53 protein-coding genes and 1 other RNA gene (2 of these 54 running past the window's edge) are annotated in these 57,671 nt (G+C 49.0%); 33 read left to right on the top strand and 21 right to left on the bottom strand.

Annotated elements, in window-relative coordinates; translation table 11 throughout:
* A protein-coding gene (locus IE181_RS14000; protein ID WP_191253983.1) for an alpha/beta hydrolase family protein crosses the window boundary here: on the bottom strand, positions 1 to 320 show its start. The gene continues 2,572 nt to the left of window position 1, outside the view; 320 of the gene's 2,892 nt are visible here — the first part of the coding sequence; the start codon lies at positions 318 to 320; its stop codon lies off the left edge, out of view.
* 31 nt (positions 321 to 351) lie between these two features.
* Positions 352 to 2,004, bottom strand: a complete 1,653-nt coding sequence (locus tag IE181_RS13995) for an amidohydrolase family protein (RefSeq protein WP_229819456.1) — start codon at positions 2,002 to 2,004, stop codon at positions 352 to 354.
* A 153-nt stretch (positions 2,005 to 2,157) separates the two neighbouring features.
* Between IE181_RS13995 and IE181_RS13990 the strand changes: the two genes are divergently transcribed.
* Positions 2,158 to 4,065, top strand: coding sequence for an NAD(P)-binding protein (locus IE181_RS13990; protein ID WP_191254280.1), 1,908 nt, complete (start codon positions 2,158 to 2,160; stop codon positions 4,063 to 4,065).
* A 71-nt stretch (positions 4,066 to 4,136) separates the two neighbouring features.
* Here the strand turns inward: IE181_RS13990 and IE181_RS13985 are convergent, their stop codons facing one another.
* On the bottom strand, positions 4,137 to 5,648 hold the full coding sequence (locus tag IE181_RS13985; RefSeq protein ID WP_191254278.1) for a UbiD family decarboxylase: 1,512 nt from the start codon (positions 5,646 to 5,648) through the stop codon (positions 4,137 to 4,139).
* Positions 5,649 to 5,795: 147 nt separating this feature from the next.
* Between IE181_RS13985 and IE181_RS13980 the strand changes: the two genes are divergently transcribed.
* Complete coding sequence (locus IE181_RS13980; RefSeq protein ID WP_191253982.1) at positions 5,796 to 6,521, top strand: SIMPL domain-containing protein; 726 nt, start codon at positions 5,796 to 5,798, stop codon at positions 6,519 to 6,521.
* A gap of 8 nt (positions 6,522 to 6,529) precedes the next feature.
* On the opposite strand, the gene hutI is transcribed toward IE181_RS13980, so the two are convergent.
* On the bottom strand, positions 6,530 to 7,789 hold the full coding sequence (gene hutI / locus IE181_RS13975) for an imidazolonepropionase (RefSeq protein WP_191253981.1): 1,260 nt from the start codon (positions 7,787 to 7,789) through the stop codon (positions 6,530 to 6,532).
* A 100-nt stretch (positions 7,790 to 7,889) separates the two neighbouring features.
* On the opposite strand from hutI, the gene IE181_RS13970 reads away from it, so the two are divergent.
* The 5 genes from IE181_RS13970 (at position 7,890) to hutG (ending at position 14,060) form a co-directional block, all read left to right on the top strand.
* On the top strand, positions 7,890 to 9,257 hold the full coding sequence (locus IE181_RS13970) for a formimidoylglutamate deiminase (RefSeq protein WP_191253980.1): 1,368 nt from the start codon (positions 7,890 to 7,892) through the stop codon (positions 9,255 to 9,257).
* A complete protein-coding gene (gene hutC, locus IE181_RS13965) occupies positions 9,250 to 9,981 on the top strand; it encodes a histidine utilization transcriptional repressor HutC (RefSeq protein ID WP_191253978.1) in 732 nt (243 codons plus the stop codon). The genes IE181_RS13970 and hutC overlap by 8 nt, the downstream gene beginning before the upstream one ends.
* Before the next feature lie 61 nt (positions 9,982 to 10,042).
* A complete protein-coding gene (gene hutU / locus IE181_RS13960; protein WP_191253976.1) occupies positions 10,043 to 11,713 on the top strand; it encodes a urocanate hydratase in 1,671 nt (556 codons plus the stop codon).
* Entirely contained in the window at positions 11,710 to 13,263 is a 1,554-nt protein-coding gene (gene hutH, locus IE181_RS13955) for a histidine ammonia-lyase (protein WP_191253973.1), read from the top strand. The genes hutU and hutH overlap by 4 nt, the downstream gene beginning before the upstream one ends.
* Before the next feature lie 17 nt (positions 13,264 to 13,280).
* The gene (gene hutG / locus IE181_RS13950; RefSeq protein WP_268245746.1) at positions 13,281 to 14,060 is read left to right on the top strand and encodes an N-formylglutamate deformylase; all 780 of its coding nucleotides are present in this window, start codon (positions 13,281 to 13,283) and stop codon (positions 14,058 to 14,060) included.
* On the opposite strand, the gene IE181_RS13945 is transcribed toward hutG, so the two are convergent.
* The 5 genes from IE181_RS13945 to IE181_RS13925 all read right to left on the bottom strand — a co-directional run bounded on the left by IE181_RS13945 (position 14,044) and on the right by IE181_RS13925 (position 19,561).
* The gene (locus IE181_RS13945; protein ID WP_191253971.1) at positions 14,044 to 14,256 is read right to left on the bottom strand and encodes a helix-turn-helix transcriptional regulator; all 213 of its coding nucleotides are present in this window, start codon (positions 14,254 to 14,256) and stop codon (positions 14,044 to 14,046) included. The genes hutG and IE181_RS13945 overlap by 17 nt on opposite strands.
* An 11-nt stretch (positions 14,257 to 14,267) precedes the next feature.
* Complete coding sequence (locus tag IE181_RS13940) at positions 14,268 to 14,732, bottom strand: hypothetical protein (RefSeq protein WP_191253969.1); 465 nt, start codon at positions 14,730 to 14,732, stop codon at positions 14,268 to 14,270.
* A 276-nt stretch (positions 14,733 to 15,008) separates the two neighbouring features.
* A complete protein-coding gene (locus IE181_RS13935) occupies positions 15,009 to 17,054 on the bottom strand; it encodes a S9 family peptidase (RefSeq protein ID WP_191253967.1) in 2,046 nt (681 codons plus the stop codon).
* A gap of 14 nt (positions 17,055 to 17,068) precedes the next feature.
* A complete protein-coding gene (locus IE181_RS13930; RefSeq protein ID WP_191253965.1) occupies positions 17,069 to 18,292 on the bottom strand; it encodes a DUF547 domain-containing protein in 1,224 nt (407 codons plus the stop codon).
* Positions 18,293 to 18,415: 123 nt separating this feature from the next.
* Positions 18,416 to 19,561 carry an iron-containing alcohol dehydrogenase gene (locus IE181_RS13925; RefSeq protein WP_191253963.1) on the bottom strand — a complete coding sequence of 382 codons (1,146 nt, stop codon included), beginning with the start codon at positions 19,559 to 19,561 and terminating at the stop codon, positions 18,416 to 18,418.
* 107 nt (positions 19,562 to 19,668) lie between these two features.
* Between IE181_RS13925 and IE181_RS13920 the strand changes: the two genes are divergently transcribed.
* The 3 genes from IE181_RS13920 to IE181_RS13910 all read left to right on the top strand — a co-directional run bounded on the left by IE181_RS13920 (position 19,669) and on the right by IE181_RS13910 (position 23,295).
* Positions 19,669 to 20,145: a hypothetical protein gene (locus tag IE181_RS13920; RefSeq protein WP_191253961.1), complete on the top strand. Its 477-nt coding sequence runs from the start codon at positions 19,669 to 19,671 to the stop codon at positions 20,143 to 20,145.
* A complete protein-coding gene (locus IE181_RS13915; protein WP_191253958.1) occupies positions 20,142 to 21,050 on the top strand; it encodes an MBL fold metallo-hydrolase in 909 nt (302 codons plus the stop codon). The genes IE181_RS13920 and IE181_RS13915 overlap by 4 nt, the downstream gene beginning before the upstream one ends.
* Positions 21,051 to 21,168: 118 nt before the next feature.
* A complete protein-coding gene (locus tag IE181_RS13910) occupies positions 21,169 to 23,295 on the top strand; it encodes a TonB-dependent receptor (RefSeq protein ID WP_191253956.1) in 2,127 nt (708 codons plus the stop codon).
* 254 nt (positions 23,296 to 23,549) lie between these two features.
* On the opposite strand, the gene IE181_RS13905 is transcribed toward IE181_RS13910, so the two are convergent.
* The gene (locus IE181_RS13905; RefSeq protein WP_191253954.1) at positions 23,550 to 24,086 is read right to left on the bottom strand and encodes an SspB family protein; all 537 of its coding nucleotides are present in this window, start codon (positions 24,084 to 24,086) and stop codon (positions 23,550 to 23,552) included.
* A gap of 129 nt (positions 24,087 to 24,215) precedes the next feature.
* Positions 24,216 to 24,603: a transfer-messenger RNA gene (gene ssrA, locus IE181_RS13900) on the bottom strand.
* Between the two features lie 124 nt (positions 24,604 to 24,727).
* Here ssrA and IE181_RS13895 point away from each other — a divergent pair.
* From IE181_RS13895 to IE181_RS13880, 4 genes are all read left to right on the top strand, one after another.
* A complete protein-coding gene (locus IE181_RS13895) occupies positions 24,728 to 25,312 on the top strand; it encodes a hypothetical protein (RefSeq protein ID WP_191253952.1) in 585 nt (194 codons plus the stop codon).
* 100 nt (positions 25,313 to 25,412) lie between these two features.
* Entirely contained in the window at positions 25,413 to 26,207 is a 795-nt protein-coding gene (locus tag IE181_RS13890) for a thymidylate synthase (RefSeq protein WP_191254273.1), read from the top strand.
* 107 nt (positions 26,208 to 26,314) lie between these two features.
* Positions 26,315 to 28,135: a sensor histidine kinase gene (locus tag IE181_RS13885; RefSeq protein WP_191253950.1), complete on the top strand. Its 1,821-nt coding sequence runs from the start codon at positions 26,315 to 26,317 to the stop codon at positions 28,133 to 28,135.
* A gap of 141 nt (positions 28,136 to 28,276) precedes the next feature.
* On the top strand, positions 28,277 to 28,756 hold the full coding sequence (locus tag IE181_RS13880; RefSeq protein ID WP_191253948.1) for a dihydrofolate reductase: 480 nt from the start codon (positions 28,277 to 28,279) through the stop codon (positions 28,754 to 28,756).
* Between the two features lie 75 nt (positions 28,757 to 28,831).
* On the opposite strand, the gene IE181_RS13875 is transcribed toward IE181_RS13880, so the two are convergent.
* Positions 28,832 to 29,944: an Mrp/NBP35 family ATP-binding protein gene (locus IE181_RS13875; RefSeq protein WP_191253946.1), complete on the bottom strand. Its 1,113-nt coding sequence runs from the start codon at positions 29,942 to 29,944 to the stop codon at positions 28,832 to 28,834.
* Between the two features lie 140 nt (positions 29,945 to 30,084).
* On the opposite strand from IE181_RS13875, the gene hflK reads away from it, so the two are divergent.
* From hflK to IE181_RS13855, 4 genes are all read left to right on the top strand, one after another.
* Positions 30,085 to 31,137 carry an FtsH protease activity modulator HflK gene (gene hflK / locus IE181_RS13870; protein ID WP_191253944.1) on the top strand — a complete coding sequence of 351 codons (1,053 nt, stop codon included), beginning with the start codon at positions 30,085 to 30,087 and terminating at the stop codon, positions 31,135 to 31,137.
* On the top strand, positions 31,137 to 32,000 hold the full coding sequence (gene hflC, locus IE181_RS13865) for a protease modulator HflC (protein WP_191253941.1): 864 nt from the start codon (positions 31,137 to 31,139) through the stop codon (positions 31,998 to 32,000). Before hflK ends, hflC begins: the two co-directional genes overlap by 1 nt.
* 8 nt (positions 32,001 to 32,008) lie before the next feature.
* Positions 32,009 to 32,197 carry a DUF2065 domain-containing protein gene (locus tag IE181_RS13860; RefSeq protein WP_191253939.1) on the top strand — a complete coding sequence of 63 codons (189 nt, stop codon included), beginning with the start codon at positions 32,009 to 32,011 and terminating at the stop codon, positions 32,195 to 32,197.
* Between the two features lie 81 nt (positions 32,198 to 32,278).
* Positions 32,279 to 33,778 carry a Do family serine endopeptidase gene (locus IE181_RS13855; RefSeq protein WP_229819450.1) on the top strand — a complete coding sequence of 500 codons (1,500 nt, stop codon included), beginning with the start codon at positions 32,279 to 32,281 and terminating at the stop codon, positions 33,776 to 33,778.
* A gap of 107 nt (positions 33,779 to 33,885) precedes the next feature.
* On the opposite strand, the gene serB is transcribed toward IE181_RS13855, so the two are convergent.
* The gene (gene serB / locus IE181_RS13850; protein ID WP_191253937.1) at positions 33,886 to 34,785 is read right to left on the bottom strand and encodes a phosphoserine phosphatase SerB; all 900 of its coding nucleotides are present in this window, start codon (positions 34,783 to 34,785) and stop codon (positions 33,886 to 33,888) included.
* Positions 34,786 to 34,823: 38 nt separating this feature from the next.
* Here serB and miaA point away from each other — a divergent pair, with 38 nt between their 5' ends.
* The 5 genes from miaA (at position 34,824) to IE181_RS13825 (ending at position 40,185) form a co-directional block, all read left to right on the top strand.
* Positions 34,824 to 35,768, top strand: coding sequence for a tRNA (adenosine(37)-N6)-dimethylallyltransferase MiaA (miaA, locus tag IE181_RS13845; RefSeq protein WP_229819449.1), 945 nt, complete (start codon positions 34,824 to 34,826; stop codon positions 35,766 to 35,768).
* 215 nt (positions 35,769 to 35,983) lie between these two features.
* Positions 35,984 to 37,801: an acetolactate synthase 3 large subunit gene (locus IE181_RS13840; RefSeq protein WP_191254267.1), complete on the top strand. Its 1,818-nt coding sequence runs from the start codon at positions 35,984 to 35,986 to the stop codon at positions 37,799 to 37,801.
* A 107-nt stretch (positions 37,802 to 37,908) separates the two neighbouring features.
* Entirely contained in the window at positions 37,909 to 38,421 is a 513-nt protein-coding gene (gene ilvN, locus IE181_RS13835) for an acetolactate synthase small subunit (protein ID WP_191253935.1), read from the top strand.
* Between the two features lie 22 nt (positions 38,422 to 38,443).
* Entirely contained in the window at positions 38,444 to 39,514 is a 1,071-nt protein-coding gene (gene ilvC, locus IE181_RS13830; protein ID WP_191253932.1) for a ketol-acid reductoisomerase, read from the top strand.
* A gap of 134 nt (positions 39,515 to 39,648) precedes the next feature.
* Positions 39,649 to 40,185 (top strand): response regulator, encoded by a 537-nt coding sequence (locus IE181_RS13825; protein WP_191253931.1) that lies wholly within the window; start codon positions 39,649 to 39,651, stop codon positions 40,183 to 40,185.
* 52 nt (positions 40,186 to 40,237) lie between these two features.
* Here the strand turns inward: IE181_RS13825 and IE181_RS13820 are convergent, their stop codons facing one another.
* Together IE181_RS13820 and IE181_RS13815 are read right to left on the bottom strand one after the other, a co-directional pair.
* A complete protein-coding gene (locus IE181_RS13820) occupies positions 40,238 to 41,344 on the bottom strand; it encodes an amidohydrolase family protein (RefSeq protein WP_191253930.1) in 1,107 nt (368 codons plus the stop codon).
* A gap of 199 nt (positions 41,345 to 41,543) precedes the next feature.
* On the bottom strand, positions 41,544 to 43,142 hold the full coding sequence (locus tag IE181_RS13815; protein ID WP_191253929.1) for an amidohydrolase: 1,599 nt from the start codon (positions 43,140 to 43,142) through the stop codon (positions 41,544 to 41,546).
* Positions 43,143 to 43,320: 178 nt separating this feature from the next.
* On the opposite strand from IE181_RS13815, the gene IE181_RS13810 reads away from it, so the two are divergent.
* The 7 genes from IE181_RS13810 (at position 43,321) to rodA (ending at position 50,991) form a co-directional block, all read left to right on the top strand.
* The gene (locus IE181_RS13810) at positions 43,321 to 43,467 is read left to right on the top strand and encodes a hypothetical protein (RefSeq protein ID WP_191253927.1); all 147 of its coding nucleotides are present in this window, start codon (positions 43,321 to 43,323) and stop codon (positions 43,465 to 43,467) included.
* A gap of 90 nt (positions 43,468 to 43,557) precedes the next feature.
* The gene (locus IE181_RS13805) at positions 43,558 to 45,108 is read left to right on the top strand and encodes a 2-isopropylmalate synthase (protein WP_191253925.1); all 1,551 of its coding nucleotides are present in this window, start codon (positions 43,558 to 43,560) and stop codon (positions 45,106 to 45,108) included.
* A gap of 343 nt (positions 45,109 to 45,451) precedes the next feature.
* Positions 45,452 to 46,486, top strand: a complete 1,035-nt coding sequence (locus IE181_RS13800; RefSeq protein ID WP_191253923.1) for a rod shape-determining protein — start codon at positions 45,452 to 45,454, stop codon at positions 46,484 to 46,486.
* Between the two features lie 56 nt (positions 46,487 to 46,542).
* The gene (mreC, locus tag IE181_RS13795; protein WP_191253922.1) at positions 46,543 to 47,454 is read left to right on the top strand and encodes a rod shape-determining protein MreC; all 912 of its coding nucleotides are present in this window, start codon (positions 46,543 to 46,545) and stop codon (positions 47,452 to 47,454) included.
* Positions 47,451 to 47,957, top strand: a complete 507-nt coding sequence (mreD, locus tag IE181_RS13790) for a rod shape-determining protein MreD (protein WP_191253921.1) — start codon at positions 47,451 to 47,453, stop codon at positions 47,955 to 47,957. The genes mreC and mreD overlap by 4 nt, the downstream gene beginning before the upstream one ends.
* Before the next feature lie 36 nt (positions 47,958 to 47,993).
* The gene (mrdA, locus tag IE181_RS13785; protein ID WP_191253920.1) at positions 47,994 to 49,838 is read left to right on the top strand and encodes a penicillin-binding protein 2; all 1,845 of its coding nucleotides are present in this window, start codon (positions 47,994 to 47,996) and stop codon (positions 49,836 to 49,838) included.
* Between the two features lies 1 nt (position 49,839).
* Complete coding sequence (rodA, locus tag IE181_RS13780) at positions 49,840 to 50,991, top strand: rod shape-determining protein RodA (protein WP_191253919.1); 1,152 nt, start codon at positions 49,840 to 49,842, stop codon at positions 50,989 to 50,991.
* 92 nt (positions 50,992 to 51,083) lie between these two features.
* Here the strand turns inward: rodA and IE181_RS13775 are convergent, their stop codons facing one another.
* The gene (locus IE181_RS13775; protein WP_191253918.1) at positions 51,084 to 52,139 is read right to left on the bottom strand and encodes a sensor domain-containing diguanylate cyclase; all 1,056 of its coding nucleotides are present in this window, start codon (positions 52,137 to 52,139) and stop codon (positions 51,084 to 51,086) included.
* Between the two features lie 280 nt (positions 52,140 to 52,419).
* Between IE181_RS13775 and IE181_RS13770 the strand changes: the two genes are divergently transcribed.
* Positions 52,420 to 52,875, top strand: coding sequence for a transcriptional repressor (locus tag IE181_RS13770; protein ID WP_191253917.1), 456 nt, complete (start codon positions 52,420 to 52,422; stop codon positions 52,873 to 52,875).
* 63 nt (positions 52,876 to 52,938) lie between these two features.
* On the opposite strand, the gene msrA is transcribed toward IE181_RS13770, so the two are convergent.
* Positions 52,939 to 53,409, bottom strand: coding sequence for a peptide-methionine (S)-S-oxide reductase MsrA (msrA, locus tag IE181_RS13765; protein ID WP_191253916.1), 471 nt, complete (start codon positions 53,407 to 53,409; stop codon positions 52,939 to 52,941).
* A gap of 104 nt (positions 53,410 to 53,513) precedes the next feature.
* Between msrA and IE181_RS13760 the strand changes: the two genes are divergently transcribed.
* Positions 53,514 to 53,855: a hypothetical protein gene (locus tag IE181_RS13760; RefSeq protein ID WP_191253914.1), complete on the top strand. Its 342-nt coding sequence runs from the start codon at positions 53,514 to 53,516 to the stop codon at positions 53,853 to 53,855.
* Positions 53,856 to 53,924: 69 nt separating this feature from the next.
* On the opposite strand, the gene IE181_RS13755 is transcribed toward IE181_RS13760, so the two are convergent.
* From IE181_RS13755 to IE181_RS13745, 3 genes are read right to left on the bottom strand one after another with little or no spacing between them, the layout of a single operon-like run.
* Positions 53,925 to 54,314 (bottom strand): acyl-CoA thioesterase, encoded by a 390-nt coding sequence (locus tag IE181_RS13755; RefSeq protein WP_191253912.1) that lies wholly within the window; start codon positions 54,312 to 54,314, stop codon positions 53,925 to 53,927.
* Positions 54,311 to 55,465, bottom strand: coding sequence for a mechanosensitive ion channel family protein (locus IE181_RS13750; protein ID WP_191253910.1), 1,155 nt, complete (start codon positions 55,463 to 55,465; stop codon positions 54,311 to 54,313). Before IE181_RS13750 ends, IE181_RS13755 begins: the two co-directional genes overlap by 4 nt.
* Before the next feature lie 44 nt (positions 55,466 to 55,509).
* The gene (locus tag IE181_RS13745; RefSeq protein WP_191253909.1) at positions 55,510 to 55,764 is read right to left on the bottom strand and encodes a hypothetical protein; all 255 of its coding nucleotides are present in this window, start codon (positions 55,762 to 55,764) and stop codon (positions 55,510 to 55,512) included.
* Positions 55,765 to 56,028: 264 nt separating this feature from the next.
* Here IE181_RS13745 and IE181_RS13740 point away from each other — a divergent pair, with 264 nt between their 5' ends.
* Positions 56,029 to 56,457, top strand: a complete 429-nt coding sequence (locus IE181_RS13740) for a CBS domain-containing protein (protein ID WP_191253907.1) — start codon at positions 56,029 to 56,031, stop codon at positions 56,455 to 56,457.
* Between the two features lie 96 nt (positions 56,458 to 56,553).
* On the opposite strand, the gene IE181_RS13735 is transcribed toward IE181_RS13740, so the two are convergent.
* Positions 56,554 to 57,671, bottom strand: the 3' portion of a protein-coding gene (locus IE181_RS13735; protein WP_191253905.1) for a SulP family inorganic anion transporter. It continues 454 nt past the right edge of the window; 1,118 of the gene's 1,572 nt are visible here — the last part of the coding sequence; the start codon falls outside the window, past its right edge; it ends in the stop codon at positions 56,554 to 56,556.

Raw genomic sequence — 57,671 nt, 5'->3', positions numbered from 1 at the left:
GGCGTGGTTTCTATGTCTAGCAGGCTGACCGCACGGATGAATAATACCCATTTGCCGTCGTTCGAAAAGACAGGTTTCGTGCCTTCTTTGATGCTGAATTTGGCGCCCGTTGAAAGATTGTGAACATGCCCGGAAATTTCGCCCCTGTCCGGTTGGGCGCTATAGGCTGCAAACCGTCCATCTCTGGATAGGGCAACTGACTTGATTTCCCTGAATTCCATAATATCAGGAAGTGTCAGTGGCCGTTGGCTTGCGGCTGCCGACACCGTCAGGAAAATCACGGTGATTACTCCAACAACGGCGCGAATAATTCTGGGCATGTTCTTTCTCTGTTTTTAATCCGACATCAGGTTAGTCGGCGTTTTTGGCTTCCTCTGCTTTTGCGTCGCGCACAATCTGTTTGATTTCTTCACGAAGCAGGACTGCATCATGTACAATACCGTCTTTGATAGTGTAGCGAACGCCGCCAACACGTTCTACCTTGTTAGTTTCATCATTCAGCTTCATGTGGCCATTGCCGTATAAAACCTTGAAGTTACGGGCAGGGTTTTCATCAACGATAACCAGATCGGCGATTTTACCCGGCTCAACACTGCCAATCTCTTTTTCAAGACCAACAAGCTCGGCACCGTTCAGTGTTGCTGCTTTGACAACTTCAAATGGGTGGAAGCCGGCTTCCTGCAGCAGTTCCAGTTCCCGGACATAGCCAAACCCGAACAGGTTGAAGATAAAGCCGCTGTCAGAACCGGTCGTTACACGGCCGCCGCGGTTTTTATATTCATTAAGGAATGCCATCCATAGTTTGTAATTGTTCTTCCACTCGATTTCGTCCTGGGTCGTCCAGTCAAAATGATACGAGCCGTGCAGCACACGGTTGGGTTGGAAGAACCGGGAGATAGAAGGCAAAGTATATTCGTCATGATAGTCATTTCTGACAGCGCGCATAACGTCCCGGTTTGCTTCATAGATCGTCAATGTAGGGCTTAGTGTGAAGTCAAGCGCAAGGAGCTCGTCCATCACGGCATTCCATTTTTCCGACCCCGGTTTGGCTGCCTGTTTCCAAAGTCGACCAGCCTGGCCAAAACGGTCCTGTTCATTCATATAGTTATAATCAACCGGATAGTCCTGCACCTGACGATCATCAAACAGGGCTTCCGGCAGGCCATACCAATGTTCCATGCTATCAAGGCCCCAGCGGGCGCTGTCGAGGACGTTCACACGTGTCACAGAAATCTGGGCATGGTGGAAAGCTGTCTTCAGACCAATTTTTTGGGCTTCGTCAATTGCAGCTTCTAATACTTCAGGCTTGCCACCGCCAAACTTGATGCCGTCAGCTCCGCGCTTTTTCAGGCCTCTGGCCCAGGCGCGAGCTTCTTCAGCTGTTTCCATTTCTGACGGGAAGAAGCAGTGTGCAAGAATTCGCGGAGAAGCGATTTCATTTTTCGCAGCTCGGGCTTTTTCTTTGATCGTATAGTCAGCACCTAAGCCGCACCCAACTTCGCGGGTTGTTGTAATGCCGTGTGAAAGCCATAGTTTAAGGACATAGTCCATTGGCGGCATTTCCTTGCCTGTCAGGCCCCAGCCCGGGCTTCCCATATGGCTGTGAGTATCGACAAAGCCGGGTAGAATATACTTACCGTGCGCATCAATTTCATAGTCGCCTTTGGCTGGTCTACGGCTTTCGTTAATGGCAACACCGGGGTTTCCAACAACGGCAATCTGTTTGATCCGGTTGCCTTCAACCACGATATCCACAGGGCCAACTGGCGGTGCACCTGTCCCGTCTATCAGTGTTGCACCGCGGATGACCATGCGCTTGAACGGTCCTTGGGAAACTGCAGGATCCAGTGGACTGGCCACTCTTGGTAGTTGCAGGCCCATCTTCTCAATACTGACCAGTGCTTCATCACCTGGTTTTACAACGTCAGCATTTGCTGCACTGTGCGTAGCGCTCAGCAGCGTTATTGCAGCTACACCAGCCTTTAAAAATGAATGGATTTTCATATAAGCCCCCTTATGATAAGAAAATTCCGGGTAGCTTGCCGAACGATACTTACCTTTGCAAGTGCATTCGGAAAAATAGTTTGCTACTGAGGTTTTGGGGAATAAAAATACAACCTGACCGAATGGTATTTAAAGTATGGGAAGGGGCCTTCAATGACAAAGAAGTGCAGTCAGAAATCCAACATTAACCGTCGTGACTTTCTATCAGGCGTTGCATTGACCGGTGTTGCGCTTGGTATGTCACCCCTTGATGCGGTAGCACAGGGTCTCGTCAGCGCTGACGGTGTCTGGACGTATCCACCGGCAAAAACGGGCTTGCGCGGAAATCATGTTGGCAGCTTTGAGGTAGCACATGCGATTTCATGGGAAGGCAAGCAATATGATCGCCCCAAAAAGATAATTGATGATCCGTATGATCTGGTCATTGTTGGTGGGGGAATTAGCGGTTTATCTGCGGCGCATCTGGCTAGAAAAAAGTTGGGGGAAAAGGCGAAAATACTCATTCTGGATAACCACGATGATTTTGGCGGGCATGCCAAACGCAATGAATTTAAGGTAGATGGGAAAACCCTGATTGGTTACGGCGGCAGTCAGTCAATCGATACACCGTCCAGTTACAGCGATGAAGCCATGGGCGTTCTAACGGATATCGGGATAGATACAGAAAAGTTTTACCGATATTATGACAGGTCTTTCTTTGCCAGAAACAAATTGGGATCCGCCACCTTTTTACCCGCAACAGGAACACTGCACCGACGGTCCACGCGCGGCATGTGGACATGGGAAACCGAGGAAGAAAAAGCTGAACTGATTAAAGTTATTGCGAGCCTGCCTCTTAGTCAGTCTGATAAAGAGGCTGCTTATAGCCTTTGGGTGGATAATGCAGACTGGCTATCTGATATGACCCGGGAAGATAAAATTTCCTATCTCCGGTCAACCGCTTATTTGGACTGTTTAAAGAAATATGCCGGTGTGTCTGATGACTTTTGTGATCTAATCCGGGATGAAGAAAAAGGATATTGGGGTTTTGGCTGGGATGCCTTGTCTGGCTTGGAGGCTGTGCGTCTCTGGAGGCCAGAGACATATGGACTGGGGCTTGATCCAGCAACAGTTCCTGACCCCTATACAGGCGAAGATCCCTATATATTCCATTTCCCTGATGGCAATGCTGGAATTGCACGACTGTTGGTCGCACGCTTGGTGCCGGATGCCCTGGACAGGAATACAATGGAAACTGTTGTAAAGACGCAGGTTCATTATGATCGTCTGGACCGGGTATCAAACCCCACGCGGATCAGGTTAAATTCTACGGTTGTTAATGCCAGTAATACAAAAAATGGTGCTGAGATAACCTACGTGCGTGACGGAAAGGTAGAACGGGTGGTTGCGACCAAGGCGATTATGGCGTGCTATAATCATATTTTGCCGCACATCATGTCAGATATGCCCGACACGCAGAAAGAGGCCTTGCAGGAAGTAGAGAAGATCCCGCTGTGTTATATCAATGTCGCTGTAAGGAACTGGAAACCATGGGCGACAGCAGGCATTCAGGAAATTTATGCACCTGAGGGTATTATCTACCGTGCGACACTTGATTTCCCTGTGTCTATGGGGGGATATTTATATCCTGAAAGTCCCGAAGAGCCAGCGCTTTTGCATTTGGTGCATATCCCGAATGTGCCCGGCCTGACACCAAAGGAACAGCACCGCGGTGGCAGATATGAAATGTATGGTCTGACGTTTGCGGACTATGAAGAAGCAATCCGCGACTTTCTTACAGGCGCGCTTGGCCAGTATGGTTTTGATTTTGATCGGGATGTCGCCGACATTACGGTCAACCGCTGGCCCCACGGCTATGCATATGAATATAACGAATTGTATGACGACCCATCGTTCGGGCCATATCACGGCTCGAAAGGCGGTGAAGATAAGGGCCCCCATGTTCTTGGCCGTCAAACAGTTGGCAACATTGCAATCGCAAACTCCGATGCCGCGGCCTATGCCTACGTCAACGGTGCGATTGATGCCGCTGCCCTTGCCGTGAAAGAGCTGTACGGCTGAAGCTAGACGGAGGGGACTGTCCGACGGTCTGGACCGTGATCCCACAAAGGGGTAGAATTGCTGGCGCGGGATTAATCGCGCCAGATATCCTTACCGCTACCAGGAATACCAAGTTCAGACCAAATAGCATCAACGCGGTCCACAACCTTGTCGTCCATTCGAATTTCTTCGCCCCACTCCCGGTCGGTTTCGCCGTCCATTTTGTTGGTGGCGTCCAGTCCCAATTTGCCGCCAAGCCCCGATACTGGGGAGGCAAAGTCCAGATAGTCAATCGGCGTATTTTCAACGGTGACAATATCTCGCACTGGGTCCATGCGGGTTGACATCGCCCAGATTACGTCTTTCCAGTCACGGGCATTGATGTCATCATCAACAACTATCACAAATTTGGTGTAAACAAACTGGCGCAGGAATGACCAAACACCCAGCATGACGCGTTTCGCGTGGCCTGCGTATGCCTTCTTCATGGAAACAACTGCAACGCGGTAACTGCAACCTTCTGGTGGCAGCCAGAAATCAACAATTTCGGGGAACTGTTGTTGCAGAAGCGGAATGAAGACTTCGTTCAGGGCTTCACCAAGGACGCTGGGCTCATCCGGTGGGCGCCCAGTGTAGGTGGATAGATAGATCGGATCTTTGCGCATTGTAATGGCGGTGACTGTGAATACCGGGAATTTCTCGACACTATTATAGTAGCCTGTGTGATCGCCGTATGGACCTTCATCGCGGTAGTCATCAAGGCTGACATATCCTTCAAGGATGATTTCAGCCGTTGCCGGCACTTGCAAGGGGACGGTTTTACAGTCCACCAGCGGGACTTTTTTGCCGCGCAGTAGCCCGGCGAATTGATATTCGCTTAAGGTGTCAGGCACGGGCGTAACTGCCGCCAGAATTGTGCCGGGGTCTGCGCCAATAACGGCTGCCGCTGGCACAGGTTCTGCTTTTTGTTTTTTCCAGCGGTCATACTGTTGGGCGCCGCCGCGGTGTTTCAACCAGCGCATCAGCGTTTGGTTCTTACTGACCTTCTGCATGCGGTAGATGCCCAGATTGTAGACATCCTCCCTGTCATCCGAGGGGCCTTTTGTAACAATTAACGGCCATGTGATCAGGGGGGCGGGTTCACCCGGCCAGCAGGTCTGGATTGGAAGTTTGTCCAGATCAATATCATCGCCTGTCAGAACGATTTCATGGACGGGGCCTTTTTTGACCGATTTGGGCCGCATTGCCAAAACTTGTTTGGCAAGCGGGAGCATGTCCACCACATCTTTCACACCGCGCGGTGGTTCCGGTTGACGCAGAAACGCAAGTGTTTCACCGACTTCGCGCAGTTCTTCTACTTTTCTGCTCATTCCCATTGCGACACGATCAGTGGTGCCGAACAGATTGACCAGCACGGGCATGTCTGATTTCGTACCATCTTCCCGGATGACATTTTCAAATAAAATTGCAGGGCCGCCTTCCTCAATCACACGGGTTTGGATTTCCGTCATTTCAAGGTCAGTGGAAACAGGGTGAGACACGCGGACAAGCTTGCCCTCGCGCTCTAATAGATCAATAAAATCTCTTAAACTGTCATAAGCCATAACCGGTTTATAGGTGAAGGATTTCTCCCGGTCCAGAAGGAAACATCGGCAAGTCATGAAACAGCCTTGTTTTAGGCTGAAAGTCGCCTTTCTCCCCGGTAATGGTATGGGTGGATGTTCATGGTGATGAGTATTAGAGAGGTAAATATGAAACAGCTTTCAGCAGTAGGTATCGGTGCCCTGATTGTTTTTGGGTTAGGCATGGTTGGGTCCGGATATTTCGTCGGTGGTGGCATTTATGAGGCTTTTGCCAAGGACAGGCAGGTAACGGTGAAAGGACTGGCCGAGCGTGAGGTAACGGCCGATGTGGCAGTATGGAAAATCAGTCACCGTGCTTCGCATGACACTCTCGCAGATGCGAAAGAAAAGCTGAAGGCAGACACGGCTTCAATCAAGAGCTTTCTGCAGGAAAATGGTCTGGACCCATCGGGTCTGACTGTTAATTCCTACCATATTCAGGACCGGGTTTCCGACGGATATTTCAATAAGGATAACAAGGCAACCCGTTTTACCCTTACCCAGACGTTGTTGCTGCAAAGTACCGATGTGGAACTGGTGCGCGCCGTCAGCCAGAAGATTGCAGACTTGCCGGAAAAGGGCGTGGTATTGAACGGGTATAATCAGCCAACCTATGTTTTCCAGGGGCTGAATGACATCAAGCCAGATATGGTTGCAGAGGCAACACGTGCCGCACGGGAGTCTGCGCAAAAATTTGCGACCGATTCCGGCAGTGAACTGGAGACAATTTTATATGCCAACCAAGGTGTGGTGCAGATATTGCCTTTGATCAATACATCTGAGTTGAATGCCAACACTGAAATCCACAAGAAAATCAGACTGGTAACGACTATTACCTATAAATTGGCGGATTAAAAACTGGGTTACAGGGCCAGTGTTTTTCCCTGAATGATAACATCTGTAGGGGGGATCCCGCCTGTCCAGTAGATCAATTCTGCTGGATGGGCTGCATCAAATAGACAGAAGTCCGCATCTTTCCCGACTTCAAGGCTACCCTTTGCCGCATCTATGCCCAGTGCCTTTGCTGCATGAAGGGTGATGCCCTGTATGGCCTCCTCTGGTGTTAAACCAAACAGGAGGCATCCCATATTTGCAATCAACTGAATGTTCTGGACCGGGCTTGACCCTGGGTTAAAGTCAGTTGCAAGCGCCATGGGGACTTTGGCTGCGCGCAGGGCTGATATTGGCGGTAGTTTGGTTTCTTTCAGTGTGTAAAAGGCACCTGGTAATAAGACGGCTGTCATCCCTGCACCGGCCATAGCCTCGACCCCGCGTTCGGATAGATATTCCAGATGATCTGCCGAAAGGGCGCCAAATTCAGCGGCTAATTCAGTTCCGCCCTGATCGGACAGCTGTTCCGCATGAAGTTTCAAATCTAGCCCCTCTGCCTTGGAAAAGGCAAACAAGCGGCGCACCTGCTCAGGCGAGAAGGCAATGTTTTCGCAGAATGCATCCACTGCGTCTATCAGATCGTCTTTCAGTGCTGCGGGAAGGATTTCGGCGCAGATATAGTCGATGTATCCATCGGCGTTATCTTTAAATTCTGGCGGAATTGCATGGGCGGCTAGCAGAGTTGTCAACACTGTGATGCCTGTCATGCTTTCAAGCTGAATGGCGGCCCGTAGCATTTTAAGTTCATCATCCAGTGTTAAGCCGTAACCAGACTTTATTTCCACAGTTGTGACACCCATTGATGTCATGGCTTTCAGTCGGGGCAGGGCGGTCTTAACCAGGTCTTCTTGTGTAGCTTCGCGTGTGGCTGTCACTGTCGACATGATCCCGCCACCAGCCCGGGCAATCTCCTCATAGGATTTGCCGGATAATCGCATTTCAAATTCACGTGCACGGTTACCGCCGAATATCAGGTGGGTATGGCAATCAATAAATCCGGGCAGGGCCAGTTTGCCGCCGCAATCATGCACGGTGCCTTCTGCGTGCGCATCCATAGGCGCATTCCCGTGTGTTTCTATATAATCAGCTCTGCTGCCTACAAAGCTGAGTCGGCCATCAGTGACCCCCATAACGCCATCTTCAATCAAGCCATAATCAGGTCCCCCCGCACGCATACTGGCAATGCGAACATTTATGTAAAGGGTGTCAAATGTTGGCTTTTTCGTCTTCATGGCTAGGTGCTCTTTCCTGGCTAAATTAGAAATATAGTATGATGTATTGACAGTGAATGTCAACTTGTACACACTTGTATATACAAGTAGGAATGAGCGGATGGCGATATTTAATTTTTCTTCTCTCTATAGTGGGTCTGACTGGCTGACGAATGTCCGCTTGGTCACCGATGCGCATGGGCATATAACGTCGATTGACTGCGATGTCAGTTTCGGTGCGAGTGATGTGGTGTTGGGGCCAGCCATTCCTGCGATGCAAAATGTTCATTCGCATGCTTTCCAGCGTGCAGCTGTTGGGCTGACAGAATATAAAAAATCTGCATCCGAGGACTTTTGGAGCTGGCGAAAGGCAATGTACGGCATTGCAGCACAGCTAACACCTGATCGTTTGAACGCCATTGCCAAGGGCCTGTATCTGGAAATGGTCAAGGCCGGCTACAGCGGTGTTGGCGAGTTTCATTATCTTCATAATGCGCATATGGATCAGTCACTTGATATGTCTATGGCGATCCTGAAGGCTGCATCTGAAGTCGGTATCGCCGTTACACATTTGCCTGTATTTTATCAGTATGCCGGGTTTGGAAAAAAGGCGGCTGAAGAAGGGCAGCAGGCATTTGTTCATTCCGCAGAAGACTTCATACGTTTTTGGCATATTTTAAAAGGCCGAGTGGACGGTAACAACCGTTTGGGCGTTGCGTTTCATTCCCTGCGGGCTGTGGACGCCGCAGATATTGCCGGCATGCTTGAAAAGCTACCTGCATCTATTCCGTGCCACGTTCATATTGCAGAACAGACAGCCGAGGTTGAAGCAGCTGTTGCCTTTACCGGAAAACGGCCAGTGGAGTTGCTTTTTGATCATGTACCTGTGGATGAAGACTGGACGTTAATTCATGCCACACATTTAAACGATGCTGAAATTACCGCAATCGCGGAAAGCGGCGCAGTTGTTGGTGTGTGTCCGACAACAGAGGCTAATCTGGGGGACGGTATATTCCCAGCGTCCCAGTTTTCCCGTCGTGGTGGCCGCATGGCCATTGGGTCTGACAGTCATATCAGCGTTGACCCGCGCGAAGAACTGCGTCTTCTGGAATATTCCCAGCGGCTTACGCGAAGGCAGCGGACGATTCTCGTCGGCAGGCATAGTGGTCATGTCGGCGAATATTTATGGCGGGAATCCGCTATCAACGGCGCTCAGTCTCTTGGTCAGCCTTGCGGCGCGCTGGAAGTTGGCAAGCGTGCTGACCTGCTGGTACTGGATGACACAGACATGGCCTACGCAGGGGTTCGTTACGGGCAGATATTTGATGCGCTTGTTTTTGCCGGGCAACCAAACCCTATACGCCATGTCATGATTGGTGGGAACTGGGTGGTTGAGAACGGTCGCCACGCGAAGGAAGAAGCGATCATATCCGATTACCGGGCTGCGGTTCAGGAAATCATCAGAATGTTGGAGAGTGAGGATGCATGAACCAATGCCAAGGTATGAGCAGGTGAAGAATTTCATCCTGGGGGAAATTACTGAAGGTGTTTACGCGCCGGGCGACCAACTGCCAAGTGAGAACGACCTTGTGAAAACGCTGGGTGTTTCCCGCATGACAGTTAACAGGGCACTGAGAGAGCTGGTAGAAGGCGGTTTTATCACACGCCGTGCGGGGCTTGGGTCGTTTGTTTCTGAAAGCCGAATGCGGGGGCAGGCAAGTGACATTGTCAGCATACGGGATGAACTTGCCAGCCGTGGCCATGTCTGGTCAGCGAAGGTTCTGCAGCGTGGTACAGTGCGTGAAGGTGGCGAACTCGCGTTGGAAATGGGGCTGGAGGAAACACATCCTGTTTTTATCGCACATATCCTGCATTTCGCTGATGGGATACCGTTCGAGCTGGAAGAGCGGATGGTTAACCCGGACATTGCCCCCGATTTTACACTGCAGGATTTCAGTACAATAACGACAACAGAATATCTATTGGCAACGGCGCCGCTTTTGACCGCAGAGCATGTTGTCCGTGCCGTGCTTCCGTCCAGTCAGGATAGTCAGCGACTGGATATTTCAGCAATGACACCCTGTTTGGAAATCAACCGGAAAACATGGACCGGCGACCGGGTAGCCAGTGTTGCACGCCTTCTTTATCCCGGTGACAGGTATGAACTGACAACCAAATTTAATCAGGCGGGGCCGGTGGGACCCCGTGGGTAATGTCTGCTGAACAGTTGGCAGAAATACAATATAATTTTGAAGACATCCAAGGAATATAAGAATGAAAAATCGTCCTGATATCAGATCTCCGCACGGCACAGAATTATCCTGTAAAAGCTGGGCGCTCGAAGCCCCGATGCGCATGCTCATGAACAATCTGGACCCTGATGTGGCCGAAAACCCTGAAGAATTAGTGGTATATGGTGGTATTGGGCGAGCTGCACGAAATTGGGAATGTTACGACAAGATCGTTTCCAGCCTGCAGTCCATGGAAGAAGATGAAACGCTGCTTGTTCAGTCTGGCAAGCCCGTTGGCATCTTTCGCACCCACAGTGATGCCCCGCGTGTTCTGATTGCTAACAGTAATTTGGTACCAGCGTGGGCAAATTGGGAGCATTTCAATGAACTGGATAAAAAAGGGCTGATGATGTACGGCCAGATGACTGCTGGTTCATGGATTTATATCGGTAGTCAGGGGATTGTGCAGGGAACTTACGAGACATTTGTAGAAATGGGACGCCAACATTTCGGAGGCGATCCAAAAAGCAAATGGATTCTAACTGCTGGTCTTGGCGGAATGGGCGGTGCGCAGCCACTTGCTGCCACTATGGCCGGGTTTAGCTGTCTGGCAATCGAATGTCAGGAAAAGTCGATAGATTTCAGACTGCGCACCAGATATCTGGATACGCGTGCTGACACGGTAGAAGAAGCGGTTACCCTGATTGATCAGGCCCACAGTGAAGGCAAAACAATTTCTGTTGGTGTGCTTGGGAACGTGGCTGAACTGATGCCTAAAATGATCGAGGCAGGGATCAGGCCTGATGCATTGACAGATCAGACATCAGCACATGATCCGGTTAATGGATATCTGCCGATCGGCTGGACGGTTGAAGACTGGTTCAGTAAGCGCGAGACACATAAAGACGAGGTCGCAAAGGCGGCTAAAAAGTCGATGGCTGTTCATGTTCAGGCAATGCTTGCGTATCACGCGATGGGCGTGCCGACCGTAGATTACGGCAATAATATTCGTCAGATGGCTTTTGATGAAGGTGTGGAAAATGCTTTTGATTTTCCAGGGTTTGTACCAGCGTATGTGCGTCCACTTTTTTGCAGGGGCGTCGGGCCGTTCCGCTGGGCAGCACTGTCCGGTGATCCGGAGGATATTTATAAAACAGATCAGAAGGTGAAAGAGCTACTGCCTGATAATACGCACCTGCACCGCTGGCTTGATATGGCACGTGACCGCATCAGTTTTCAGGGGCTGCCTGCACGGATTTGCTGGGTGGGTCTTGGAGACCGTCACCGTCTGGGGCTTGCATTCAATGAAATGGTCAGAAATGGCGAATTGTCTGCGCCGGTTGTCATTGGACGCGATCATTTGGACAGCGGCAGCGTTGCCAGCCCCAACCGAGAAACAGAAAGCATGATGGACGGATCTGATGCAGTATCTGACTGGCCGCTTCTGAATGCGTTGCTGAATACGGCATCCGGTGCAACCTGGGTTAGCCTGCATCATGGTGGCGGCGTTGGCATGGGGTATAGCCAGCATTCCGGCGTGGTGATTTTGTGTGATGGGTCAGAGGCTGCGGACAAGCGCATTGGTCGTGTTCTGTGGAATGATCCTGCCACTGGCGTCATGCGCCATGCAGATGCTGGGTATGACATCGCACGGGATTGTGCTGCAGAAAAAGGGCTGAACCTGCCTATGCTGAACAAGGGGGCACGGACATGAGTAAAATGCATATGCTGCGAAAGGCCGGTACATTCAGCCTGAAAGACCTGCGCCATATTTATAGCAGCCCTGTCACCCTGGAGTTAGTGGACGAATATCTTGGTGCCGTGGAACAATCCCGTAAGACGGTAACGGACCTGATCGAGCGGGGGGATACGGCCTACGGCATCAATACTGGCTTTGGCCTGATGGCGCAGACGCGTATCCCGTCTGAGGATGTGAAACTGTTGCAGGAAAATCTGGTGTTAAGCCACGCAGCAGGGACAGGGGACCCAATCAGCGAGCCAGTTGTACGCCTAATTCTGGCGATGAAAGCAGCCAGTCTGGCACAAGGTTTCTCTGGCGTCAGGCCCATTGTGATTTCAAATTTGATCGCGCTTTTGAATGCCGAGGTGTATCCCGTTGTTCCATCAAAAGGATCAGTAGGGGCGTCAGGTGATCTGGCACCGCTTGCCCACATGTCTGCTGTGCTGCTGGGGGTTGGGGATGTTACGTATGACGGTAAAACCCTGACGGCTGCTGAAGGGTTGAAGATTGCAGGGATCGAGCCACTTGCATTGGAGGCCAAAGAAGGGCTGGCCTTATTGAATGGCACACAGGTATCAACGGCCTTCGCGCTTGCAGGGTTGTTTGAGGCGGAAAATCTGTTCGCAGGTGCCGTTCTGGCCGGTGCAATGTCGGTTGAGGCAATGAAAGGCAGCAGGGTTCCTTTTGATGCCCGTATCCATAAAGTGCGCCGCCAGACAGGGCAGATTGATATTGCTGCGATGTACCGTGATCTATTGTCAGATTCAGAAATTCAGCAGTCCCATGTGAACTGTGAGAAGGTACAGGATCCATACAGCCTGCGCTGTCAGCCGCAGGTCATGGGCGCTGCCTTAACGGTTATGCGCCAGTCAGCCGATGTGTTGCTGACAGAAGCAAATGCAGTGACGGATAACCCGCTGATCTTTTCTGATGCGGGAGACATTCTGTCGGGTGGGAATTTTCATGCTGAACCTGTTGCCATGGCAGCTGATATGCTTGCCCTCGCAATTGCAGAAATTGACAGCATTTCCGAGCGGCGTATCAGCCTGCTGGTTGATCCAAAACTGTCAGGCTTACCAGCATTTTTGGTGGAACAAGGCGGGTTGAACAGTGGTTTTATGATCGCGCAGGTCACGGCTGCGGCCCTGGTTAGCGAAAATAAAACCCTGGCACACCCTGCAAGTGTGGACAGTATTCCTACCAGTGCGGGGCAGGAAGACCATGTATCTATGGCGACCTTTGCCGGGCGCCGTCTGCTTGAAATGGCGGGTAACGGTGCTGCTGTTATTGCCATTGAGTTACTGGCGGCGGCACAGGGCATTCACTTCCACCGTCCGTTACGCACAACCGATGTGCTCGAGCAGGTGCAAGGCCGCATTCGGGCGCTTGTACCACCCTTTGACAAGGACCGGCTGTTTGCACCTGATATCAAAGCCATCCGCACCCTTGTTGAATCTGGTGAACTGACTATGTTTGTTGAGGAGATTCTGCCGTCAACAACCTTTGGGAGCGAACCATTATAAAAGATATTTACACTCTGGTGCATGGAGACAGTCCGCTATTAGTCTCCATGCCGCATTCTGGATTGGAGCTGGGACCGGTTGGGGATCAGATGGCACCCGCGGCACAGATACTGGCTGATACAGACTGGCATCTGCAGCAGTTGTATGATTTCCTTCCAAAGATTGGTGCAACGGTTTTGCAGGCGAATTACAGCCGCTATGTTATCGATTTGAACCGTGATCCGTCGGGGGTTAGCTTGTATCCAGGTCAAAGTGTGACAGAGCTATGCCCAACGTCTACTTTTGATCATATGCCACTTTATCGCAAAGGGAGTGAGCCCGATGATGCCGAGATAGCAAAGCGAACAGAGGCATATTGGCACCCTTATCACACCGCCTTGAAAGAACAGCTCGCTCGGATCAAGGGGAAATATGGATACGCGCTGTTGTGGGATGCGCATTCCATCCGGTCCGAAGTCCCACGATTTTTTGAAGGCCAATTGCCGGACATTAATCTGGGAACCAATAGTGGTCAGTCCTGCGCAGTTGATCTGTTGGCCGCGGTTGTGGGTGCTTTTAGTCGTGCATCAAATTCCTATAGCATGGTTCAAAATGAACGCTTTAAAGGGGGCTATATCACCCGCACGTATGGCGATCCGGAAAAGGGTGTCCATGCAATTCAGCTTGAGCTTAGTCAGCGAACCTATATGTCTGAAAAACCGCCATTTGAGTATGATGCCGCCCGTGCGCAAAATGTTAAACCCGTCATTCAGTCCGCTATGGAAAACTTTATACTGGCAGCTACACAGAGCAGCTAAAAACGTCCCCGATTTCTTTGCCGAATGCTTGTGCCACCCTGAAGGCAAGTTCTAGTGACGGAGAGTATTTTCCCTGTTCAAGTGCAATGATGGTTTGCCGGGTAACGCCTACCCGGTTTGCCAGTTCCGCTTGCGTCATCTCTCCGGCCTCGAACCGAAGTGCCCTGATTGAATTATCAATCTTTAGTTTTGGCATTTTGCTCATCCCTAAAACCCTCTGCGGTATAAGACCAACTGTGAAACGCCTTTCACCAAACCAGCTGCGATTAGGGCAAATACGATTGCATTAGCAATCATGAAGGGGGTGTCCAGTGCGACAAAACGAGGCTGTGATCCGGGAATTTCCAGAAAGGTATCAATGAAGATTGATCCAATGATAATCACATTCAGAGTAAAGAGCGCATAATAGCCAAGTTGCGTTGAACGATGTTTTATTGCTTTATCCCGCTCGTCTTCAGCTTCGACAGGATCAGCGCCGATGATGAAGGTATGCAGAATGATGGTTGCAATAATACTGGCAACAGTGATTTTGAGAAGTGTACCGCCCAATGCCTCGAGCGGATTATCAATTGGTGTGCTGAGAGAGAACAGAAATGAGAAATAAAATCCGGCTGCAATGATATCGACAATCAGTTCGATATAGATGCTTTTTTCACGCTTGGAGAAAGTCATAGAGGTATCCTTTTGCTGCTGTAACTCGGGCTTTTTTATTTTTTGTGCCGTTATGTATGTAAGAAATATATTACATAATGTAATAATTCAAGAACTAAAAGTAAAAAATATATTACACTTAGTCCCTGAACGCATGTCAGGAGCTTTGGAAAGTGGGATAAAAATAAGGAAGAAATGGCGTTGGGTGCTGTGTTTAGAAGCGTGCCAGTAAAGTGTACTAGGCATAAAAAAAGCGGCCACCAGTTTGTAGCCGCTATTGATTAAGCTAAAATGCAATTAGTCGTTTTTAGGTGCGTATTTGGCGAACCAGCCAAGCATGTTTTCGACCTTGGCAATCAGACGGGAAGGCTTGCCAGCAATTCCGTGTGGCGAGCCAGGAACACGTACCATTACAGTATCGATGCGGCGTAGCTTCAGTGCCTGGTAGAATTGCTCCGTCTCTGAAATCGGCGTGCGGCGATCTTCTTCCCCGGTAATCAGCATCGTTGGCGTGACAACATTTCCAACAAGCGATAGAGGCGACCGTTCCCAATATTCCATAGGGTCTTCCCATGGGAGTTTCTTAAACTGGTTCGGGATTTGAGATAAGTAGCTATCGGCTGTCAGAGGCTTGGAAAGCCAGTTGATAACAGGCTTTGCTACTACTGCTGCCCGGAAACGGTCGGTAAGGCCAATGGCATAGGCGGAAGCAATGCCGCCAGCAGAGCCGCCCGTAATATACATCTGACTGCCGTCGACAACGCCCATTTCAATTAGTTTGTCGAGCCCGGACATATGATCAGCAAAGTCTTCCTTGGAGGAATATTTATATTCAAGCAGACGTGCGAAACGTTCACCATAAGAGGCACTGCCGCGGTGATTGGCAAAGAAGACTACATAGCCCTCTGCTGCCATACGCTGAATTTCTGCGGTAAAATTCGGGCCGTAGGACAGGTGAGGGCCGCCATGGATTTCAAGAATCACTGGGTAGGCTTTAGTCGGATCATAATTCGGTGGTGTAACATACCATCCTTGAATTTCTTCCCCGTCGAAAGAGGATTGGTAAACCAACTCATGGGTTTTACCCAGAGTTTTGTAACCAAGCAGGTCTTCGTTTAGTTCGGTAACCTGTTTGACCCTACCGCTATAGTGCACGGCTAGGTCGGCTGGTCGGTCTGCCTTGCCTAGGGTGAAGGCAACCGTTCCATTTTTAACGTCATAATCACCACTGGAATATGGGCGACCAAGAGAAGTACCGCCAAGTCCCTCTAGCACAATGCGGTGGTTGCCGCTTAGATTTGTGTAAGCAACTTTTACATTGGCGCGGTCGATATACTGGAAATAGAGGCCCTTGTCCTTGTCCCACTGGGCATTGCGAACCTTACGGTCCAGTTCCTCTGTTAGTCCTTTGGCATTCCCACCGTCGCTGTCTGCAACGAAAAGCCTGTCTATGCGGTATGCCTGTCTGCCAGCGTTAGACTTTATGTATGCCAGCTTTTTTCCCGAAGGTGACAGAACGGGTGCCCGTTCAGAACCAGGCTCGTCTGTGATCTGCGTAAGTTCACCTGTATCTGTGGATACGGCGTAAATATCACTTTCATAGACACGGTATTCCCAGTCCGGGTGACGATCAGCAGCGAAATAGATTGTTTTGCTGTCTGCAGTCCAGCTTAGAGAGCCGTAATGATTAAAGTCACCACTGGTTATCTGGCGGGCTGTACCGCCCGTTGCAGGGACGGTGAAGATATGGGTGAAAGCAGGATCGATGATGCCGCGGCCGTCTCGGTGATACCGTGCTTTATCAATAACTTTTACCGGAGGTGCCCATTTGGCCCCTTTTGGCTTTGGGGGCAGTTTCGCGCCAGTCGCTTTTTTGTTATCAACGCTCATGGTAAAGGCGATTGTCTTCCCATCTGGTGACCATGTAAGCGAACCCGGTGATTTCCGCACATTGGTTACAAGGGCAGTTTGACCCGTATCCATGTAGCGCACATGGATTTGTGATCCGCCACTGGTGCTGGCGACATATGCAATTCTGTCACCGGATGGAGACCAGACAGCATTTCGGTAATTGTCGGTGCCGCTGAGAACGGGACGGTGGTCTGTACCGTCCCGATTAATGATCCAAAGGTTAGAGCGAGTGCTATCCGTCATAATATCATTGGAGCGACGAGAATAGAGAATTTGCTTTCCGTCAGGAGAGACCTGAGGACTTGACGCATATTCAAGTTCAAAGACATCTATCGCGTTAAATTTTGCAGGATCATCTGCCTGCAGTCCCACTGTAGAAACTGCGGAAAAAAGTACACCCATAATAGTGTGAAGACTACTTACTCTGCTCATAATACCCCTCTAGATTATTGGTTGTTTTCTGTGGTGTCGGAAGAATTGTCAATTTCTTCCATAATAACGTTCCCTTGTCTGTCGTGACGGTTACGTTCCCGTAGTTTCTTTACATACTCAAGGACATGGACCGGGAAGCGAAGGTTCATTAGGCTTGAATCGGAAAACTTACCAACCCACTCAGACGCAAGGTGTCCTGCACCGCCCGTGCCATCTGCTGAGAACGTACCGGATGGTCCGCCCTCGATGGCACCAAGCAGAGCCGCATGGCCCATGGTTCTGGAAGATTGTGTGCGGTTGCCGCCCTGCAGGTCAGCGATATACCAAGACTGAATGTTAGGCGACATACGAGAAGAACTCCTAACCTTACGTTCCAGTGCTGGTGAAATATATTGCAAAAGATGTTCTCTCATATCCTCGTCAAACTCTGGAAACAGTTCCCGATTGGCTTCATAATATGTTGATACGCGGAATACCCTGTCATCCCGTCGTTGGGTGCCACGATTTGAATTGATGAACTCTTTTGCGTTTTCAGATAATTGATGCCATACGCGGCGTCCTGTGTAAGCTTCGCCTCTGATGTTGGGTCCGCCTACAATGCCCTGAAATAGGCCGTATAGAATGAGCGGATTTTCATATTTCGGGATCAGGATTTTGTGGTGAATGTCATTTAAAGACAAAGGCACACCTGCAACATTCAAAACTTTTTCATCCCATATTTCTGAGTTACCGTCAGTACCGTCATAGAATTTCTTCAGGCTCGATTCTGGAAAGACCTTAGAAATCTGTTCAATCATGGTGATGTTATATAGGTTTAACCAGTAGGCTAGTTGCTCTTTTTCAGATAAATGATGGAGAGGAAGCTCCGAGGGTACAGCCTCCAAACTGCGCCGAACTTTTTGCAGGATTTCGAAATTTTCAGGATTTTTAAATGCGAAAAAGTCTACTCGGTTGCCTTCAAGTCTGTATTTGCCACTAGCGGAACGTAGGATGCGGGTGCCCGTTGTCGCATATTCTCTGCCGCTTGTCTCACGACTGGATCGTCCTGTCTCCAGGACAACCTGGTTAAGCACCATATCAACATCATCATAGGATAATGTGAAATTGCTATCGGCAGTAGCGCCGCGAAAGGGTTCTGGAACAAGATTTTCCTGGGCAGTAGCGGATAGTGGTGTTCCTAGTAACATACCCCCGATCGCAAGGGCGTAAAGTGAGTGATTTGTGCGTTTCCTAAACATTTTCTTCCCTTTTCTGGTTCATGATCGTGCAGTTTTTTGTTTGTTTTTTGCAACTATGATCATGTGTGATACCCCAAATTTAGGATAGGTCTAATCAATCAAAGGTCAATTCACATTTATACTTTAGTCCCATATTTCCTTGTAAAGCTCCTCTATTTCTGACGCGGATGGGACGCGCGGATTATTACCGGGTGAGCCCGATGCGATAGCCTGCTGCGCCATCAATGGGATGGCAGCATGATATTTTTCTTCATCAATGCCATATGCTTTTGGGGTAGGTACCTTCAGCTCTGTGTTTTGATCAATCAATGTGCGGACCAGTATATCGCAGGCTTCGTCATTACAGTTGGTTTGGGTTAAGTCCATAGCGCGTGCACAGTCTGCAAATCTCTCTTGGGCATTGTCGATACTGAACTTCGTAACAGCTGGTAGCAGCATGGCATTTGACAGGCCGTGTGGGACGTGAAAATGCGCGCCTATCGGGCGGCTCATGCCGTGTGTCAGGGTGACTGATGCGTTGGAGAATGCGATCCCTGCCTCCGTTGCAGCTAACATCATCTGGGACCGTGCGATTGGATCCAGAGGCTCATAGCAGGCGGTTTTCAGGTGCGCGCTGATCCGTTTCATGGCGCTTAGGGCGAAGCTGTCTGTGAAAGGGCTGGCAAGCTTGCTGGTGTAGGCTTCGATCGCATGGCACAGGCTGTCAATGCCTGTGTCCGCCGTGGTTCTGAAAGGGACCGTATAGGTGAATTCAAAATCAACAATAGCAGCAAGCGGCAGGGCAGGGAGCCCTTTGATCATCATTTTCTCATCTGATGCAGTATCGGTGACCACTGTGACCATCGTAGCCTCAGACCCCGTGCCCGCAGTGGTAGGCACGGCAATAACCGGTAAGCCAGCTTTGGGGATAGGGTTTGGGGCCTTATAGTCCCGAATATGGCCACCATTTGCAGCAACGATAGACATTGCCTTTGCCGTGTCCATGCTGGACCCTCCGCCAAAAGCGACGATAGAATCGAAGTTTCCCTCCTGAAGGATTGTAGTCCCGATTTCAATAATATCGCTTGTCGGGTCTGTAACTGTGTCAGAATACACAGGCGTTCCCGATGGTAAATTCTCCAGAACACGGTCACAGCCAGGCTGTGTCACCATGAAAGGATCGGTCACCAGCAGAGGCTTTGACAGCCCAAGAGAGGCGAGCACATTCGGCAAGCGATCAATGCTGCCGCCGCCTATTTCTAAAATTCGGGGTAGGGCTATCCTGCTCATGCCTGTTTCCTTTATTGGGTATTATGACTGGACATATTTATAACAATGCAACAAGTTTGATCAAGGAGCGACTGCAAGCTGAGGGATAAGGCATAAAAGGGGGCGGTATGATCAGGTTAATAATGGTTGCCGTAATGGTGCTGACAGGGGCGACGTCTGTCAGCGCAGAAGAGGTGTTCAAAGCCATATATGCAGGGTATCTGTATGATGCGAAGGCTGCCAAAATATCGCAGAATCAAGTCATCATGATTAAGAATGACCGTATCATTGCAATTGAGCATGAAGATGAAATCTATGTCACACGGGCAGCAAAAAAGATTGACCTGTCGGGGTATGTCGTTCTGCCTTCTATCACTCAGGATGTAAGTCTGCACAGTACAGGGGCCCCACTTGTGACAACACAGGGTACTATTTTGACGTTATCCCTGAATGATGAATTGTTTCGGGCATCCAGCTTGATCGCCGAGGGCAATGAAGCAACCGTTATTGCAGTCAAAGCAGAAGAAGACCTGACTTTGGACAGATTAAGGAACCCTGCCTTTGTGATGGAAAAGGGTCTGATTTTGAAGGAGACGGCAGAATGATAAAGCAATTAACAGCACTGTTTGTTCTGATTACCTCAGTTAGTTTGACGGCATCAGCCAGTGATATGAAACTGGTTATACTGGGAACCGGAAACCCAAATGCAGACCCTGACAGATCCGGGCCAGCATTGGCCGTCGTCGCAAATGGTCAACCCTATTTGATTGATGCCGGACCAGGTGTGGTCCGGAGGGCATCAGCCGCCGGCCTGGAGATGCCAAGCCTGTCTATGGCTTTTATCACCCATCTGCATTCAGATCATACTGTTGGGCTGTCTGATCTGATTTTCACCCCATGGGTGCTGGAGCGAGAGAAGCCTATCAATTTATTTGGTCCACCGGGACTGGCAGCAATGGCTGACCATATCTCGAAGGCGTATGCAGTTGATGTTTCTATGCGGTTGAACGGCGCTGAGCCTGCAAATGAGACGGGGTATAAGCACATCACTACAGAGATAGCCGGCGGCTATGTGTTCACGGATCAAAATATTCAGGTAGAAGCTATACAGATTGATCACGGGTCGTTTGACGCGGCTTTTGGCTATAAATTCACAGCCGGAGATAAAACCATCGTCATTTCCGGTGATACAGGCCCATCAGACACGTTGGAAAAGGCTGCAATGGGGGCAGATATTCTGGCGCATGAGGTGTATTCTGCAGAAACATTTAAGACCCGCCCGCCTGTTTGGCAAAATTACCATTCACAGTTTCATACATCAACGCATGAGCTTGCAGCCATTGCAAACAGGGTGAAGCCTAAATTACTGGTGCTATATCATCAGTTATACTGGGGGGCGACTGACGAAGACCTGATCAAAGAAATTCGGGCAGCGGGCTATAATGGCCCTGTTGTATCTGCGGCTGATCTTGACGTATTCGCTGTGCCGTCGGAACCAAATGCGAAATAGGCAATAAAGGGTGCTTTAACGGCAATATTCCTAGGCTGAAATATTCCATTTGACAAAGCTCTGAAATGCCACTTATAAAATGTTACTATATTTCATTACATTTTATGAGGCTTTGTTTATGTCGTTTAAAGTAGCATTATTATCCTCTGCCGGTTTATGCGCCTTGTCGTTGTCTTCCGCGGTTACCGCGCAGCAGTCTGATGAGCACCCTGAAGAGCATCTGGAAGAAGTTGTGGTTACTGGACGTTTGATCCAGTCAAGGGAATTTGACCTGTTACAGGGTACTAATGTGCTGGCGAACGAGTCGCTAGAGCGCGTTATGGGGCCGTCGCTGGGTGAGACTTTGGATAGATTGCCAGGCGTGTCCCAGACTGCCTTTGGCCCAGGGGCGAGCCGACCAATTGTTCGGGGGCTTGGCGGCGACCGTATCAGAATTCTTGTCGGCGGCATCGGTACCATTGATGCTTCGTCTACTAGTCCTGACCACGATGTATCCGGCGCACTTGGAACTGCCAAGCGGATTGAGGTGCTGCGCGGACCAGCGACCCTCTTGTATGGTAATAATGCAGTCGGCGGTGTCGTGAATATCATTGATGGGCGGATTCCAGACAAATTACCGGAAAGCCAGCTATCCGGAGATCTTCGTGGGTCATTTGGTACAGCGGCTGATGAACTAATGGTGTCGGGCAAATTTGACTTGCAGCTAAATGACACGCTGGTTCTGCATGCAGACGGGTTTATTCTGGACGCAGATGACATGAAGATACCGGGCGAGGCTGAATCTGAATATCTACACGCAGATGACGATCACGATGACCACGATGATGATCACGACGATCATGATGACCATGATGATGATCATGATGACGACCATGGCGGAAAGGCAGAGAATACTGCTGTCACGAAGAAAAGCGGTACAGTAGGTCTTAGCTGGGTTAAGGACCGTGACTTTTTTGGTGTATCAGTGACAACCAAAGCAAGCGACTATGGCGTGCCTGGGCATTCTCATGCGCAAGAAGACGATGACCATGATGACGTTGATCATGAAGAAGATGATCATGATGAGCACGGTGAAGAGCCAGTGCGCATTGACCTGAAGCAGACACGAATAGATGCGATGGGTGGCTGGCATTTTGATAGCTTTATTGAAGAAGTAAGATTGCGCGCAGGTTATGCAGACTATGAGCATAAAGAACTGGAAGGCGATGAGGTGGGAACCTTATTCCTGAATGAGGGATATGAAGCGCGTTTGCATATGGTGCACGCACCAGTTGGAGGAATGTCGGGTGCGTTCGGCATGCAACACCGCAAGCGTGATTTTGAAGCTATCGGTGATGAAGCCTTTACACCTGCCAGTGTGACCAAACAAACGGGCCTGTTTATCGTTGAAGAATATGAAATGGGCGATGTGCTATTGGAAGCTGGTGGCCGTATCGAACGCCAGTCTATCACCAGTGATCAGCGTAATTTCGACAAGAATTATACAGGAATAAGCTTTTCTGGTGGTGCAGCGTGGAAGCCTGCAGATGGATGGATGCTTGGTGTGAATGTGTACCGCACGGAACGCGCGCCTAATGCTGAAGAACTTTTGTCCGAAGGGCCTCATCTGGCAACCAGCAGCTTTGAGCTCGGTGATGTGGGCTTGAAGGAAGAAGTGGCAAAAGGTGGTGAGCTGACCATCAAATATTCTCGCGAACATGTAAATTTGGGCGCAAACTTCTATCTGGTAAATTATGATGATTTCATTGCGCAGTCTTTCACCGGCGAAGAAATGGACGAGCTACCTGTCCTGCAATATACGCAGACGGATGCACGCTTTAAAGGATTTGAACTTGAGGCAAATGTGGTTGCATACCACGAAGGACAGACCGAAGTTCTGCTGTCCGGTTCGGTTGATTATGTGAAGGCAACAGACACAGTATCAGATATGCCGCTTCCGCGGATTCCGCCACTTAGTGCGCGTATTGGTGTCGATGTAAAGTACGGAAAGTTTGATTTTGGCGCGGAACTTGAAGTTGCGGACAAACAGGATCGTCTATCTGAAAATGAGCTTCCAACAGATGGGTATGAGCGTCTGGATCTGACGGCCGCATATCATCATATGGTTGGCACAACGCCGGTTGACTTTATTCTGCAGGCACGGAACGTGACCAATGAAGAAATTCGGCACCACACCAGCCAGTTGAAGGACTTGTTACCTTCTGCGGGTCGTGACATTCGTTTCTCAGTGAAAGTCAGCTTTTAAAATTGCCGAATAGCTACAGTAATGATGGGGTCAGAACTGCTGTTCTGGCCCCATTTTTGTTCGAACAACACAATATTTTGCTGCGACTGTCGCGCCGTTGTCCGTGAAGACGCATTTCCGCACTGCAAAGCATACAGTGCACATTAATCTACCTAGTAGCTGTTGGTACAGGGATGCACCACACTGTCTATGCAGAGGACATTAAGGGATGCAAGCCTGGGAGCTTTGGCGGGCGCTATTCCTTGGCAGAGGATTTATTTTTTTCGGAATGCATCCAGTGTGACGACATTATTTGTGTCACCCTTATCGCCAGAATCGTCTGGATCAGTGTCATCATTCATGTCGTCCATATCGTCATCATCTTCGAATTGGACAGTGCCGCTGTCAGCAAAGTCAACGTTTGCTTCCATCATTTCCGTAATAGGCTCTTCGCCTTCATCGTCATGAAACTGCAGGGCGAACTGGACGCTTGGGTCTACAAATCCAACCACACTGTCAAATGGAATGACCAAATGCTCAGGCTTTTGATTGAAAGACAGGCCGATTTCAAAGCGGTCTTCATGAATCTTCAGTCCCCAGAATTTATGCTGAATGACGATTGTCATCTCTTCCGGGAATCTGCTCAGTAAATGGGCTGGAAGTTCAACACCTGGAGCCTGACTTTTGAAAGCAATGTAGAAATGATGATCGCCTTTCAGGCCATCTTTTTCTGTTTCCAAAAGTACATTCCTGACAACCTGCCTAAGAGCCTGCTGTACCTTCGCGTCATAATCTATATGGACGTCAGTCATCCGTCATATCCGGTGTCGTTTATTCCTTTGCTCGTTATAGTCAACCTAAGAGCAGGCGTGAAGGTTAAAATGCAGGGAAATGCAAAAAAAGTAACGGGAACGGCAGAGGGCATTGAAATTAAAAGAGAAAGTGGCCCGTTCTGTTGCTAGGTGGGCCAACCCCCACCTGGATATGTCAATACCCAGGGATTTAATAAATGTGTTCTCTATGACTGCTTACGCAGCAACAGCGAACTCGACGTCATTGTCGTTTGCATTTATAAAGTTTGGTCCATCACAGCGGTACCATCCTGAGCGAAAGGCTTACACCGTTCAATATGCGTCGATCCTGGTTCGCCCCCATCAGCAACAGTCAGAGTAGAGTAAGCAGGCATGCCCCTGCGTTTTTTGACTGCTGGTGGTGGAGGCGCCGGGTACTGCCCCCGGGTCCGCTCTACCTACTTAATGCGCCGTTTATCGCCATAGCTGGTTGCCCAGCACCCTTTATATAGGCAGTGTGGACGGAAATTTAAAGGGTTTTTGTGCAGATGTTTTTCCGGGATCATATTTAGCTGGCCAAGTATCTGCTGCTATTATTTTCATGTATTTTATGGCATAGTGTGTGTGGGTGGGTCCTACCTTAATTCTAAGGAGAGCGACCAATGAATGAAGTGAAGCACTGGGACTGGGAAACCCCTGAACGTCCCCATGAGAATCTTCGGGAAGCTGTTGCTGTTTTTACCACGATGGAAGATATGCAGCAGGCCGTTGATGATTTGGAATGTCACGGTTTTGCCACCGCCGCCATGTCCCGTCCAAAACATCCTGAAATTGTTGAAACTGCCATTGGCCATGCAGTTAAAAGCGTACGGGAATTGGAAGATGATCCGGAAGTGCCTAGAGAAGCCTATACGGATCCTGATAGCCAAATGAGTGGGATGATGATTTCCCTGCTGGTGCCCACATATGTTCTTTTACTGGCGGGCATGGTGATTTCAGTATCCTACGGTTTTCAGATAATGCAGATCGCTGCCATGACACTTGCCATGGGTCTTATTGGAATTGGCCTTGGCGGTATGGTAGCCGCACGGCTATACAGAAGTATTCAGAACCGCAGACACCATGAAGAGAAGCTTGGCGGATACTTATTATGGGTACGTACTGGAAGCAGGGCACAGGAATTGTCTGCCATGTCCAGTCTGAAGCAGCATAATGCGCTGGATGTGCATATGCACGGTGCTTACTGATAAAGGCGACAGGGTAGGCGCTGAAAATTTTCGGATGACTTGATTTTTGGACCATGTATAACTTTCTGCAGGCAGGAATATGTAGAAAGTGAAAAGTCGCATGAAACAGTATCTGGATTTGTTGGGTCACATACGAAATGAAGGTGTTTTCAGACCAGACCGTACAGGCACAGGTACATACAGTGTGTTCGGTTATCAGATGCGCTTTAACCTGGCCGATGGTTTTCCATTGGTTACGACTAAAAAGCTCCACCTCCGGTCCATTGTTCATGAACTACTATGGTTTATTGCCGGTGATACCAATATCAAATACCTGAAAGACAACGGGGTATCGATATGGGATGAATGGGCAGACGACAAGGGTGATCTGGGTCCCGTTTATGGTCATCAGTGGCGCAGTTGGCCAACACCTGACGGCAGAACAGTTGACCAGATTAAAAACCTTCTGGAGATGATTCAAAAGTCACCTGACAGTCGTAGATTGATTGTTTCTGCCTGGAATGTTGCTGATGTTGACCAGATGGCATTGCCGCCTTGTCACTGTCTGTTCCAATTTTATGTCGCTGATGGAAAGCTTTCCTGCCAGCTCTACCAAAGAAGCGCAGACGTTTTCCTTGGTGTGCCTTTCAATATTGCTTCCTATGCACTCTTAACGCACATGGTGGCGCAGGTTTCCGGGCTAGAGGTAGGGGACTTTGTGCACACATTTGGGGATGCTCACTTGTACAGTAATCATTTGGAGCAAGCTGATACCCAGTTGTTGAGAGAGCCTCTGCCGCTACCAAAATTACGCCTAAACCCTGATGTTAATGACTTATTTGCATTTACCTATGATGATATAGTCATTGATGGATACGAGTCGCATGCAGCTATCAGGGCGCCTGTTGCTGTGTAGGTCATGAGTTTAGAATTCAGCGCACCTTTTCATTGGCGGGACTACTGTTATTAGTACGGTGATATGCCTCTTACAAGCCTGTCATTTAAAAGTGGATTGGGGAACGTATGGTCGGAGTTTTTAAGCTTACAAAGCCAAAGATACGCTTGTTGTTGCAATTATCTGTGGTGGTTGTTGGCGGTCTGATCATAACAGTGTTCGCATCTTTCCAGACGTACAAAAACAGTGATCGTGAAGCACGGTCTGACTTTACTTCCGCTGCGTCGCTACTATTTGCTGGCATTGAAAGCCGTCTTTTAAATGCCTTGTCAGAGACAAATAATATTGTGGCCCTGATTAAGGCGGACCGAAGTTTAACACAGGAAAGATTTTTCCAGTATGTTGAGGCTAATAATTCTTTAAATGATCAGCGTTTGGCAATTATCGTTATCGCCCAAGGAGATGGAATGCCCGAGACAGAGGAGGGGCTTGGCAGTGATCCAGTGCGACCAATATATACTTGGGCTAAAACGCGTGATGAAGCGACGCGCCTTCTCAATACGCCTATCCGGGAAAGTCTGATAACCGGATTGAAAGCGGACTTTTCTCAATCTGGCTCTGATGTTACAATTTTACCACCTGATCTGCTTGCCTTCACAGGTGGAGAACGCGTGCTACTTTATAAGACACCTATTGCTGACTTGCACGGCAAATCTGTAGTTATCTATCAGTTCCTCAGTCCCCAGTATTTCGTGAATCACGTTTTTAATAACCCGGCGTGGTTAGCAATTAATACACAGATTAAAGTGTTGAGTAATGGGGAGGTGTTGACAGATAGGCTTGGTGTTATAGACGGCAAGGCAACTGCGAGTTTTGATGCACGAGAGGATGAGAGCTTCTACACACTTACAGAAGCTATGGATTTTACAACAACCAGATGGGAGTTTACTTTCTATTCAAAGGAGGGCTTCAAGCCAAACCTTGAACCTGTTTTCTGGGTTACGCTGGTATGTATAATTATCAGTAGCCTGATTATCAGCCTTCTTTGGACAAGTGCGGGACGCGCCAGAAAAGTGATGGAGGTTGTCGAACGCCGCACAAGTGCCTTGACAGATGCGCACCTGGAACTTGAAGAGCATTACAAGTTGTTGCAACATTTGAATAATGATCTTGAAGAAGCTCGTCGGTCAGCCGAGTCTGCAAATAAAACCAAATCCGAGTTTCTGGCGACTATCAGTCATGAATTGCGTACACCTTTGAATGCAATTCTGGGGTTTTCCCAGATCATCATTGATCAGTCTCTTGGGGATATCGGGGACGAACGGTATGTTGATTACGCCCGGGATATTAATGTCAGCGGGGAGCATCTTCTGGGCTTAATCAATGATATCCTGGATTTGGCCAAGCTGGAATCAGGGAAAATCTCTATTGCATCGAAGCCTGTGGATATCAGGTCGGTACTAGACCGAGTTTACACCATTTTTTCTCTGAACGAACAGGTTAAAAATATTAATCTGGTCATGGAGTTTGATGATGCTCTGCCGGACTTGATAATGGGCGATATGTTACGATTGCGGCAGATCTTGATCAATCTTGTTTCTAATGCTGTGAAGTTTACTAAAGATGGCGAAGTCAGAATGTATATGCGATCAGCCCTGAACCAAAGTGGAAGGCGTTTTTGGTATATGGGGGTAGAGGATACAGGTATTGGTATCCCCGAAGATCAGATAGATGGATTGTTTGATCGGTTTACCCAGGTTGACAATACTCTCACCCGCTCACACGGCGGTGTCGGCCTTGGTCTGGCAATTTGTAAAGAACTGGCAGTGTTGATGGGGGGTAACATTTCAATAGAAAGCGTTGAGGGTAAAGGCACAAAAATCTGGGTTACGTTGCCGCTTGAAGAAGCGGCAGACTTCGGGGATGACCCCAATGACATCCTGATTTAGGGTTTACTGCCTATTTCCAAATAGGGAACAGTTTGCGTTTTAGCTATAGCGGGATGATTCATACTTGGCTTTGGCCAATGTTTCTGACACAACCCATGAAGCTGATTTCACGTATCATAGTTTTAAGAGCAGAGAGAATTCATGGCATTATCACTTATTGTAGCGATGGACAAAAACCGGGTCATAGGTAAGGAAAATGATTTGCCGTGGCACTTGCCGGAAGATTTAAAATACTTCAAGAAAGTCACAATGGGTGCTGCCATTATTATGGGGCGCAAAACCTATGACAGTATTGGCAGGCCCTTGCCAGGAAGGGAAAATATAGTAATCACCCGGCAGGCGAATTGGAAAGCCGACGGTGTGACAGTATTTCATGCACTGTCAGATGCCAGGGATCACGTTGGGCAGGCAGATGCCTTTATTATCGGGGGCGCGGAAATATATAATCACGCCCTGCAGTATGTTGACAAAATGTATATAACCGAAGTGGATATTGCGGTAGAAGGTGACGCTTATTTCCCAATAGTTGACTGGCCAGAGTGGCAGGAAGTTTCTCGTGACAGTCATGATGCGGAAGATGGTCGCCCGGCTTATAGTTTTGTAGTCTATAAACGTAATTAGTGGGGTTTTTGCAATCTGATGTGCAGCTTGCTGGATTGGGGCGACATGAAAGTCGCCCTTTATTTTGTCTGTGCCCTAGAAGTTGAATAATTTCTTCTTTAACTTCAACGTTTTCTGGATGCTGGCAGCAATATCTTTATATGCCTTTGCAGCTTCGGTGTTAGGCGCAGATGTAACTACTGGTGTTCCTGCGTCTGACCGTGCCCTCACATCAGGGTCCAGCGGTATGCCGCCCAGAAATGGAACAGAGAGTTCCTCAGCCGTTTCCTTCGCACCGCCATGGCCAAATATATGACTTTCATGTCCACAGTTAGGGCAGTGGAATGTGCTCATATTCTCCACAATCCCAAGGATTGGAACACCCACCTTTTGGAACATTGCTAGACCCTTGCGGGCATCTATCAAGGATAAATCCTGTGGTGTAGAAACAATCACAGCGCCGCTCAAGGGGACTTGTTGTACCATAGTTAGCTGAACATCACCGGTTCCAGGGGGCATGTCCACAACAAGAATATCAAGGGGACGCCATGCTACATCACGCAGCATTTGCTGGGTAGCGCCCATAACACGTGGTCCGCGCCAGACAACAGGCTGATCAGTGTCGACGAGAAAGCCAATCGACATTGCTTTCAGGTTATGGCTTTTTACCGGCTCAATCACACCGTTGTTGATTGCCGGTTTTTCTTTTGTACCCAATAGTGTCGGTAGGCTGGGGCCGAATATGTCAGCGTCCAAAATGCCAACAGAAAGTCCCTTTTCCTGCAGTGCAAGTGCTATGTTAATAGACGTGGTTGATTTGCCGACGCCGCCTTTACCACTGGCAACGGCAATTACATGCTTTACGCCTGGAATAGGGCTAGGGCTTGGTGGTTTTGGCGGGCCGCCAGCATCCGGTGCCCGGCTTTCTCTTGTCGGTTTTGAAGGTTCTGCGCCGGGGGCACGTGTGGCCGTCAGAACAACGTTAACCTGTTTGACGCCTTCTAGTTTGGCGACCGCTTTCTCAGCGGCTTCTCTGATGAAATTTGGGTTATCAGGCTTGTTGTCATGGAAGTCCAGAACGATACCAACGGAACCTTCGTCAATAATGATACGGCTGACGCTGTCTAAAAGGTCAAGCCTTTTCCCTGTGTCTACCAGTATAAGTTTACTTAAGGCAGACCGTATGTCTTGTTTTGTTGGCATAGTCATGAAAAATTGATCCTGAAATGCGGAATTTTACGCGAGTAACATTGCGGATGCGATGCCGCTACCATATATAGCGTATAAGAATAACAGTCCAGTTTCACTTTTGTGAGTTTAGATAAGAAGCCTAAGGGGAGAGAAAATACATGCCTTGGCAAAACAATGGCGGCAACGGCGACCGGCCTAACCCATGGGGTGGCGGTGGCTCTGGTGGTCGCAATGAACCGCCACAGTTTGATGATTTTATTAAGAAAGGCCAGGACCAACTGAAAAGTGCGATGCCGGGCGGTGCCGGCGGTGTGGTCCTGATTGTCCTTGTGATGATCGCTCTATGGTTAGCAAGCGGCTTGTATCGTGTGGAAACAAACGAACAGGGCGTTGTAATGCGTTTTGGCAAGTATGTTGATTCAACGGCCCCAGGACTTCATTGGCATCTTCCGTACCCTATCGAGACGGTTGAAGTTCGCGGCGTGACCGACGAACAAACTATCGAAATAGGTGTTCGCGGTGCTAGTAATCGTTCTGAAAGTTTGATGCTGACAAGCGATGAAAATATTGTTGACGTTCGTTTCAACGTTGTGTGGCGTATTGCTGACCTCGGGAATTATTTGTTCAATCTTGCTGACCCTCAGCAGACCGTCAAGTCAGTAGCAGAGAGTGTTATGCGGGAACTGGTAGGTAAAGAACGCATTACACCAATTATTACAACTGCACGGGGTACGTTGCAGTCTGATGCCCTTCTTGAAATGCAAAATATCCTTGATACCTACGAATCCGGTATCACTGTTCTGCGTGTACAGATTATCGAGTCAGAAGCACCGGACGAAGTGAAGGATGCTTTCCTTGATGTGCAGCGTGCAGAAGCAGACCAGCAACGTCTGATGAACGAAGCAGAGCAGTATAGAAATCGGATTATTCCTGAAGCGAAAGGTCGCGCACAGCAGTTGGTCAATCAGGCAGAGGCTTACAAGGCTGAAGTTGTTGCACGTGCCACTGGTGAATCGGCACGCTTCCTGTCGGTATATGAACAGTATGTTGCTGCCAAGGATGTTACTAGAAAACGTCTGTATCTGGAAACAATGGAAGAAATTCTGGCGGGTATGGATAAAATCGTAATCGACGGTGATGCAGGCTCTGGCGTTGTGCCGTATCTGCCACTGGATCAGTTGACCAAGAAGAAAAGCGAGGGAGAAGAATAATGAAAAAGCCTCTTATTGCCCTTGTGACCATTGTAGCGGTCGTTGTGATTTTTGGTTTGGCATCAGTTTTCACGGTGAATGAGCGTGAACAGGCTATTGTTGTTCAGTTTGGTGAGCCAAAGGCAACCGTAGTCGAACCTGGTCTGCACTTTAAAACACCGTTTCTAGAGCAAGTTACGTATCTGGATAAACGCATTTTAAGTCTGGATATTCGCCCGCAGGAAATGCTTGCAAGTGATCAGCGCCGTATTGTGGTGGATAGCTTTGCCCGTTTCCGCATTGTGGATCCGCTGAAGACGTACACCGCGGCGCGCACAGAATATCGTGCCATGGGCCTTCTGGAGAAGGTGATGGAAGCATCTGTTCGGGAAGTGCTGGCAAAGCGTCCAATGCAGGATATCGTCTCTGGCGAACGCCGTAACCTGATGCAGCAGATTGCAGAAATCACGAATGCCCAGGCAAGTGCCTTTGGTCTTGAGGTGGTTGATGTACGTCTGAAACGTGTTGATCTGCCAATGCAGAACAGCCAGTCTATCTTTGACCGTATGCGTTCTGAGCGTAACCGCGAGGCGACACAAAAGCGCTCTGAAGGTCAGGGAGCTGCCACCAGAATCCGTGCAGAAGCAGAGAAAGAACGTACGATCCTGCTTGCGGAGGCTGAAAAGCAATCTTCGATTATTCGTGGTGAGGGTGACGGTGAAGCCGTACGTATTTTTGGTGAAGCATTTGGTAAAGATGAAGAGTTCTTTGAATTTTACCGCACCATGCAGGCGTATCGTAAAGCCCTTGGTAAAAGCGATACCCGTTTGGTGTTGTCGCCCGACAGTGAGTTTTTCAAATATTTCTCTAATGAGAAAAAATAGACTCTCACATGTCATTTGAACTTATAGTGACTGCCATAGGCCTCGCTTTCTTTATAGAAGGCGCGGCCTATGCGCTTTTTCCAGATGGTATGAAGAGGCTGCTTGTCGCAGCCTTGGAACAATCTGCCGCAAACCTCCGGGTGACGGGCTTGACCATTGCCGCAATTGGTGTTGCCATTATATGGTTGGTTCAGTAACGTCCAATCGTGTCCTTATTGAACTTGCCGGTTTTTAATGCCGGAAATTGTAATCTAATAAACAAGAACAGGAGTAAGTGCGTGAATTCACTACATACGAAAGCATTCAGGGAACGCCTTGCTGCGCTATCATTTGTGCGTGCAGCGATGGTGGTAACTGTGGCGGTAAGTGCCTTAATTGCTTCGCACAATCCCGTCGCAGCCAGAGGAGCGCCAGACAGCTTTGCTGATTTGGTTGAAAAACTCTCCCCTGCTGTTGTGAATATTTCGACAGTGACGACAGTAACCCCTTCAAACAACAGATCTCCCCGTTTGCCTGAAGGAATGCCATTTGGCGATTGGTTCGATGAGTTCCGTGATCGTCAGGAAGAAGCCGAGCCAAGACAGGCACGGTCTTTAGGGTCTGGCTTTATCATTGATGCCGAAGGGTATGTGGTTACAAATAACCATGTGGTTGCTGAAGCAGATGAAATTACAGTCACTCTTTTTGACGAAAGAGAATTTGAAGCAGAACTGATTGGCCGCGATTCCCGGACTGATCTTGCCCTGCTGAAAATCAAGTCGGATAAAAAATTCCCCTATGTATCGTTCGGCGATAGCGATAAGTCCCGCGTTGGCGATTGGGTATTGACCATTGGTAATCCGTTTGGTCTTGGCGGGTCTGTGTCCGCGGGTATTCTGTCTGGCAGAAACCGTAATGCGGACGGTGGCGCCTATATTGACTATCTGCAAACAGACGCGCCGATTAACCGTGGTAACTCTGGTGGTCCTATGTTCAATATGGACGGTGATGTCATCGGCGTGAATACGCTGATCTTCTCTCCGTCTGGCGGTAACGTTGGTATTGGTTTTGCCATTCCTAGCCATGATGCACAGCTTTATATCTCGGAACTCCGCGAGTTTGGTCGCGTACGCCGTGGCCTGCTGGGTGTTACAATCCAGGCAGTTACCGAAGAAGTTGCTGAAAGTCAGGGCCTTGAAAACGTCGAAGGTGCGATTGTGACAACCGTTGCAGAAGGCGGCCCGGCAGAGGATGCAGGTATTCGTATTGGCGATATCATCATTTCCTGGGACGGTAAGCCGGTTGACAGTTCACGGTCATTGTCGCGGGTGGTTGCGCTTACAAAAATTGGGAAACCGGTTGATGTTGTGCTGATCCGTGATGGCGAACGAATGACTATTCCTGTGACGACAGGTGAGATGTCAGAAGAATTGAACCGTGACGAAGCTATTCGTGAAGGCCGTGAGCGTCGCAGTCAAACTGGTGAGCGCGATATGGTCGAAGGCATGGAATTGATGTCAATGAACAGTGATGTGCGTCGCCGTTTCAATATCGCGGATGATGTTGAAGGCGTGGTTGTTGTTCGTGTTAGCCGTTCAAGTGCGGCTGGCCGTGCAGGTATCCGGTCTGGCACCGTTATCATGCGTGTGAACAGCACACAGGTTACCGATGCGTCAGATGTTGTTTCCGCCTTGGATGAAGCGCGGGAAGCAGGACGTGAAAATGCGCTTCTGTTGGTTCATTACCGCGGAAACACAGTGCATCTGCCACTACGTATCCAGGAAGAAAGCGAAGAGTAATCTTCCATACATAGAATAAAGAAACCGCCCCTTCGAGGGCGGTTTTTTCGTATCTGGAACATACTTCGGGAAGTGGGTCGTCTTGGTCCTGTAACCAGTCCTAAGAACTAAGCCAGGCTAAATTCATCCCGGTGGTAGCCCTGCATGAACAGAAGTGCTGTAAGGTCGCTGTGATGGATAGAGGCATCTGCAACGGCGGAGACGACAGGTTTTGCATGATAGGCAACACCGAGGCCAGCTTCTTTGATCATAGGAAGGTCGTTAGCACCGTCGCCAACGGCCAGCACATCATCATAGTGCAAATGGTGATCACGTTTTAGTTGGCGTAATGTTTCCAGTTTAGTGTTGGCATCGCAAATGGGCGGGATAACGGTTCCTGTCAGCTTGCCGTCGATCAGCCCAAGTGTGTTGGATGTGTGCTGGTGAAATCCAAGCGCATCGGCAACACGACCGCTAAAGAATGTAAAACCACCTGAGACAAGGGCAGTATAGGCACCGTGTTTACGCATCGTCTGGATTACAGTGCGGCCACCAGGCATTAATTCAACACGTTCATCAAAGCAGCGCTGCAGCATGTCTTCTTCAAGCCCTTTCAGGAGCGAGACACGCCGGGTTAGGGATTGGCTGAAATCCAGCTCTCCGCGCATGGCAGCTTCGGTGATGCTCTCAACCTCGGACCTGATGTTTGCAAAGTCAGCAAGTTCGTCGATACACTCAACCGTGATCATGGTAGAGTCCATATCCGCAAGAAAAAGTTTTTTCTTTCGGCTTTTAACTGGCTGAACTGCATAGTCGACAGTGAACATTACAAGAGCTGCGTTGATCATCTGCCGGGCCATACTAAGGTCGTAGCCAGAGAAATAAATGTCTACTGCTTCCCCATCGGACAGAGACTTGACATCAGTGACGGACATTCCATCATGCTTAAACAGGTTGCGGATATGATCAATGATGGGATTGATTTCGGTTTCAAGGGGGTTGACGATCAGGGTCAAAACAAGAGACATAAAAGATAATCCGTAACTATTATATAGAGAGGCCACACGTGACGCGGGTTATTCTTATCGCAGGTCCAACCGCTAGCGGCAAGTCTTCTCTTGCGCTACGGCTGGCAAATGACATAGGTGGCGTTATTATTAACGCTGATAGTATGCAGATTTATAAGGATTTGCGGGTCATCAGTGCACGGCCTTCAAAGGAAGAAGAAGCAGAGGTGCCGCACCGTTTGTACGGCACGGTTGATGGTGGAGATGCCTACTCGGCGGCTGAATGGTGCAGAGATGCTGTAGCCGAAATTGAATCAGCATGGGCCGACGGTGTTATGCCAATTGTGGTAGGCGGCACTGGTATGTATTTTAAAGTTCTTGTGGACGGCCTTGCAGAAATACCGCCAATACCAGCGGCAGTCAGGCAGCAAGTGCGCGATGAATGCGCCTTACATGGGCCTGGCCATTTACATGCAGAATTATCTGAGTGTGATCCCGCCACGGCAGCACGATTGGCCAGTGCAGACAGTCAGCGCATATGCCGTGCGGTTGAAGTGTACCGTGCTACAGGTACGCCTCTAAGCGAGTTTCATAAAAATCATAAGCCGGGTCCTATGGGGGAATTGGACCAAAAAGGGGATGTTATGAAGCTCGTGCTGTCATGGCCTAGAGATTTGTTATATGCGCGCTGTGATCTTAGATTTGATTTAATGATGCAGGAAGGGGGGCTTGAAGAAGTTCGGGCCTTTCTGGAGCGGGATCTGCCCGCTGATTTGCCGTCTATGAAAGCACTGGGTGTCCCCACGTTGATCGAGTATCTGAAAGGCGACTCGTCCCTGGAGGATGCAATTGAAAATAGCAAAATGCAAACACGGCGATTTGCCAAACGTCAATTGACATGGTTCCGAAACCAGTTTTCTCACTGGAATCGCGTGGACGCGCAACAAATGGAAACAAAATATTGTGAAATATTGCATGAAATTACTAAAAAAGACATTGACTGAGCAATTATTGTAAAATATTCTTAGCTTGTTGGTACCAAGCCAGCCCAGGTGCCAACAACCGGGTTTTGATAATATTCATATCAGAACTCAATGTGACGAGACCCACCCCCCGGGGGCGCCCTTTGAGCGCCCCCAATTAATATGAAATTGGGGTGCTATTTTAAGCCGCTGTTTCGGCAGCGGACATGTTTATTTATGTATTTGGAATTGGTTCGATGACGGCAACAATATCAGAAAGCACAAGCGCAGACTCTGCTGCGACCGATGCTTCGACGACGCAGAAAGGTGAAATCTTATCCGGAGCACAAATGATTGTGCGGGCTCTGACTGAGCTTGGGGTAGATACGATCTTTGGCTATCCGGGGGGCGCAGTCCTGCCGATTTATGATGAGCTGTTCAAGCAGAATAAAATCCGCCACATTCTAGTGCGTCACGAACAGGGCGCAACCCATGCAGCAGAGGGGTACGCGAGAACAACTGGCAAGCCTGGCGTTGTGCTTGTGACAAGTGGTCCTGGGGCAACAAATGCCGTGACCGGGCTGACGGACGCCATGCTTGATAGTATTCCTTTGATTTGTTTGACAGGGCAGGTTGCCCGCGCACTGATTGGTAATGATGCCTTCCAGGAAGCTGATACCGTGGGTATTACACGTCCATGCACCAAGCACAGCTACCTGGTGAAAGAAACGGCGAAACTACCGAAGATTATTTATGAAGCCTTCTGGGTTGCTGAAAATGGTCGCCCGGGACCGGTTGTTATTGACCTGCCAAAAGATGTTCAGGTTGAAAAAGCAGAATATATCCGCCCTAATGAGGCCGAGCACAGAACCTATCACCCACAGACTGTTGGTGAGGATGCTGCTATTAAAGTGGCCATCGAACGGCTTCGCAAAGCAAAACGTCCGATCCTCTATACAGGAGGCGGTGTTATCAATGCGGGGCCAGAGGCATCTAAAAGTCTTTATGATCTGGCTAAGAAAACCAACGCGCCTGTTACGAATACCCTGATGGGGCTTGGTGCTTACCCGGCATCAGATAAACAGTTTCTGGGTATGCTGGGCATGCACGGCACCTGGGAAGCAAACCACGCAATGCATGACTGTGATGTTATGGTATGCGTGGGCGCGCGGTTTGATGATCGTGTAACAGGTAATATTGAACAGTTTTCACCGGGTTCGTTCAAAATCCATATTGATATTGACCTTTCCTCTATCAATAAAAATGTACATGTGGATTTGCCTATTGTCGGGGATGCAGGTGTGATTTTGAAACAGCTGCTGGCTGAATGGGATGCCCAGAATGGCAGCAAAACACAGCCAGACCTGACGCCGTGGTGGAACCAGATAGAACGGTGGCGGGATCGTAAATGTCTGTCCTATAAAGATCAGGACGATGTTATCATGCCGCAGAAGTCTCTAGAGCGACTGTATGAATTAACAAAACATCTGGACCCTGTGGTCAGTACAGAAGTTGGTCAGCACCAGATGTGGGCTGCCCAGTTCTACGGGTTTGATAAACCAAATCGCTGGCTTACGTCTGGTGGCTTGGGAACCATGGGATACGGCTTCCCTGCCGCAGTCGGTGCACAGATTGCCGACCCAGACCGTTTGGTCATCTGTATTGCCGGTGATGCGTCTATCCAGATGAATATCCAGGAATTATCGACAGCCGTTCAGCATAACGCCAATGTCAAAATCTTCATTATGAACAATGAATATATGGGCATGGTGCGCCAGTGGCAGGATCTGAACTATGATGGTCGCTATTCGCATAGCTATTCGGATAGTTTGCCTGATTTTGTGAAACTGGCAGAGGCATATGGTTGCACGGGGCTTCGGGTTAGTCATCCTGATGAACTGGATGACACCATCAGAAAAATGGTTGAAACTCCTGGTCCTGTTGTCGTTGATTGCTGCGTTGCTAAACTCGAGAATTGCTTCCCGATGTTTGCAGCAGGGGCTAAGCATACCGAGATTATTCTGTCCAGCGATGAGATTGAACCAAAGGATGATTCCGTCATCGCGATGGTCTGATCAGGAAAGCCAGTATTCAGGAGGGTTTGGTGCCATATGCCAGGCCTTCCGAAAAGAATAAGAAGAAATTCAACTAACTATACGATGTAAGAAGAGGATGTGGTTCCATGAATGAAACAGGAACTATTGAACATCATACCATTAGTCTGATTGTGGATAACGAAGCAGGGGTGCTTGCGCGAGTTATCGGTCTGTTTTCCGGCCGCGGCTATAATATTGAGAGCCTGACCGTGGCGGAAGTTGACAGTGAGAGCCAGCGGTCCCGTATCACGATTGTGACGTCTGGTACCCGGATGATTATTGAGCAGATTAAAGCTCAATTGGATCGGATTGTATCAGTGTCCAAAGTGGCTGACCTGACCATCGAGGGGCCTCATGTAAGCCGCGATATTGCACTGATCAAGGTTGCCGGTGAAGGCGAAAAACGAGTGGAAGCGCTTCGGCTTGCAGATGTTTTTCGGGCTCGGGTTGTCGACAGCACCAGCTGTAGCTTTGTCTTCGAATTGACAGGGCAGGCGGGTAAAATTGACGCCTTTATCGAATTGATGAAAGATTTGGGTCTTGTAGAAGTTGCGCGTACCGGGGCTGTTGCTCTGTCGCGCGGTGCTACTGGCCTGTAACATTTAATATACTTTATACCCTATGAAAACACGGCGGGTGGTATATGCACCCGAAAATACTAAGGAAATGACCATGCGTGTATATTTTGATAATGATGCTGATATTAATCTCATTAAGGACAAGTCGGTTGCTATCGTTGGTTACGGTAGCCAGGGCCATGCGCACGCATGTAACCTGAAAGACAGCGGTGTTAAGGAAGTTATCGTCGCTCTGCGTGAAGATTCTGCAACACGTGCGAAAGCTGAAGCAGCTGGGTTTAAATGCCTGACCGCGGCCGAAGCTGCAAAAGTTGCTGATGTTGTGATGATCCTGGCGCCAGATGAGCATCAGGCAGCAATCTACAAGAATGATCTGCATGCTAATCTGAAAGAGGGCGCAACTATTCTGTTCGCTCACGGCCTGAATATTCACTTTGGCTTGATCGAGCCACGCTCAGACATTGATGTTGCAATGGTTGCACCAAAAGGCCCGGGTCACACTGTTCGTAACCAGTATCAGATTGGCGCAGGCGTACCGTGCTTGATTGCTGTTCATCAGGATGTATCTGGCCGTGCACATGACCTGGCTCTGTCATATGCATCTGCAATTGGTGGCGGTCGTTCCGGCGTGATTGAAACAAACTTCCGCGAAGAATGCGAAACTGACCTGTTTGGTGAGCAGGCCGTTCTGTGTGGCGGTATTTCCAAGCTTATTCAGGCTGGATTTGAAACATTGGTAGAAGCCGGATACGCGCCAGAAATGGCTTACTTCGAGTGTCTGCACGAAACAAAATTGATTGTGGATCTGATTTATCAGAATGGTATCTCTAACATGCGGTATTCGATCTCTAACACGGCGGAATATGGTGACTATAAAACTGGTCCACGCATTATCACTGATGAGACGAAAGCAGAGATGAAAGCTGTTCTGAAGGACATTCAGGAAGGCCGTTTCGTGAAAGACTTTATGCTTGATAACGCTGCCGGCAACCCGGAACTGAAAGCACACCGTCAGATTGAGGGTGAGCACCCAATTGAAGAAGTTGGCGCGCGCCTGCGCGGTATGATGCCGTGGATGCAAAAGGACCAACTTGTAGACAAGTCTAAAAACTAGACTGTAGACCTTACAAGCACTTAAACTATTCATGTGGCCAATGCATTTGGCCACTTTTTTATATCTTTATTTGACACTATCGGTGTCAGTGTACATGTATGTTTATAAAGTAAATAAAGTTTCAGGATAATTTCGTGTTTTCTAGTAAAAAAGTCATCAATAATAAAGCAGTCGAGTTTTTGCAGGTCATGATTGCAGATACGGACTTTCATTTGTCCAGGCTTTATTCCTCGCAATTGCAGGCGTTTGGTATTACAAACATTACTATTGATCATGATCCTAAAAAGGCGCTAGAGCATCTGAAAAGCCATAAATATGATGTGGTAATTGCAGATTGGGGCATGGAGCCCATCGGGGGCCGCGAGTTTGCCCGTGCCATGCGCACTTCCGAGGAAAACCCAAGCGCTGGTGCCATTCTTGTCGGAATGTGTTCCCGACCCAAAGAAAATATTTTTTTCGAAATGTTGAACGCCGGTGTGGATGCCATTGTGGTTAAGCCGGTATCGGCTAATACGATTATGAAGCATATCCAGCTTAACTTGGAACATCCGCGGGTGTTTGTCCGCACCTCAGATTATTACGGTCCTGATCGCAGGCGTGGTATTAAGGTTAGGTATGAAGGAAGTGATCGCCGCGAAGTCGAGGCGGTCCTTGAAGCCCGCCCCAAATAATTCGCCGTAAAAACGTGCACGTTCCTTTTTGTGGTCGTGCACTTTTCGTTGTTTACAGTGCAGCAATACGCCAGGGCAGATCAGTTTCCATACCAAGCGGTAACGGCACAATGGTTTGTCCGTCAATCTGCAGGTTTGAAAGTGTTTCTGGCTGTTTTTCCAAGGTGAATTCCTTGGTAGGTGCCGGCAGATTATAATACCCTTGACCAATATCGCACAGGAAGCGTTTAAAGCGTTCCTGCGCACCAGTGGTAGCAAGGTCCAGCCCACACATTTCAAAGGCTTGTGCATATAGTTGAGGGGCAATGCCGCCGGTATAACAACCAGCGGCGCAGCCACAAGGCGTTGTTTTCTGTGTGTGGGGTGCGCTATCTGTGCCAGCGAAAAACTTCGTATTCCTGTCCGATGTAACGGCATCACGCAGTGCCTGACGGTCTTCTGCGAACTTCACCAGCGGCAAACAATACAAATGGTATTTAAGTCCTTTCACCAGATCTCCAACTGTGTAGATCAGGTGCTGGGGCGTTACTGTGGCCTTTACGTGATCAGGCGCATCCAGGATAAAATCAGCCCCGACTTTGGTCGTCAGGTGCTCGCCAACGAAACGCAATCGTGGGAAATGTTCCAGCAGACGCGGCATTTGTTCACGGTAAAATATTTCTTCTGCATTTTCAGCGCGGTCAAAATATCTGTCCCCGTCCAGGCCGTGTTCTTCCCCGTGGATACACAGCGTAACGCCGGTTTCTTCCATGGCTTTGAAAACACCATTTTGGATGAACATATCAAATGGTGCGCCAAAGTCTGCGCCGGTTGTGCCGTGGGGTGGATAGTATTTACAGGCTTTCAGCACGCCGGCCTTGGCGCCTGATTCAATCATTTCAGAGGTTGTGTCGCGGGTGATGTAAAGGGGGACGATTACCTCCTCGAATGCACCGTCCGCTGCCTTTAGGATTTCATCCCTGTATTCTTCAACACTTATATAGTCTGCTACTTTTTCTGACGCGAATACTTTGCCGACAGGTGGCTTGGTGTTTGGCATCGCAAGCGCCCCCATACACCCCATCTCTACGTGCGCCTTTACAGTTGCCTGCAATGTTGCATCCTGTCTGAAGTGGGTGTGCAGATCATACCAGTAAGGTAAGGTGAAGCGAGTAGTCATAAGGGCTCCTTCGGCATATAAGCGGTCTGCTGGCTGCTATATGCACAAGCTAGGTGCGCAAGGGCCAGACTTTGTGATGTTTATATAAGCCTTGAAGCGAAAAGCGCAATGTTTGCTTTTCTCAAGTGGTACAGTGTGAGCTATATGCGGGGTATGACCAGCCTACGGGAATACGCAGGCTGGTTAAGTCTTTAAGAAACTATTCCGGTTTTTTCAGGGCAGGATAGTCTACACCAAGCTGTTCCAGGTAGCTGTCATACTTGGTTTCGTCATAATAGAATTTCTTTAACTGCTCTTTATACAGCGCCATAATTGCTTCGTTCTTCTCAATCGCGGGCTTGTCAGTTGCAGAAATAAACGGCTCATAGGTTATGTCTTTAAGTTGCTCGTCCTTAAAGTATGTCCATGCTTCGTCCAAAAGGTCAGGCTTTGTCAGCATGTCAATAACCGTTGCTGCAACAACCTTTGATCCAGCCGTTGCCCCCTTGTGGGCTATCGGAGTTGCCATGGCCATGGCGCTGGACCAGTGGTGGCCTTGCAGACCTTTAACGTTGGACGGGAACCGCAGTGTTACAGTTGGCACACTCCAGGATACATCGCCAATGTCATCAGACCCGCCACTGACAGGCTTTTCAGGTGGCTCCATAATGCCGCGTACTTCGGTTGCCAATCCGTCTTTTTCTTCTGCCTGCATTAATTCCTGCAATGCGACAGCGTATTTCTGGTCATCTTCTGTCCATTTCGGCAGGCCGACAGATTTGATGTTTTCAGCCATTGCAAGTGCGATGGGCTTGTTGAAATGACGGGGCCATGCGGCACCAATGATCCGGCGGGACATGGTAGTGTCTGTCATCATGGCCGCGCCTTCTGCGATCCGCTGCAATGTATTAAAGTTTTCGCGGATATTTTTGGCGGTGATTTCCCTGATGAAATACCAAACAGATGCTTTTGACGGGACTACGTTTGGCTGGTCACCCCCATCTACGATCACATAGTGGGACCGCTGGAGCGGATGAAGATGTTCGCGGCGGAAGTTCCATGCGACATTCATCAGTTCTACCGCATCAAGTGCACTGCGGCCCTTCCACGGGTCGCCTGCACCGTGTGCGGCTATGCCGTCAAAGGTATATTCGACAGATACAAGTCCAGTGCCGCGCGTTGGACCCCACGCAACGGCCATATTGCTTGATACGTGGGTGAAGATCGCCGCGTTCACATCCTTAAACCGGCCATCACGGGCAAAGTATGCTTTTGCTGCTACAAGCTCTTCTGCAATGCCTGGCCAGATCACCAGCGTGCCTTTGATGTTTTCGCGTTCCATCAGTTCTTTGACCGCAATGGCCGCTACAATATTCACCGCCTGTCCGGAATTGTGTCCTTCCCCGTGACCTGGTGCACCTTCTATGAGTGGCTCTTTCCACGCCACTCCTGGTTTTTGCGAGGACTTAGGGATACCGTCAACGTCAGAACCCAAAGCGATCACAGGGCCTTCGCCGTTTGACCATGTGGCCCACCATGCAGACGGCATGCCGGATACGCCGGTTTCTATGGTAAATCCTTTTTCCTGCAGCAGGGCAGTTAGATATTTTTGGGTCTCAAACTCCTGAAAACCGAGTTCAGAGAATGAAAAAAGTTTATCGATGATGACCTGCGTGTCCTTGCGCATGTTATCAATTCTGCTGGCAGCTTCGGCTTTCAAGCCGGTCAGTGGTTGGATGTCAGTTTTTGCGTCGTCTGCGAATGCTTGCATCGACGCCAGCAAACAGGCGCCAGCCAGTAATTTAGATAATGGTTTCATAGTGGTGAAGTCCCCCCTTACTCATAGAATTTTTACTATTGAAGATGAAAACCGTAAACTTTTGTTCCTCCTTCTGCAAACATTAGGTGAAAAATCATGAAAAAGCTGCACATAGGGCTTGCCAAGTAGGGGGCTTCTGGATAACCATTACAAAATTGATTTCGAAGGGATGGTGAAAGTGAACACCAAGCGTAACAAAGCCAAGGCTATTGCCATTAGTCGCGCCGCAAAAGCGGAAGCGCAGGCACGCTTGTATCTTCTACTATCCACTGGTCTACTTGCGTCTCTACTCCTTCTAGGTGCTGGCCGACTTATAGGCCCTTAAGCACACGGCTACGGACGGCTGGGTTCTGGTGCTTAAGGGTATAGCCGTAACAAAAAATCTATTTATTTACATTTACTAAGGATGAAGAAGATGTCGCAATCTGATGCCGACAGAGTCTATATATTTGATACTACATTACGCGATGGGGAGCAGTCTCCGGGCGCTTCTATGACGCTTGAGGAAAAGCTGCGCATAGCCGAGGTTCTGGAAGCGATGCATGTTGATGTGATTGAGGCCGGTTTTGCCATTGCATCCAACGGTGATTTTGAGTGTGTGCAGGCAATTGCCAAACAGATACAGAATTCAAGTATTTGTTCGCTGGCTCGGGCCGCCCTCGGTGATATTGACCGCGCCGCTGAGGCATTAAAGGGTGCTGCGAACGGCCGCATCCATACTTTCATTGCCACCAGCCCGCTTCATATGGAATATAAACTGCAGATGCAGCCCGATGAGGTGATTGAGGCAATCCATAAATCTGTCAGCCATGCACGAAATCTGATCCCTAATGTGGAATGGTCCGCAGAAGATGCGACCCGAACAGAAATCGACTTTCTTTGCAAGGCGGTAGAGACAGCAATTCGTGCCGGTGCCACCACGATTAATCTGCCTGATACTGTTGGCTATGCAACGCCAGACGAATATGCAGAGATGTTCCGTTCGGTGATTGCACGGGTTCCAGACGCAGACAAGGCAATTTTCTCGACACATTGCCACAATGATCTGGGCCTTGCCGTTGCAAACTCGCTGGCGGGGATTGCTGGCGGTGCGCGGCAGGTTGAATGTACGATCAACGGTATTGGTGAGCGAGCAGGCAATGCCGCGATGGAAGAAATCGTTATGGCGATTAAAACCCGGGGTGATGTATTGCCGTATCATACCGGAATTGAAACCAAAGAAATTATGCGCGCAAGCCGTCTTGTATCAACGGTTACAGGGTTCAGTGTACAGAATAACAAGTCGATTGTTGGCGCCAATGCTTTTGCCCATGAAAGCGGTATCCATCAGGACGGTATGCTGAAAAACGCGGAAACCTACGAAATTATGACACCTGAAAGTGTGGGCGTTACCAAAACAACTCTTGTTATGGGCAAACACTCTGGTCGTCATGCGTTCGCAGATAAGCTTAAAGAACTGGGGTACCAGTTGGGCGACAATGCATTCCACGATTGCTTCCGCCGCTTTAAAGAATTGGGTGACCGTAAGAAAAATATCTATGACGAGGATATCATCGCACTTGTGGATGACGAGGTAGCGACTGCATCCAATCGGTTCCAGTTGGTACGGGTTAACACATATTCATCCTCTGACGGGAAGGCTGTTTCCGACATTACCATTTCTGATGCCGGGGATGACAAGTCTGTTGTTGTGTATGGCTCTGGTCCAGTTGATGCTGCATTCAATGCCATTAAAACTGTTACCGGGATGGAGCCGCATCTGCAATTGTTCCAGGTTCATGCAGTGACCCAAGGCACCGATGCCCAAGCGGAATGTACAGTCAGACTGGAAGAAAACGGCAGGACTGTTAACGGTCAGGGGGCACATGAAGACACGGTCACAGCCGCCGCCCGTGCCTATATTTCTGCTGTTAACAAACTTTTGGTTAAGCGGGAGAAAACTGCACCAGAAGCACTGACCGCATAGGGTCATTAGACTATGTTGCGTCGCTGTCTCACTTTCGGTGGCGGCGACGTTTTTCATGTACTGTTGTGTGCGTGCCCTGGCGAGGGGCGGCAAGCAAAAAAGTGATTCTTTCATATATAAAGAATGTTGATCTGGAATTTGGTCAATTTTGACCCGTTTAGGGAAGTCAAAGTCAGCCTATTTTTGCCAATTCGTGTCTTTTTGCAAAAAAGATCACTTTATCGCCTCTTTCCTGTGAGCAATCTCTTGTCTAAGGCTCATAAGTGTCCCATAACCAAAAAGAGTCTTGGTCCCGGAATGGGCCGATGGGGACGTTATTTATTGAAAAAATGAGAGGCACTACATGCTATCCAGACTACTTGGGATGTTTTCGTCTGATATGGCCATTGACCTAGGTACGGCCAACACACTTGTTTATGTTAAGGGCCGCGGCATTGTTCTGAATGAACCTTCTGTTGTTGCGATCAAAAGTGAACACGGCCGTGACAGGGTTATTGCCGTTGGGGACGAGGCAAAGCTAATGCTGGGTCGGACCCCAAGTGGTATTCAGGCAATCCGTCCGCTTCAGGACGGTGTAATTGCAGATTTCCTAGTTGCAGAGCAGATGATCAAGCATTTCATCCAGAAAGTACACAATAGATCATTTGCAAGCCCGCAGGTGGTGATTTGTGTACCGTCTGGATCAACACCTGTTGAACGCAAGGCAATTCAGGATTCTGCAGAGCAGGCCGGGGCAAGAAAGGTGTATCTGATTGATGAGCCTATGGCAGCCGCCATTGGTGCTGGCTTGCCTGTGCTGGAGCCGCAAGGCTCTATGGTAGTTGATATCGGTGGTGGTACGACCGAAGTAGCGGTTCTCTCGCTTAGTGGCATTGTCTACGCTACGTCTGTTCGCGTGGGTGGTGACAAAATGGACGAGGCGATCATCGCCTATATCCGCCGTAACCACAATCTTCTGATTGGTGAGGCGACTGCTGAACGTATCAAAAAAGAAATCGGTATCGCAATTGTACCTGATGGCGGTGTGGGTGAAAGTATTACGATCAAGGGTCGTGATCTCGTCAATGGCGTTCCTAAAGAGATTGAAATTAATCAGTCCCATGTAGCGGAAGCTTTAAGCGAAACTGTGTCTCAGATTATCGAAGGTGTTAAGGTAGCGCTTGAGCAAACGGCACCTGAACTTGCTGCCGATATTGTGGACCGGGGTATTATCATGACCGGTGGTGGTGCGCTCTTGCAGGATCTGGATACTGCAATCAGGCGGGCAACAGGGTTGCCTGTGTCTGTTGCAGAGGAGTCGCTGACATGTGTTGCCCTGGGAACAGGCAAAGCACTTGAAGATCCACAGTACCGTCTGGTTTTGCACGAAAGCTACTAGACATTAACAGGGTTGACTGAAACCAGGGCTGACCATTTGGTAGAGCAGGGGCGGTTATGCAGGAAATCAGTTCGAGAACTGCGCGAACCCCTATAGGGGCGATGCAGCGTGTCGGGGGTAAGGGACGTCTTGTCTTCTATTTCTATATCGCGCTGTCCGCCACTCTTATGACACTGGAAGCTTTTGGAGCTGGTGCGCCGCGGGTAATACGTGCCTATGCCAATGATATTGTCCTTCCGGTATTGATCCTTCTTGAAAAGCCTATTGATGCCAGTCAGAAGCTATTTGAGCGTCTGGCCGGCGTATCCGATGTCTTTCTGGAGAACCAAAGCCTTCGGGAAGAGAATGAAAGCCTGAAATTATGGCGGGCGTCTGCACAGCAATTAGCGCGGGAAAATGAAAGCCTGCGCCGGATGTTGAAGGTGCCAGTTTCTCATATTCCGGCGCTTGCAACTGCGCGTGTTGTCGGTGTTGGTGGCGGTGCTTTTGAGCGCAGCATACTCATCAATGCGGGGTCAAAAGACACTATCCGCCGCAATGCGCCTGTTGTGAATGAAGAGGGCCTTGTGGGACGTGTGCTTGATGTTGGCTATATGTCTAGCCGGGTATTGCTGATCACTGATTTGAATAGCCGGGTCCCTGTCCGTATTGATGGCTCTGGCATATTGGCAATCATCGAAGGCCAGAACAGCCAACTGCTGAAATTGACCTTTATGAATGAAGATAAGATCCCAGCAGTAGGGGAGCAACTGTTTACCTCTGGTCACGGTGGTGCATTTCCGGCGAATATCCCTGTTGGAACAGTGCATTCGGTTGTTGATGGTCAGATATTTGTTGAAACTACGGCCCTTATGACGCGTCTCGATTTTCTTCGGGTTCTGGATTATCAGACGTTGCCACCGGAGGCTGTTCGCCCTGATGAACAGACGGCAGCGCCTGCGCAGCCAGAAGGTGAGACAGGGTCATGAAAAACCTTCGCCCCAATATGACGCGGTTTGGACTGCCGGGCTTTATACCGCTGCTGATCACCCTGCTGATGGCAATAATTATGTTGCTGCCGATCGGGACGGGGGCAGCAAATGTGACCATGCCACATTTAGTGCTGATTTCAGTGTTCTACTATATGTCCTACAGGCCCTTGCTATTGCCGTACGGTGCCTGTGCCTTTGTGGGCTTTATGCTGGACTTATGGTTGGATGTGCCGCTGGGTATGAATATGGCAATGCTGGTCTTAACCAGATTTTTTGTTCTGAATCAGTTAAAGCATTACAGAGGAAAAAGTGCAGTTTTCCAGTGGGGGACATTTGGGCTTTTGACCGTGGTATTATACACTATGTCCTGGGCATTAATGTCTATGATCAACCGAGAAATGTGGCCCGTGGTGCCGCATCTGACACAGTGGTTGGTGACACTATTTGCATATGCTCCGGTAGCCTTGCTGCTGGGTCGTTTTAGAAAGGCGTTTTTGTAAGCTTCCATGGTAACCCGCGAAGGACTTCGATATCATATGTTTTCGCGCCGTGCCTTCATTGTCGGAGGTGTGCAGGCTGTATGTATGTCTATTCTTGGTGGACGGCTATATTATTTATCTATCAAGGAAGGCGACAAATATAAGTTGCGGGCCGATAAAAACCGGATCAGTCTGCGTCTTATTGCGCCGGAACGCGGTGAGATACTCGACAGAAAAGGGCGCAGGCTTGCAACCAACAAGAAAGACTTCCGGGTTTTTCTTATCCCTGAACAAACCTCAGACCTTTCGGCAACGCTGAAAGAGATCAGCGGCATTATTGATCTGGAAGAAAAGCAGATTGTTCGCATTGAACGTCAGATCAAACGACAGCGCAAATTTGTTCCTGTCACGTTAAAGCAGAATTTGAATTGGTCGAGCTTTTCCAGAATAAACGCAGAAATGCATGATTTGCCGGGTATTTTGCCAGACGCTGGCGTTACCCGTGATTACCCGGCCGGGAAAAGTGTCTCTCATCTAGTTGGGTATGTTGCGTCGCCTGGCGAGGATGATGTTTCTTTAAATCCTCTCTATCAATTGCCTGGGTTTAAAGTCGGTCGGGAGGGACTGGAGCGCCGTTTTGAGGATCATCTGCGCGGCATGGCGGGGACAAGACGCGTTGAAGTGAATTCCGTAGGTCGTGAAATTCGGGAGCTTCCGGGTAGGGAGCGAAGTGAGGCCGGCGGTAATGTTGCGCTGACGATTGATCTGGAACTGCAGGAATATGCAACGGAACGTCTGGGCGAGGCTTCTGCAGGTGCGGTTGTAATGTCTGTGGAAACAGGGGAGATACATGCGCTCGCATCTGCGCCGACTTTTGATCCCAATGCATTCACACAAGGCATGAGCGTAGAGAACTGGAATGCGCTTCTGTCAGATCCGCGTAAACCGCTATTGAACAAGTCACTTGCAGGGGTCTATCCACCGGGATCTACTATTAAAATGGTGGTTGCACTGGCCGCCCTTGAAAAAGGAATAATCACGCCAGAGACAGAGTTTTTCTGTAATGGCCGCCATGGGCTGGGCAAACAGATATTTCACTGCTGGCGCAGGGGTGGACACGGCAAACTGGACTTGTTGGACGCTATCGGCCAGAGCTGCGATGTCTATTTCTACAAAATTGCAGAACAGATGGATATTGATGACCTGGCTGATATGGCCCGCCGTTTTGGCCTGGGGCAGGCATTTGATATTGATTTGGAAGGGGTACGGTCAGGTCTGGTGCCAGACCGGCGCTGGAAACGTGCCGTTATGAACCAGCCCTGGTATTTAGGGGAAACACTCAATGTGTCGATTGGGCAAGGCGCCTTTTTGGCCACACCGCTACAATTAGCAGTGATGACAAGCCGTATTGCCAGTGGCAGAGAGATCATGCCGCGTCTGACACGACAGTTGTTGGGAGTAGGGGAACTGCCTGCAGAAGACAGGGGCATACGGTCTGACTTCCGGTCAATGGATGTAAACCCCTTGCATATGCGGTCTGCGCGTCGCGGCATGGAAAAGGTTATGGAGCTGAGAGGGTCTGCCCACGACTATAGGCGTGCCAAAGACATGCCAAAGCAGGCAGGAAAAACTGGTACAGCCCAGGTGCGGCGTATTACACTGGAAGAACGGCGGACAACTGGGGTACTGGATAATGAAGATTTGCCGTGGAATGCACGTGATCATGCGCTGTTTGTCGGATATGCACCGGTCGAAGACCCTAAGTTTGCAGTTGCAGTTTTAGTGCAGCATGGGGGCGGAGGCGCCAAGGTGGCCGCACCTATCGGTCGTGACCTGATGGATAAAGCTCTGGAGATTCTGAATAGAAAGCCAGCAGCTTTAAGCGAAGGCGAGCAGGTGTAACATGGTGCAGAAATCTTTAAGCGTTCGCCGGGTTGACCGGAACATCTTCCAGAAATTTATTGGCTTGAACTGGTTTATTGTTTTGACAAATATTGCCATTGCCGGTGCGGGGCTTGTGATGCTTTATTCTGTCGCTGGTGGAAGTTGGGAACCATGGGCAGCTGCGCAGTCTGTCAGGTTGGCGATGGGCGTTTGCCTGATGTTGATGATTGCTGTGACGGATATTCGTATCTGGATGGCACTTGCGTATCCTGCATGGGTTGTCGGCGTGGCCATGTTGCTGGCTGTTGAAGTGATTGGCGCAGTCGGTATGGGCGGGCAACGCTGGCTTGATATTGGATTTATGCGTATCCAGCCGTCCGAGTTAATGAAAATCGCGGTGGTTCTGGCACTGGCCAGATATTTCCATGGTCGTGACTTTTATCAAAGCAGGCGTCTGGTTAGCTTGGTCTTTCCCGCAGTTCTTCTGATTGTTCCGATGATTCTGGTGGTACGCCAGCCAGATCTTGGGACATCTCTTATGATTGTTGCGGGCGGTGCAGCTGTTTTGTTTTTGGCTGGTCTGCCTGCCTGGCTGTTTGTAAGTGCCGGTGTGGTCGTTGCGGCTGCGATCCCGATCGGATGGCAGTTTCTGCACGACTATCAAAAGAACCGCGTTTTAACATTCCTGAACCCAGAATCTGACCCTTTGGGTGCAGGGTATCAGATAACGCAGTCAAAAATTGCGCTTGGGTCCGGGGGCATGACTGGAAAAGGGTTTTTACAAGGAACGCAAAGTCAGCTGAACTTTTTGCCTGAAATGAAAACGGATTTTATTTTCACGGTTTTGGCAGAAGAATTTGGCCTGATAGGCGCTGTTATACTGCTTAGTTTATATACAATTGTATTACTGTACGGTTTGTTAATCGGTATTGGTACACGCAGTCAGTTTGGTCGCTTGCTGGCGAGCGGCCTTTCAATCACGCTGTTTTTATATGTGTTGATCAATGTTGCGATGGTTATGGGACTTATGCCAGTGGTTGGCGTGCCACTACCGATGGTTTCCTGGGGCGGGTCTGCGATGCTAACATGGCTGATAGCATATGGCTTGATACTCTCTGTTGCCACACATCGGCAGGTTACACTTGCCCCCAAGGGCAGTGGTCTCGCCTAAAGGCTGTTCATGCGGTACGAAGCAGGTCTTTTTGCTCCCCATCAGATCAAATAGTAAAATCAGTGACCAAGCATTAACCACCCAGTATCAACTTATGTTCCGGTTAGTTTGGGACGGTCAGCCGCCCGGGCGATACGCTGGGCTTCAGGAGGGGCAGCATGGTCGTCTTGTGCGGCAACAACCTGATTTCGGCCACCTTCTTTCGCAGCATATAGGGCAGCATCTGCACGGCGCATTACTTCGTCCAGACGCGGCTTATCAAACGTTGCACTGGCAACTCCCATGCTCGCCGCGATTTGAAAAGTATCTGACTGTGTTATGATTTCCTGCTCTGCGATTGCTTCCCTTACCGACTCTGCTATTTCAAGTGTTTCTGGCAAGTCTGCATGGGGAATGAAGATTGCAAACTCTTCTCCGCCGACCCGTGCAAGCATAGGGCGTTGTTGATCGCGTTTTAATTCTACGGTTTTGCGGGCCAGAATGGCTTCTGTGCATACGACAGTTATTTGCAGGGCCATGTCACCGCCTTCATGGCCGTATGTGTCATTGACTTTCTTGAAGTGATCGAGGTCAAACAAAATCAGTCCAAAACTATCGCCTTTAAAGAGGTTGAAGACACGTTCATAATACTCAGTAAAACTTCTGCGGTTTTGCGCGCCGGTAAGCGGATCAAGGGAGGACAGTTGAACCAACTGCGCTTCTTTACGCAGGTGTTCCGTATTGTCTTCCAGTATTAACTGTACAAGCGGTGTGCCTTTGCCGTCCCAAGGCAAGCGGGCAATTGTAACATCAACAATTCTGGATTCTGCGTCCTTTTGGGGGATCCTGATCTCGCGCAATTCGTTATTTGCACCAGATTTGAAGGCCTGCAGAAAGAGTGCTTTGACATCCGCTTGCGCATTAGAGGTCACATATTTCATGAAATAGGTGTCCAGGATGCTGTCTTTATCGACTTCAAGAATGTCACAGGCTGCTTTGTTCGCGAACTTGATGCCAGAAGAATGATGGATAATATAGCCAAACGGAAGTGGATCAAAAATCGCGGTCAGATTTTTGATGATTGCATCCTGTAGTTCCTGCGGTTGTTTGGTATCACCGGTATGGGTAATGTTCTCGAAAGTAGCCAGGGCGTCGAACTTGGTTTCCATATCTGAACGTCTCTTTTCTGCTTGCCTACAGCAATTAAAGTCGACTCGATTCTTCCCCGCAAACCGTGGCATATTTACCTTTTGTTAAGGTATAAAACACCATTGATGCCGTCAAGGCAATAGCTTGTTCAGGGGGCGTGACCTTGGTGTTTGATGAAATCTCGCATAAGATTATTTTTTTCAAACAATAGTCATTTCAGGGGATATGAGACTTTCAGAATTCACTGTTTACCCGAGGGAGTAAAGTCGATAGGATTGTCGAAAATTAGGGGAATTACTCGTGCACGAAAGTCATGATCATAACGCATGTATTCAGGATGCTCTTGATGAAGCAGAGCGCATTTGTACAGAACGCGGAACACGGTTTACCAAGTTGCGGCGTCAGGTTTTACAAATGGTTTGGCAGGGGCATAAAGCTGTAAAAGCCTATGATTTACTTGATCAATTGGCAGCTGAAGGCGGGTCAGCCAAGCCGCCAACCGTTTATCGTGCGCTGGACTTTTTGATGGAAGAAGGCTTCGTCCATAAAATCCAGTCCCTGAATGCCTATGTTGGTTGCCCGCACCCAGGCAAAAGCCATGTCAGTCAGTTTTTAATCTGTGATTCCTGCTCCGGTATTGAAGAGGTAACATCAGAGCAGATGACCCGGGAAATTGAGCTGGCAGCGAAGCGTGCGCAGTTTAAAATATCGTCCCAAACTGTGGAATTGCACGGTACCTGTCGCAGCTGCGCATAATAGTATGCTCATAGAAAAGGGGCCGTCTTGGGCCCCTTTTTATTTGAAGTAACTTGATTTCATTTAGATGTGGCAACTGGTCATGCCGCGCTTTTTCAAATACTGCTGATGATATTCTTCTGCCGGCCAGAAGGGTTCAGCCGGAACAATCTGTGTCACGACATCACGTTTGAAACGACCAGACGCGATGACTTCCTCTTTCTTCTGCTGTGCGACGTCTTTTTGTTCCATATCATGATAGAAAACAACGGTTCTATACTGTGTGCCTGTGTCTGGTCCCTGACGGTTCAGTTCTGTCGGGTTATGGTTGTCGAAGAAAATATCAACAAGTTTGCCGTATTCTATGACGTCTGGATCATATTCTATGTGGACGACTTCGGCGTGTCCCGTTGTGTCGGTGCAGACCTGTTCGTAGGTTGGGTTATCAACTGTGCCGCCCATATATCCGACAGAGGTTGAAGTTACACCATCTGTTGTGCGGTATAATTCTTCGACGCCCCAAAAGCATCCAGCGCCAAAAGTAGCAGTCGCCATTTTACTGTCCTTTTTCCAGTTTACTAATGTTTGGAAGAATATGTGGTTGCTTTTGACTATTGTCGAGAGGCAAAATGCATCAAATTGATCAAAGGACTGTGAACGTGTTGAAAAATTTAAACCTTTTGGCTGCTGTAGGCATTATTATTTCAGGCTCGGTGCCGGTGGCAGCACAGAATATTCCGCAAGATCTGTTGGCAGTAGACAAGCAGCGTATCATGAAGGACTGCGTACCGGCTTTTGGTGAAGCCGTGTGCGAGGCGCTAAGTGATTGTACGGTAAAAGAGTTTGAAAAAAGACTGGATATGGAAACATATCTAAATTTGACGATGCAGCTGTCGCGGAATGAAGTGGACGCAAACAATCGTCAACTGTTGGATACAATTGCTAGATATTGCACAGCCGAGTTGGAGCGTACGGGCATTATCAGTAATAATGCGTCCTGATATAGCAAAAGAAGAAGCTGCCTTACCCTCAGGCTTGGCAGCTGTTATCTTGGACCCTATTCAGCCAGGTTAGATTGAAACTGTTTTCTGTGAACTGGGCACAGGACGCGGGCGGCCATCTTTGTCGACGGCAACAAAAATATATTTGCCCTCAGTTACCTTGATTTCGTCGGCACCACGGGTACGCGCTTCGGCTACTACCTCGATTGCCACAGTGATAGATGTACGGCCTATTTTTTCCGCGTGCGCGTAGACACTGATTAAATCGCCAGGCAGGATCGGTGCGTGGAATTTCATGCCTTCGATTGCAACGGTTGCAACGGCACCGTCTGCGATACGGGCAGCGACCACACCACCAGCAATATCCATTTGGCTCAGAACCCAACCACCAAAGATATTACCATTTACATTCAGGTCAGACGGCATTGGTGTGGTGCGAATTATTACGTCGTCTCTCATTCTTTTGTCTCCAGCATGGTTGGACTGTTACCCGGTATTGGCGCCGGGTCCATTCCTCCGGGAATAGCTTCCAGATATAGTGACTGACTTGGGAATGCAAAGTCTGTTCCTGCATCTTCAACGATTTTTTTGATCTCCAGCAGAAGCTCTTCCTTGATTGCAAGCCATTCCAGCCAATCGGTTGTTTTGGTGAAACAGTACAAGAGAATATTAATGGAACTTGAACCAAAACTATCAATTCTGACAAAGGTGGAGGTATCACTGGGTTGGGCATATTTGGGGTTGTCGGTCAGATACGTTTCGATGCCGTCCCGGACAGTTTGTAACATAGCAGCTGTGCTGTCATAGCGCAGACCGATCACCCATTTGATGCGGCGCATGGACATGCGTGAAAAGTTTGTGACTGCATTGTCTGACAGTTTTGCGTTTGGGACATACACCGGTGATTTATCAAAACGAATGATGGTGGTGGTGCGAAAGCCAATATGCTCTACGGTCCCTTCGACAATCCCTTCGACCAGAATCCAGTCGCCTGCGTGGAAACGCTTTTCGCCAATGACGAACAAGCCAGCAATCAGGTTTTTAAAGAGATCCTGTGCACCCAGTGCAACAGCGACGCCAAAAAGGCCAAAGCCGGCAATTAGCGGTCCAACCTCGATGCCCCATATCTCCAGGATTGTCGCTGCACCGAGCAGGACAAAAGCAATGCGAATGGCTTTTGAAAGCCAAGTGATCATTGCACCCGTTAAAAAGCTGTCTGCCTTTTCAAGCAGTTCACTTACCGGTGAAGACGCACGAACCAGTCCCCAGAAAATTGTAAAGACAATAAGCGACCGATTTATATTTGCGACAAACTGATCGCCAGCAGCATCCAATGTCAGGTAACTGGTCCCAAAAAATATCCCCATGACAATGGGAATGAAGTTAATTGGGGCCTCTACTGCGTCGATGATAGCATCATCTACATCAGTTTTTGTTCTGCTTGCCCAGCCTTTAACGCGGTTGATAACAATATAGGTAAAGACACGACGAAAGATAATAAAGCCCAGGAATATGATAATAGCGATGAGAATTTCGCCAATGTCATATCCATAGACGCCATTTTGCCAGACGTCCTTTACCAGCGCGAAAAATTCCTGAAGTTCAGACATGAATTACTGACTGCCTTTTATTAGGGTACACATACGGTGTTGATTTAGTATTTCTCGTTTTCTTCATCAATAGAAAAGCTGTGCACGTCTTTATCATGCCCGCGACGGTTTGAGAAGAAAAGCAGCCCCATCAAGACAAAACCTATCAGCGAGGTGAAGACGACGCCCAGTCCCATAGCAAACTTTCCGTGTCCGGTTACTTCTACTTCCTTGGTGGTTTCATAAACATCCAACGCCCAAAAACCCACGCCGATCAGGATCAGACATAAAATTGCTGCGGTGAAAATTGTTTTATACATAGCGGTCTCCTCTCGAAAGCGACTAAAAACTAAGCAATTCCATCTCTATAGTCACAGTCTTTTTGCCAAAGATAGGAAAAAGAGGCATACTGTCGCATGGGGATGGTGAAAATCTGACAATATTGGAGGTATTTTCCAGTGATAGGTGAGCAAGGAAGCAAGATTTAAGGGAAAAAGACGTTAGTACAAGATCAAGACGACCTGCTCTGTGGACACTGAAAGCCATGTTCTATTTGCTATTTATAGGAAAAAAGGGAGTTGTTTATGACTGTCAGCCATATTTTAAAAACCAAAGGGGATGAGGTCATCTCTTTGCAGGTGGGGTGTACTGTGTCTGATGTGGCTAAAATCCTTGGTGAAAGAAGGATTGGTGCAATTCCCATCATGGATGGGGATAAAATTGCTGGTATAATCTCTGAACGCGATGTTGTGCGGGGGTTAGCTATACGGGGTGGTGACGTTTTAAAGGACGATGTTTCCACTTTGATGACAAAAAGTGTAACGACCTGTGCAACCACCACCACTGTCCGTCAGTTGATGGAGATGATGACTGAGCGGCGCATCCGCCATGTCCCCATTGTTGAGGGCGGTAAGTTGGTTGGCATGGTAACGATCGGTGATGTAGTCAACGAACGTCTGCATGAAACAGAACAGGAAGCAGAGGCACTGAAAGAATATATCGCATCTGCGTAAGCGCGTCATATGTATTTTATGTGACGCGACTGTATAAAGAAAAAGGCCCTGATAAGGGGCCTTTTGTTGTTTGAGGATCTGTCAGACAGGTGACAGCTATTCTTTGTCGAACTTGTCACCGTAATCGACCGCAATACCGTAATCAGGATCTTCTGCTTCGATCTGTTCAACCATACTGCCCGCTTTGTCGAGCAGGCGTTTACAGTCAGCGCTAAGGTGCCGCAAGTGCAGTTTTTTGTTACGGCGACTGTAGCGTTCGGCAAGCGTATCAATAGCCTGTAGACCCGAATGGTCCCAGACCCGACTGTTGATGAAATCGATCACGACATCTTCAGGGTCATCTTTGGGGCTAAACATTTCCTGAAAATTGGCAATGCTCCCGAAGAAGAGGGGGCCGGACAGGCGGTAAATCTTTGTGCCTTCGGTATTGATCTCTGTTTCTACGTCAATCCGTTTGGCCGCACGCCATGCGAAAACCAGTGCAGAGACGATAACTCCGACTACAACAGCTACCGCAAGATCACTTGCTACCGTCACGGCAGTTACCAGAATGATTACAAAAGCGTCATGACTTGGGACTTTGTGTAGGATGGTTAAGCTGGACCAAGCAAATGTGCCAATTACAACCATGAACATAACGCCAACCAGAGCCGCCAGCGGAATTTGCTCGATCAGGGGCGATCCCCAAAGGATGAAGACAAGTAGGAATAAGGCTGCAGCAATGCCTGAAACACGCGTACGGCCACCAGATTTCACATTGATCATACTTTGACCAATCATAGCGCAACCACCCATGCCGCCAAAAAATCCAGTCACAACGTTTGAGGCCCCTTGTGCCAGACATTCCTTGCTTGTTTTGCCGTGGCTCTCCAGCATTTCAGCAACAAGATTAAGGGTCAGTAAGGACTCAATCAGGCCGATGGCAGCCAGGATGACACTATATGGCAGAATGATCCAAAGTGTTTCCAGTGTGAACGGAACAGAAGGAATGCTGAAAGTTGGGAGGCTACCTTTAATAGAAGCGAGATCACCAACTCTGGGCACATCAATATTGAACCCGATTACAAGGATGGAAACTATCAAGATACCCAAAAGGGGGGCTGGTACGCTTTTAATCAGACGCGGTGCCGCCCAGATAATTGCCATAGTCAGCACAACAAGTCCCAGCATCAAGAACAGGGGGGTACCTGTCATCCAGGCGAGTTCCCCTGCCG

This window comes from Kordiimonas sediminis (assembly GCF_014656395.1).
In the GTDB taxonomy this organism is placed as follows: domain Bacteria; phylum Pseudomonadota; class Alphaproteobacteria; order Sphingomonadales; family Kordiimonadaceae; genus Kordiimonas_A; species Kordiimonas_A sediminis.
This window is presented reverse-complemented; position numbering and strand designations above follow the sequence as displayed.

What these genes read in the sequence shown, in the direction of transcription:
- IE181_RS13995 (WP_229819456.1), bottom strand. Translation starts at nt 2,004, where the DNA reads ATGAAAATCCATTCATTTTTAAAGGCTGGTGTAGCTGCAATAACGCTG.
- IE181_RS13990 (WP_191254280.1), top strand. Translation starts at nt 2,158, where the DNA reads ATGACAAAGAAGTGCAGTCAGAAATCCAACATTAACCGTCGTGACTTT.
- IE181_RS13985 (WP_191254278.1), bottom strand. Translation starts at nt 5,648, where the DNA reads ATGGCTTATGACAGTTTAAGAGATTTTATTGATCTATTAGAGCGCGAG.
- IE181_RS13980 (WP_191253982.1), top strand. Translation starts at nt 5,796, where the DNA reads ATGAAACAGCTTTCAGCAGTAGGTATCGGTGCCCTGATTGTTTTTGGG.
- hutI (WP_191253981.1), bottom strand. Translation starts at nt 7,789, where the DNA reads ATGAAGACGAAAAAGCCAACATTTGACACCCTTTACATAAATGTTCGC.
- IE181_RS13970 (WP_191253980.1), top strand. Translation starts at nt 7,890, where the DNA reads ATGGCGATATTTAATTTTTCTTCTCTCTATAGTGGGTCTGACTGGCTG.
- hutC (WP_191253978.1), top strand. Translation starts at nt 9,250, where the DNA reads ATGCATGAACCAATGCCAAGGTATGAGCAGGTGAAGAATTTCATCCTG.
- hutU (WP_191253976.1), top strand. Translation starts at nt 10,043, where the DNA reads ATGAAAAATCGTCCTGATATCAGATCTCCGCACGGCACAGAATTATCC.
- hutH (WP_191253973.1), top strand. Translation starts at nt 11,710, where the DNA reads ATGAGTAAAATGCATATGCTGCGAAAGGCCGGTACATTCAGCCTGAAA.
- IE181_RS13945 (WP_191253971.1), bottom strand. Translation starts at nt 14,256, where the DNA reads ATGCCAAAACTAAAGATTGATAATTCAATCAGGGCACTTCGGTTCGAG.
- IE181_RS13940 (WP_191253969.1), bottom strand. Translation starts at nt 14,732, where the DNA reads ATGACTTTCTCCAAGCGTGAAAAAAGCATCTATATCGAACTGATTGTC.
- IE181_RS13935 (WP_191253967.1), bottom strand. Translation starts at nt 17,054, where the DNA reads ATGAGCAGAGTAAGTAGTCTTCACACTATTATGGGTGTACTTTTTTCC.
- IE181_RS13930 (WP_191253965.1), bottom strand. Translation starts at nt 18,292, where the DNA reads ATGTTTAGGAAACGCACAAATCACTCACTTTACGCCCTTGCGATCGGG.
- IE181_RS13925 (WP_191253963.1), bottom strand. Translation starts at nt 19,561, where the DNA reads ATGAGCAGGATAGCCCTACCCCGAATTTTAGAAATAGGCGGCGGCAGC.
- IE181_RS13920 (WP_191253961.1), top strand. Translation starts at nt 19,669, where the DNA reads ATGATCAGGTTAATAATGGTTGCCGTAATGGTGCTGACAGGGGCGACG.
- IE181_RS13915 (WP_191253958.1), top strand. Translation starts at nt 20,142, where the DNA reads ATGATAAAGCAATTAACAGCACTGTTTGTTCTGATTACCTCAGTTAGT.
- IE181_RS13910 (WP_191253956.1), top strand. Translation starts at nt 21,169, where the DNA reads ATGTCGTTTAAAGTAGCATTATTATCCTCTGCCGGTTTATGCGCCTTG.
- IE181_RS13905 (WP_191253954.1), bottom strand. Translation starts at nt 24,086, where the DNA reads ATGACTGACGTCCATATAGATTATGACGCGAAGGTACAGCAGGCTCTT.
- IE181_RS13895 (WP_191253952.1), top strand. Translation starts at nt 24,728, where the DNA reads ATGAATGAAGTGAAGCACTGGGACTGGGAAACCCCTGAACGTCCCCAT.
- IE181_RS13890 (WP_191254273.1), top strand. Translation starts at nt 25,413, where the DNA reads ATGAAACAGTATCTGGATTTGTTGGGTCACATACGAAATGAAGGTGTT.
- IE181_RS13885 (WP_191253950.1), top strand. Translation starts at nt 26,315, where the DNA reads ATGGTCGGAGTTTTTAAGCTTACAAAGCCAAAGATACGCTTGTTGTTG.
- IE181_RS13880 (WP_191253948.1), top strand. Translation starts at nt 28,277, where the DNA reads ATGGCATTATCACTTATTGTAGCGATGGACAAAAACCGGGTCATAGGT.
- IE181_RS13875 (WP_191253946.1), bottom strand. Translation starts at nt 29,944, where the DNA reads ATGACTATGCCAACAAAACAAGACATACGGTCTGCCTTAAGTAAACTT.
- hflK (WP_191253944.1), top strand. Translation starts at nt 30,085, where the DNA reads ATGCCTTGGCAAAACAATGGCGGCAACGGCGACCGGCCTAACCCATGG.
- hflC (WP_191253941.1), top strand. Translation starts at nt 31,137, where the DNA reads ATGAAAAAGCCTCTTATTGCCCTTGTGACCATTGTAGCGGTCGTTGTG.
- IE181_RS13860 (WP_191253939.1), top strand. Translation starts at nt 32,009, where the DNA reads ATGTCATTTGAACTTATAGTGACTGCCATAGGCCTCGCTTTCTTTATA.
- serB (WP_191253937.1), bottom strand. Translation starts at nt 34,785, where the DNA reads ATGTCTCTTGTTTTGACCCTGATCGTCAACCCCCTTGAAACCGAAATC.
- IE181_RS13840 (WP_191254267.1), top strand. Translation starts at nt 35,984, where the DNA reads ATGACGGCAACAATATCAGAAAGCACAAGCGCAGACTCTGCTGCGACC.
- ilvN (WP_191253935.1), top strand. Translation starts at nt 37,909, where the DNA reads ATGAATGAAACAGGAACTATTGAACATCATACCATTAGTCTGATTGTG.
- ilvC (WP_191253932.1), top strand. Translation starts at nt 38,444, where the DNA reads ATGAAAACACGGCGGGTGGTATATGCACCCGAAAATACTAAGGAAATG.
- IE181_RS13820 (WP_191253930.1), bottom strand. Translation starts at nt 41,344, where the DNA reads ATGACTACTCGCTTCACCTTACCTTACTGGTATGATCTGCACACCCAC.
- IE181_RS13815 (WP_191253929.1), bottom strand. Translation starts at nt 43,142, where the DNA reads ATGAAACCATTATCTAAATTACTGGCTGGCGCCTGTTTGCTGGCGTCG.
- IE181_RS13805 (WP_191253925.1), top strand. Translation starts at nt 43,558, where the DNA reads ATGTCGCAATCTGATGCCGACAGAGTCTATATATTTGATACTACATTA.
- IE181_RS13800 (WP_191253923.1), top strand. Translation starts at nt 45,452, where the DNA reads ATGCTATCCAGACTACTTGGGATGTTTTCGTCTGATATGGCCATTGAC.
- mreC (WP_191253922.1), top strand. Translation starts at nt 46,543, where the DNA reads ATGCAGGAAATCAGTTCGAGAACTGCGCGAACCCCTATAGGGGCGATG.
- mreD (WP_191253921.1), top strand. Translation starts at nt 47,451, where the DNA reads ATGAAAAACCTTCGCCCCAATATGACGCGGTTTGGACTGCCGGGCTTT.
- mrdA (WP_191253920.1), top strand. Translation starts at nt 47,994, where the DNA reads ATGTTTTCGCGCCGTGCCTTCATTGTCGGAGGTGTGCAGGCTGTATGT.
- rodA (WP_191253919.1), top strand. Translation starts at nt 49,840, where the DNA reads ATGGTGCAGAAATCTTTAAGCGTTCGCCGGGTTGACCGGAACATCTTC.
- IE181_RS13775 (WP_191253918.1), bottom strand. Translation starts at nt 52,139, where the DNA reads ATGGAAACCAAGTTCGACGCCCTGGCTACTTTCGAGAACATTACCCAT.
- msrA (WP_191253916.1), bottom strand. Translation starts at nt 53,409, where the DNA reads ATGGCGACTGCTACTTTTGGCGCTGGATGCTTTTGGGGCGTCGAAGAA.
- IE181_RS13755 (WP_191253912.1), bottom strand. Translation starts at nt 54,314, where the DNA reads ATGAGAGACGACGTAATAATTCGCACCACACCAATGCCGTCTGACCTG.
- IE181_RS13750 (WP_191253910.1), bottom strand. Translation starts at nt 55,465, where the DNA reads ATGTCTGAACTTCAGGAATTTTTCGCGCTGGTAAAGGACGTCTGGCAA.
- IE181_RS13745 (WP_191253909.1), bottom strand. Translation starts at nt 55,764, where the DNA reads ATGTATAAAACAATTTTCACCGCAGCAATTTTATGTCTGATCCTGATC.
- IE181_RS13740 (WP_191253907.1), top strand. Translation starts at nt 56,029, where the DNA reads ATGACTGTCAGCCATATTTTAAAAACCAAAGGGGATGAGGTCATCTCT.